General features: G+C 71.8%; 49 protein-coding genes, 3 tRNA genes and 1 other RNA gene. 32 read left to right on the top strand and 21 right to left on the bottom strand.

Annotation, left to right across the window (positions count from 1 at the left end; all coding sequences use genetic code 11):
• Nucleotides 1-57: 57 nt before the first annotated feature.
• Complete coding sequence (gene upp / locus VGK78_RS11550; RefSeq protein ID WP_331527780.1) at nt 58-699, bottom strand: uracil phosphoribosyltransferase; 642 nt, start codon at nt 697-699, stop codon at nt 58-60.
• 144 nt (nt 700-843) lie between these two features.
• Here upp and VGK78_RS11545 point away from each other — a divergent pair, with 144 nt between their 5' ends.
• The 7 genes from VGK78_RS11545 to VGK78_RS11515 all read left to right on the top strand — a co-directional run bounded on the left by VGK78_RS11545 (nt 844) and on the right by VGK78_RS11515 (nt 5,048).
• Complete coding sequence (locus tag VGK78_RS11545; protein WP_331527779.1) at nt 844-1,329, top strand: tRNA adenosine deaminase-associated protein; 486 nt, start codon at nt 844-846, stop codon at nt 1,327-1,329.
• Between the two features lie 72 nt (nt 1,330-1,401).
• Entirely contained in the window at nt 1,402-1,839 is a 438-nt protein-coding gene (gene tadA / locus VGK78_RS11540) for a tRNA adenosine(34) deaminase TadA (RefSeq protein ID WP_331527782.1), read from the top strand.
• A gap of 10 nt (nt 1,840-1,849) precedes the next feature.
• Nucleotides 1,850-1,939 (top strand) — tRNA-Ser (locus VGK78_RS11535).
• 272 nt (nt 1,940-2,211) lie between these two features.
• Nucleotides 2,212-3,177, top strand: a complete 966-nt coding sequence (locus VGK78_RS11530; RefSeq protein ID WP_331527778.1) for a threonine/serine dehydratase — start codon at nt 2,212-2,214, stop codon at nt 3,175-3,177.
• Nucleotides 3,178-3,266: 89 nt separating this feature from the next.
• Entirely contained in the window at nt 3,267-3,920 is a 654-nt protein-coding gene (locus VGK78_RS11525) for a TetR/AcrR family transcriptional regulator (protein WP_331527777.1), read from the top strand.
• On the top strand, nt 3,917-4,282 hold the full coding sequence (locus VGK78_RS11520) for an LPXTG cell wall anchor domain-containing protein (protein WP_331527776.1): 366 nt from the start codon (nt 3,917-3,919) through the stop codon (nt 4,280-4,282). The genes VGK78_RS11525 and VGK78_RS11520 overlap by 4 nt, the downstream gene beginning before the upstream one ends.
• Before the next feature lie 19 nt (nt 4,283-4,301).
• Nucleotides 4,302-5,048, top strand: a complete 747-nt coding sequence (locus tag VGK78_RS11515) for a crotonase/enoyl-CoA hydratase family protein (protein ID WP_331527775.1) — start codon at nt 4,302-4,304, stop codon at nt 5,046-5,048.
• A gap of 93 nt (nt 5,049-5,141) precedes the next feature.
• Here VGK78_RS11515 and VGK78_RS11510 read toward each other — a convergent pair whose 3' ends face one another.
• The 3 genes from VGK78_RS11510 to VGK78_RS11500 are packed head-to-tail and all read right to left on the bottom strand — an operon-like array spanning nt 5,142 to nt 7,599.
• Nucleotides 5,142-6,587, bottom strand: a complete 1,446-nt coding sequence (locus tag VGK78_RS11510) for a hypothetical protein (protein WP_331527774.1) — start codon at nt 6,585-6,587, stop codon at nt 5,142-5,144.
• The gene (locus VGK78_RS11505; RefSeq protein WP_331527773.1) at nt 6,584-7,168 is read right to left on the bottom strand and encodes a hypothetical protein; all 585 of its coding nucleotides are present in this window, start codon (nt 7,166-7,168) and stop codon (nt 6,584-6,586) included. The genes VGK78_RS11510 and VGK78_RS11505 overlap by 4 nt, the downstream gene beginning before the upstream one ends.
• Nucleotides 7,165-7,599, bottom strand: a complete 435-nt coding sequence (locus VGK78_RS11500; protein ID WP_331527772.1) for a hypothetical protein — start codon at nt 7,597-7,599, stop codon at nt 7,165-7,167. Before VGK78_RS11500 ends, VGK78_RS11505 begins: the two co-directional genes overlap by 4 nt.
• Nucleotides 7,600-7,932: 333 nt before the next feature.
• On the opposite strand from VGK78_RS11500, the gene VGK78_RS11495 reads away from it, so the two are divergent.
• Nucleotides 7,933-9,426 (top strand): potassium/proton antiporter, encoded by a 1,494-nt coding sequence (locus VGK78_RS11495; protein WP_331527771.1) that lies wholly within the window; start codon nt 7,933-7,935, stop codon nt 9,424-9,426.
• On the opposite strand, the gene VGK78_RS11490 is transcribed toward VGK78_RS11495, so the two are convergent.
• Both VGK78_RS11490 and VGK78_RS11485 read right to left on the bottom strand, forming a co-directional pair.
• Nucleotides 9,427-9,933, bottom strand: coding sequence for a LytR C-terminal domain-containing protein (locus tag VGK78_RS11490; RefSeq protein ID WP_331527770.1), 507 nt, complete (start codon nt 9,931-9,933; stop codon nt 9,427-9,429).
• Nucleotides 9,930-10,238 (bottom strand): type II toxin-antitoxin system VapB family antitoxin, encoded by a 309-nt coding sequence (locus VGK78_RS11485; protein WP_331527769.1) that lies wholly within the window; start codon nt 10,236-10,238, stop codon nt 9,930-9,932. Before VGK78_RS11485 ends, VGK78_RS11490 begins: the two co-directional genes overlap by 4 nt.
• 53 nt (nt 10,239-10,291) lie before the next feature.
• Here VGK78_RS11485 and VGK78_RS11480 point away from each other — a divergent pair, with 53 nt between their 5' ends.
• Together VGK78_RS11480 and VGK78_RS11475 are read left to right on the top strand one after the other, a co-directional pair.
• Entirely contained in the window at nt 10,292-11,851 is a 1,560-nt protein-coding gene (locus tag VGK78_RS11480; protein WP_331527768.1) for a helicase HerA-like domain-containing protein, read from the top strand.
• Between the two features lie 98 nt (nt 11,852-11,949).
• Nucleotides 11,950-12,783 (top strand): hypothetical protein, encoded by an 834-nt coding sequence (locus VGK78_RS11475; protein WP_331527767.1) that lies wholly within the window; start codon nt 11,950-11,952, stop codon nt 12,781-12,783.
• A 546-nt stretch (nt 12,784-13,329) separates the two neighbouring features.
• On the opposite strand, the gene eccCa is transcribed toward VGK78_RS11475, so the two are convergent.
• Nucleotides 13,330-17,208: a type VII secretion protein EccCa gene (gene eccCa / locus VGK78_RS11470; RefSeq protein WP_414690674.1), complete on the bottom strand. Its 3,879-nt coding sequence runs from the start codon at nt 17,206-17,208 to the stop codon at nt 13,330-13,332.
• Between the two features lie 330 nt (nt 17,209-17,538).
• On the opposite strand from eccCa, the gene VGK78_RS11465 reads away from it, so the two are divergent.
• Genes VGK78_RS11465 through VGK78_RS11450 form a run of 4 tightly spaced genes read left to right on the top strand, consistent with a single transcriptional unit; the run spans nt 17,539 to nt 19,803 of the window.
• Entirely contained in the window at nt 17,539-17,856 is a 318-nt protein-coding gene (locus tag VGK78_RS11465) for a hypothetical protein (RefSeq protein ID WP_331527765.1), read from the top strand.
• 33 nt (nt 17,857-17,889) lie between these two features.
• Nucleotides 17,890-18,186 (top strand): WXG100 family type VII secretion target, encoded by a 297-nt coding sequence (locus tag VGK78_RS11460; protein ID WP_331527764.1) that lies wholly within the window; start codon nt 17,890-17,892, stop codon nt 18,184-18,186.
• A 25-nt stretch (nt 18,187-18,211) separates the two neighbouring features.
• Nucleotides 18,212-19,561: an EsaB/YukD family protein gene (locus VGK78_RS11455; RefSeq protein ID WP_331527763.1), complete on the top strand. Its 1,350-nt coding sequence runs from the start codon at nt 18,212-18,214 to the stop codon at nt 19,559-19,561.
• Nucleotides 19,562-19,566: 5 nt separating this feature from the next.
• On the top strand, nt 19,567-19,803 hold the full coding sequence (locus tag VGK78_RS11450) for a hypothetical protein (RefSeq protein ID WP_331527762.1): 237 nt from the start codon (nt 19,567-19,569) through the stop codon (nt 19,801-19,803).
• Between the two features lie 22 nt (nt 19,804-19,825).
• Here the strand turns inward: VGK78_RS11450 and VGK78_RS11445 are convergent, their stop codons facing one another.
• Entirely contained in the window at nt 19,826-20,383 is a 558-nt protein-coding gene (locus tag VGK78_RS11445) for a gamma carbonic anhydrase family protein (RefSeq protein ID WP_331527761.1), read from the bottom strand.
• Between the two features lie 56 nt (nt 20,384-20,439).
• Between VGK78_RS11445 and galE the strand changes: the two genes are divergently transcribed.
• Nucleotides 20,440-21,486: a UDP-glucose 4-epimerase GalE gene (gene galE, locus VGK78_RS11440; RefSeq protein WP_331527759.1), complete on the top strand. Its 1,047-nt coding sequence runs from the start codon at nt 20,440-20,442 to the stop codon at nt 21,484-21,486.
• On the opposite strand, the gene VGK78_RS11435 is transcribed toward galE, so the two are convergent.
• The 3 genes from VGK78_RS11435 to VGK78_RS11425 are packed head-to-tail and all read right to left on the bottom strand — an operon-like array spanning nt 21,444 to nt 22,873.
• Nucleotides 21,444-21,941, bottom strand: a complete 498-nt coding sequence (locus VGK78_RS11435) for an SRPBCC domain-containing protein (protein WP_331527758.1) — start codon at nt 21,939-21,941, stop codon at nt 21,444-21,446. The two genes, galE and VGK78_RS11435, sit on opposite strands and share 43 nt — an antisense overlap.
• Nucleotides 21,938-22,276 (bottom strand): ArsR/SmtB family transcription factor, encoded by a 339-nt coding sequence (locus VGK78_RS11430; protein WP_331527757.1) that lies wholly within the window; start codon nt 22,274-22,276, stop codon nt 21,938-21,940. The genes VGK78_RS11435 and VGK78_RS11430 overlap by 4 nt, the downstream gene beginning before the upstream one ends.
• Nucleotides 22,277-22,333: 57 nt before the next feature.
• Complete coding sequence (locus VGK78_RS11425; protein WP_331527756.1) at nt 22,334-22,873, bottom strand: hypothetical protein; 540 nt, start codon at nt 22,871-22,873, stop codon at nt 22,334-22,336.
• A gap of 82 nt (nt 22,874-22,955) precedes the next feature.
• Between VGK78_RS11425 and VGK78_RS11420 the strand changes: the two genes are divergently transcribed.
• Both VGK78_RS11420 and VGK78_RS11415 read left to right on the top strand, forming a co-directional pair.
• Nucleotides 22,956-23,807 (top strand): MBL fold metallo-hydrolase, encoded by an 852-nt coding sequence (locus tag VGK78_RS11420; RefSeq protein ID WP_331527755.1) that lies wholly within the window; start codon nt 22,956-22,958, stop codon nt 23,805-23,807.
• Between the two features lie 45 nt (nt 23,808-23,852).
• Entirely contained in the window at nt 23,853-24,275 is a 423-nt protein-coding gene (locus VGK78_RS11415; protein ID WP_331527754.1) for a Crp/Fnr family transcriptional regulator, read from the top strand.
• Between the two features lie 25 nt (nt 24,276-24,300).
• On the opposite strand, the gene VGK78_RS11410 is transcribed toward VGK78_RS11415, so the two are convergent.
• A tRNA-Ser gene (locus VGK78_RS11410) sits at nt 24,301-24,389 on the bottom strand.
• 192 nt (nt 24,390-24,581) lie between these two features.
• On the opposite strand from VGK78_RS11410, the gene ffs reads away from it, so the two are divergent.
• The 7 genes from ffs to VGK78_RS11375 all read left to right on the top strand — a co-directional run bounded on the left by ffs (nt 24,582) and on the right by VGK78_RS11375 (nt 31,257).
• Nucleotides 24,582-24,672: signal recognition particle sRNA small type (ffs, locus tag VGK78_RS11405), an RNA gene on the top strand.
• A 237-nt stretch (nt 24,673-24,909) separates the two neighbouring features.
• Complete coding sequence (locus VGK78_RS11400) at nt 24,910-26,922, top strand: DNA polymerase III subunit gamma and tau (RefSeq protein ID WP_331527753.1); 2,013 nt, start codon at nt 24,910-24,912, stop codon at nt 26,920-26,922.
• 28 nt (nt 26,923-26,950) lie between these two features.
• Nucleotides 26,951-27,370 carry a YbaB/EbfC family nucleoid-associated protein gene (locus tag VGK78_RS11395; RefSeq protein ID WP_331527752.1) on the top strand — a complete coding sequence of 140 codons (420 nt, stop codon included), beginning with the start codon at nt 26,951-26,953 and terminating at the stop codon, nt 27,368-27,370.
• 8 nt (nt 27,371-27,378) lie between these two features.
• Complete coding sequence (gene recR / locus VGK78_RS11390; RefSeq protein ID WP_331527751.1) at nt 27,379-27,975, top strand: recombination mediator RecR; 597 nt, start codon at nt 27,379-27,381, stop codon at nt 27,973-27,975.
• Nucleotides 27,972-28,610, top strand: coding sequence for a DUF5063 domain-containing protein (locus tag VGK78_RS11385; protein WP_331527750.1), 639 nt, complete (start codon nt 27,972-27,974; stop codon nt 28,608-28,610). Before recR ends, VGK78_RS11385 begins: the two co-directional genes overlap by 4 nt.
• 288 nt (nt 28,611-28,898) lie before the next feature.
• Nucleotides 28,899-30,173, top strand: coding sequence for an aspartate kinase (locus tag VGK78_RS11380; protein ID WP_331527749.1), 1,275 nt, complete (start codon nt 28,899-28,901; stop codon nt 30,171-30,173).
• 49 nt (nt 30,174-30,222) lie between these two features.
• Nucleotides 30,223-31,257: an aspartate-semialdehyde dehydrogenase gene (locus tag VGK78_RS11375; protein ID WP_331527748.1), complete on the top strand. Its 1,035-nt coding sequence runs from the start codon at nt 30,223-30,225 to the stop codon at nt 31,255-31,257.
• A gap of 60 nt (nt 31,258-31,317) precedes the next feature.
• Here the strand turns inward: VGK78_RS11375 and VGK78_RS11370 are convergent, their stop codons facing one another.
• From VGK78_RS11370 to VGK78_RS11360, 3 genes are read right to left on the bottom strand one after another with little or no spacing between them, the layout of a single operon-like run.
• Nucleotides 31,318-31,986 carry a hypothetical protein gene (locus VGK78_RS11370; RefSeq protein WP_331527747.1) on the bottom strand — a complete coding sequence of 223 codons (669 nt, stop codon included), beginning with the start codon at nt 31,984-31,986 and terminating at the stop codon, nt 31,318-31,320.
• Nucleotides 31,987-32,019: 33 nt separating this feature from the next.
• Nucleotides 32,020-32,949, bottom strand: coding sequence for a cation diffusion facilitator family transporter (locus tag VGK78_RS11365; RefSeq protein ID WP_331527746.1), 930 nt, complete (start codon nt 32,947-32,949; stop codon nt 32,020-32,022).
• A 53-nt stretch (nt 32,950-33,002) separates the two neighbouring features.
• Nucleotides 33,003-33,806 carry a pentapeptide repeat-containing protein gene (locus VGK78_RS11360; RefSeq protein ID WP_331527745.1) on the bottom strand — a complete coding sequence of 268 codons (804 nt, stop codon included), beginning with the start codon at nt 33,804-33,806 and terminating at the stop codon, nt 33,003-33,005.
• Nucleotides 33,807-33,912: 106 nt separating this feature from the next.
• On the opposite strand from VGK78_RS11360, the gene VGK78_RS11355 reads away from it, so the two are divergent.
• The gene (locus VGK78_RS11355; RefSeq protein ID WP_331527744.1) at nt 33,913-34,452 is read left to right on the top strand and encodes a sigma-70 family RNA polymerase sigma factor; all 540 of its coding nucleotides are present in this window, start codon (nt 33,913-33,915) and stop codon (nt 34,450-34,452) included.
• Nucleotides 34,453-34,526: 74 nt separating this feature from the next.
• Nucleotides 34,527-35,471: an EamA family transporter gene (locus tag VGK78_RS11350; protein ID WP_331527743.1), complete on the top strand. Its 945-nt coding sequence runs from the start codon at nt 34,527-34,529 to the stop codon at nt 35,469-35,471.
• 51 nt (nt 35,472-35,522) lie between these two features.
• On the opposite strand, the gene VGK78_RS11345 is transcribed toward VGK78_RS11350, so the two are convergent.
• Nucleotides 35,523-36,254, bottom strand: a complete 732-nt coding sequence (locus tag VGK78_RS11345) for a YcnI family protein (protein ID WP_331527742.1) — start codon at nt 36,252-36,254, stop codon at nt 35,523-35,525.
• A 126-nt stretch (nt 36,255-36,380) separates the two neighbouring features.
• Between VGK78_RS11345 and VGK78_RS11340 the strand changes: the two genes are divergently transcribed.
• Nucleotides 36,381-38,696: a copper resistance protein CopC gene (locus VGK78_RS11340; RefSeq protein ID WP_331527741.1), complete on the top strand. Its 2,316-nt coding sequence runs from the start codon at nt 36,381-36,383 to the stop codon at nt 38,694-38,696.
• Between the two features lie 22 nt (nt 38,697-38,718).
• On the opposite strand, the gene VGK78_RS11335 is transcribed toward VGK78_RS11340, so the two are convergent.
• Both VGK78_RS11335 and VGK78_RS11330 read right to left on the bottom strand, forming a co-directional pair.
• Nucleotides 38,719-38,795: transfer RNA gene (locus VGK78_RS11335), tRNA-Pro, on the bottom strand.
• 181 nt (nt 38,796-38,976) lie between these two features.
• The gene (locus VGK78_RS11330) at nt 38,977-39,897 is read right to left on the bottom strand and encodes a metallophosphoesterase (RefSeq protein WP_331527740.1); all 921 of its coding nucleotides are present in this window, start codon (nt 39,895-39,897) and stop codon (nt 38,977-38,979) included.
• 44 nt (nt 39,898-39,941) lie between these two features.
• Here VGK78_RS11330 and VGK78_RS11325 point away from each other — a divergent pair, with 44 nt between their 5' ends.
• Nucleotides 39,942-40,400: a GatB/YqeY domain-containing protein gene (locus tag VGK78_RS11325; RefSeq protein WP_331527739.1), complete on the top strand. Its 459-nt coding sequence runs from the start codon at nt 39,942-39,944 to the stop codon at nt 40,398-40,400.
• Nucleotides 40,401-40,566: 166 nt separating this feature from the next.
• Here the strand turns inward: VGK78_RS11325 and VGK78_RS11320 are convergent, their stop codons facing one another.
• On the bottom strand, nt 40,567-42,930 hold the full coding sequence (locus VGK78_RS11320; protein WP_331527738.1) for a penicillin-binding protein: 2,364 nt from the start codon (nt 42,928-42,930) through the stop codon (nt 40,567-40,569).
• Between the two features lie 202 nt (nt 42,931-43,132).
• On the opposite strand from VGK78_RS11320, the gene VGK78_RS11315 reads away from it, so the two are divergent.
• Entirely contained in the window at nt 43,133-43,423 is a 291-nt protein-coding gene (locus VGK78_RS11315; RefSeq protein WP_331527781.1) for a WhiB family transcriptional regulator, read from the top strand.
• 53 nt (nt 43,424-43,476) lie between these two features.
• Here VGK78_RS11315 and VGK78_RS11310 read toward each other — a convergent pair whose 3' ends face one another.
• Both VGK78_RS11310 and VGK78_RS11305 read right to left on the bottom strand, forming a co-directional pair.
• Nucleotides 43,477-44,748 (bottom strand): ArsA family ATPase, encoded by a 1,272-nt coding sequence (locus VGK78_RS11310; RefSeq protein WP_331527737.1) that lies wholly within the window; start codon nt 44,746-44,748, stop codon nt 43,477-43,479.
• Nucleotides 44,745-45,752: an ArsA family ATPase gene (locus tag VGK78_RS11305; RefSeq protein WP_331527736.1), complete on the bottom strand. Its 1,008-nt coding sequence runs from the start codon at nt 45,750-45,752 to the stop codon at nt 44,745-44,747. Before VGK78_RS11305 ends, VGK78_RS11310 begins: the two co-directional genes overlap by 4 nt.
• 141 nt (nt 45,753-45,893) lie before the next feature.
• Here VGK78_RS11305 and VGK78_RS11300 point away from each other — a divergent pair, with 141 nt between their 5' ends.
• The 3 genes from VGK78_RS11300 (at nt 45,894) to VGK78_RS11290 (ending at nt 48,462) form a co-directional block, all read left to right on the top strand.
• Nucleotides 45,894-46,859 carry a hypothetical protein gene (locus VGK78_RS11300; protein ID WP_331527735.1) on the top strand — a complete coding sequence of 322 codons (966 nt, stop codon included), beginning with the start codon at nt 45,894-45,896 and terminating at the stop codon, nt 46,857-46,859.
• A 168-nt stretch (nt 46,860-47,027) separates the two neighbouring features.
• The gene (locus VGK78_RS11295; protein ID WP_331527734.1) at nt 47,028-47,831 is read left to right on the top strand and encodes a CoA transferase subunit A; all 804 of its coding nucleotides are present in this window, start codon (nt 47,028-47,030) and stop codon (nt 47,829-47,831) included.
• Nucleotide 47,832: 1 nt separating this feature from the next.
• Entirely contained in the window at nt 47,833-48,462 is a 630-nt protein-coding gene (locus VGK78_RS11290; protein ID WP_331527733.1) for a CoA transferase subunit B, read from the top strand.
• Nucleotides 48,463-48,590: the final 128 nt, after the last annotated feature.

The raw sequence follows: 48,590 nt of genomic DNA, 5'->3' as shown, positions 1-48,590 counted from the left end.
TGCTGATCGCGACCGGGAAGGTCCAGATCTTCCCCGGTGGTTGAGATGACAGCCGGGCTATCCCGCCAGCCCGTACAGCCGGTCGCCCGCGTCGCCCAGACCCGGCACGATGTAGCCCTTCTCGTTCAGCTTCTCGTCCATTGCCGCCGTGACGACGGTGACGGGCACGTCCAGGCCCTCGAGCTCCTGCTCCAGTCGCCGGCAGCCCTCGGGTGCGGCGAGCAGGCAGATTGCGGTGATGTCATCGGCGCCGCGATCGGTCAGGAACCTGATCGCCGCGGCGAGCGTGCCACCCGTCGCGAGCATCGGGTCGAGCACGTAGCACTGCCGCCCCGCGAGGTCGTCGGGCAACCGCTCGGCGTATGTCGAGGCCTGCAGCGTCTCCTCGTTGCGCATCATCCCGAGGAACCCGACCTCCGCGGTCGGCAGGAGCTTCATCATCCCCTCGAGCATCCCGAGGCCGGCCCGGAGGATGGGGACCACCATCGGCTGCGGCGACGAGAGCCGAACGCCGGTGGTCGGCGCCACCGGTGTCGTGATCTCGAACGGCTCGACGCGGACGTCGCGGGTCGCCTCGTAGGCCAGCAGGGTGACCAGCTGGTCGACCAGCCGCCGGAACGTCGGCGAGTCCGTCCGCTCGTCGCGCAGGGCTGTGAGCTTGTGGGCGACGAGCGGGTGGTCGACGACGATCGTGCGCATGGCCCGCACCCTAAAGCAGGTGATGACGCAGGCGGGAGCGTGGGCGGGAACAGGGTTGGCACGGCCAGACGCCTCTGTCACCCTGGATATGTCCTGCTGCTCCACGTGCGGCCCCGTGCCGCTCCCAGGTGATCGGAGGTGGCCATGAGCGAACAGATCGAGGGGATCGACTTCGCGGTGGCCGCCTTTCGTGAGGAGGGCGTCTGGCAGGTCGTCGAGCTGGCGCACGACGTGCTCAGCGACGTCCCCAGCCTCTCCGCCGCGCTGCGCCGGTTCCCCGGTGACGGCGGGGCGATCGGCATGGTCGCGATCGACGAGGACTTCTTCGTGATCGTCCGTGTCGCCGGGCCGTCGGTCCGCATCCTGCTCTCCGACATCACCGCCGCCGAGGAGTGGGAGCTCGCCAGCTCGGCCGTCGACGAGCTCGGACTGCCCGAGCCCGAGGACGAGGACGAGCAGGCACCCGCCGGAGACCTCGACCTTCTCGGCGACCTCGGGATGGCCGCCATGGACATGGGCGTGCTGCTCGACGACTTCGACCTCTACCCCGACGAGATGCTCTCCGACGTGGCGCGCCGGCTCGGCTTCGGTCCGCTGTTCGACGAGGCCGTCGGTCTCACCTCGGCCTGAGCAGCCGGCGACCGAGCGAACCCATCCGTGGCCGATCCGGTGAGCGTGCCTGCCGTCGTGTACGACGTGGCCATGCGCGCAGCACTCGACGAGGCCCGCCTGGCCCCCGGTTCCGGGGACGTCCCGATCGGTGCCGTGGTGCTCGACGCCTCCGGCTCGGTGATCGGCCGCGGGCACAACGTCCGCGAGCGGGACGGCGACCCGACGGGCCACGCCGAGCTGGTCGCGGTACGACGTGCCGCCCAGGCATCGGGGGAGTGGCGGCTCTCCGGCTGCACCCTCGTGGTGACCCTCGAGCCGTGCACGATGTGTGCCGGCGCGGTCGTGCTCTCGCGCCTGGATCGCCTGGTGTTCGGGGTCTACGACCCCAAGGCGGGCGCCGTCGGCTCGCTCTGGGACGTGGTCCGCGATCGTCGTCTCAACCACCGTCCGGAGGTGGTCGGTGGCGTCCTCGCCGAGGAGTGCTCGGCCCTGCTGGACGATTTCTTCGCCCATCGACGCCTCGGGTAGCCTCTCCGGCGGTGGCGTGTCCGAGCGGCCTAAGGAGAACGCCTCGAAAGCGTTTGTGGGCGCAAGTCCACCGCGGGTTCAAATCCCGCCGCCACCGCCACATGCCTCGAAGTCCGCCCACCTCAGTGGCCTGCGCGCGTCCCGCCGTCCGACGTTGACGAGACGCCCGAGGACCCGGACACCCCCTGGGAGAGCGCCCCGCGGCCTCAGGGGGGATAGGTGGCCGCGGGGGCGCAGCGCCGCTGCACGGGATCCCAGGCGCCACAGGGGTAACGGCTGAGGCGCGGAAAGGTGACGGGTCCGGCGCCAGCCGTCACCAGCTCTCACGGGTGCCGACCCGCCACGCCCAGACTCCGATGCGACGATGACCGGGTGGACCGTGCCGACATCGAGGACGCCGCGCGCCGCATCCACGGCCACGTCCGGCGTACGCCGGTCCAGGTCGTCGACGCCGACGACCCGTGGCTGCCCAGCGGCGGCTGCCTGAAGCTCGAGCTGCTCCAGCACACCGGGACCTTCAAGCCCCGAGGCGCGTTCAACCGGATCCTGTCCGGCCGCGAGCGCGGCGAGCTCGACCCCGAGACCGGGATCGTCGTGGCCTCGGGCGGCAATGCCGGGCTCGCGAACGCCTACGCCGCCGCGTCGGCCGGCGTCCCGGCAACCGTCTTCGTGCCGACCACGGCGTCGCCCACCAAGCTCCGGCGGCTGCACGAGTACGGCGCGACCGTGGTGGCGCGCGGGACCGAGTACGCCGACGCTTATGACGCGGCGATGGAGCACGTGGCCGACACCGGAGCGGTGTACTGCCACGCCTACGACCAGCCCGAGATCTGCGCCGGCGCCGGCACGCTGGGTCTCGAGCTCCTCGAGCAGCTGGCGGAGGTTCACCGCGCGGTGGACACCGTGCTGGTCGCAGTAGGCGGGGGCGGGTTGATGTCGGGGATCGCCACCGCAGTCGAAGGTACGGCGCGGGTGGTCGCCGTCGAGCCCGTCACCGCGCCGACCCTGCACGAGGCGCTGGCCGCGGGACAGCCGGTGGACGTCGCGGTCTCCGGCGTCGCCGCCGACTCACTCGGTGCCCGCCGGGTGGGTGCCATCGCATGGGACGTGGCCCGTCGGGCCGACGTCGCGAGCGTGCTGGTCGGCGACGAGGCGATCCTCGACGCGCGCCGGCTCGTCTGGGAGCGCTACCGACTGGTGCTCGAGGCCGGGGCCGCCGCTCCGGTGGCAGCCCTGCTCGCCGGCGCCTACCGCCCGGCCGACGGGGAACGGGTCGCGATCGTTCTCTGCGGCGCCAACTCCGACCCCTCCGACCTCGCGCCCCCACCGCCGACGTAGGTAACCCCCACCTCCTCTTGAGCGCACGCTCAAACTGCACTACCCTGCAGTTGAGCGATCGCTCAATCTCGGACGCCGAGAGGCGCGTCATGACCACCCAGGACAAGCTGCTCGATGCCGCAGCCGCGGCCCTGGCAGAGGACGGCGTCGTGGGCGTGTCGGCCAGGACCGTCGCAGCGCGGGCCGATGTCAACCAAGCACTCGTCTTCTACCACTTCGGCAGCGTCGCCGGTCTGCTCGATGCGGCGGTACGCCGGTCGGTCGACCTGGCGGTCGCGTCGTACCGCGACCGGTTCGCAGACGTCACCACGCTGGGCGAGCTGTTGACGGTCGGACGCGACCTGCACCAGGCGGAGCGGCGGGCCGGGAACGTCCTCCAGATGGCGCAGGTGCTGGCCGGCGCGCAGCGCGACGAGACGCTCGCCGGCGCCGGCCGCTATGCCTTGGACCGCTGGTGCGCGGAGGTGGAGGCCGTGCTGACCCGCGTGCTGCCGGCCACGCCCCTGGCCGGACTGGTGGATCCGGCCGGCCTGGCGCGCGCCGTCGCCGCGGGCTTCGTCGGGATCGAGCTGTACGACGGCGTCGACGCCGACGCGGCCTCGTCGGCCCTGGCGTCGCTGGACGCGGTCGGCGCGCTGGTCTCGGCGCTCGACGGTCTGCCGCCCGTCGCGGTTCGCGCCGTCCGCGGTCGCGCACGGCGGGCCATGAGGCGCGCAGAAGCGGCCCGTAGGGGTGTGTCGTGAAGGCGGACGGCGACTCGTTCCGCGCGTTCCTCGGGTGGTGCGTCGCCGGTGCCGGCGGATGCTTCGGCGTCCTCTCCCTGCTCTCCGTCGGGCCCTTCGTCCTGCTGGGCACCCTGTTCCTCTGCGCCTGGCTGCTGTGGGTGTTCGACTTCGGGTGGGCCATGGGAGGGCTGTTGTCCGGCGCGGCCCTTCCGTTGCTCTACCTCGCCTGGCTCAACCGCGACGGGCCCGGCGAGGTCTGCACGACCACACCCACGAGCCAGAGCTGCGGTGAGCAGTCGAACCCGTGGTTCTTGCTCGTCGCCGCGTTCGTGCTCATGGTCGCCGGGATCGCCGTGTTCGCCAGGCGGCGCCGCGGGTGACCCTGTCTACGCTGGCGCGATGAGCGTGCGCGTGGAGCAGGACGGCCCGGTCACCACGGTCACCATCGTTCGCCCGGAGGCGCGCAACGCCGTCGACCGAGCCACGGCCGCGGCGCTGGCAGATGCGTTCCGGACCTTCGACGCAGACCGGTCCCAGAGCGTCGCGGTGCTCACCGGCGCGGGCGGCACGTTCTGCGCCGGTGCCGACCTGACATCGTTCGACAACCGCGTGGAACCCGACGGCGACGGACCGATGGGTCCGACCCGGATGCGCCTGGACAAGCCCGTCATCGCGGCCGTCGAGGGGTACGCCGTGGCGGGCGGGCTCGAGCTCGCGATCTGGTGCGACCTCCGGGTGGCGGCGGAGAACTCGACGTTCGGGGTGTTCTGCCGGCGCTGGGGTGTGCCGCTGGTCGACGGCGGCACGGTGCGGCTGCCGCGACTGATCGGCGCCGGCAGGGCGATGGACCTGGTCCTCACCGGCCGCCCGGTCGGCGCGTCGGAGGCCGAGCGGATCGGTCTGGTCGACCGCGTGGTCCCGGCCGGACAGGCGCTGGTCGCCGCGCGGGGACTTGCCCGCGAGCTGGCGGCGTTCCCCCAGGACTGCCTGCGCAACGACCGCTCGAGTCTCCTCGACCGGCAGGGACTCCGGGAGGATCAGGCGATCGCGCGTGAGCTGGAGCTCGGGCTGCGGTCGCTCGCGGCCGGCGCGGCCGAGGGCGCGGCGCGCTTCGGTGAGGGAGAGGGGCGGCACGGGGCGTTCTGAGTCCGCCTCGCGAGCACGGGGATCGCACCGGGAGAGGTAGCCCCGCTCCACCAGCGGCCGACGGCGACGCGGATGTCCGCGCCCTCGAACCCGTCATCGGCTGATCTGGAAGACCTGGCTCGTGGCGCCGCCGGCCGAGCCGAGGAAACCGTGCGCCCGCAGGCTGGCCAGCTGCTCGCGGACCGATGCGTCCGTCGACGCATCGGCTGCGGCCGCGCCGCGGACGTAGTGCTGCAGATCGTGGTTGCCGGCGATCGACGTCTCGTGGTCGTCGAACTGCATGGTCACCTGCTGGACGGAGTCGGCGTTGTCGCGGCCGTCGAGGAGGGGGACGAGGTCGCCTCGGTTCTCCAGGGAGAGCACGTGCGTGCCGGGTGGATACTGGTGGAGACCGCCGATCGGCGACCCGGCGGTGACGACGTGCGTGACGTCGAAGCCCGAGCCGTGGGCGAGCAACGACGCGGCCTCCATCCCGCCGAGGCTGTGCCCGACCAGCAGCACCGGGTCGTGGCGTCCGATGCCGGCCTCCTTCATCGCCTCCTCGATGCCGGTGGCGTACGTCGAGCGGTCGCCGGCGATCACCCGGAGGTCGGCCGGGAGGTCGCGCACGTCCTCGTCATGGCTCCACGGGGTCGTGGTCAGGTCGTCGGTGCCGGGCAGGTAGACGACGTGCCGGACCGTGCCGTCGGCCGCGTGCAGCGTCTGGATCTCGACGGTCCCCTGGTCGCCGGGACGGTCGTGCGGGGAGAGTCGGTTGGTCTCGTCGAGATGTCGGATCAGGCCGGCCAGGTCGTCCGGCGGGGTCTGGCCGAGCGGAACGTGGAGGTCGCCGCGGCGCCGTACCCGGGGCGGACCCTCCGCGGGGTACAGCCCGGCGAGGTCCGAGGCCGCGTCGGCCAGGGTCGGGTGGAAGGGCCCGATCCCGGCCAGCAACCGCACCAGCGGCACACCGGTCAGGAGCCCGTCCAGGAGCCCGCCGCTCCCGTCCACGGCGTGCTGCACCGCCTCGGGATGCTCGTCCGCCCACTCCTCGAGGGGGTCGCCGAGGCGACGGCGAGTGCTGTCCGGTAGGTGCTGCCACACCGGGACGGCGACCATGCCGAGCAGGAGGAGCTCCGGCGCCACCGCGGACAGGGCGCAGCCCAGGTCGTGCCCGACGATGTAGTCCAACGCCTGGAACGACCTCGCCACGAGCCGGTCGGACTCCTGGTAGGCCGTCACGGTCGCCCGCACCAGGACGGCGTCGGCCTCGTAGACGACCGACGCCTCCACGACACCGTGGAGGCCGGACGTCGCGTCGACCACCTGGGCCTCCGCCTCGGCGAACGTCACCGGCGACAGCGGTGCGGACTCGAGCAGGTCCGGATCGGTGAGCACCCGGGCGTCCGCACCGGCGTGCTCGCGCAGGTGGTCGCCGGCGGCGTCGAAGCGGTCGGCCAGCGCCCGCACCGCGGCGTACGTCGCGGCCAGCCCGGCGACGCCGCCGGTGACCCGCGTGATCGGAGGGATGATCGGAGGGGTGATCGGTGGCGTGGTCATCGGCCCGCCTCCGCCGCCCAGCGTGCGACCTCGGGCGCGATGTCCTCGGGGCGTCGGCGCTCGACCCGCACCATCGGCCTCGCCGCCGGTCCGCACCGCTCGAGGTACGGCGTGAGGGCGCGCCAGCCGTCGGCCCGGAGCACCCACGAGACCCAGCCGATGCGCCGTCGGCCCGGCAGGATCCCGACGATCCGCAGCCTGCCCACGGTCTCGTCGTGGAGCCGGCGCAGGGGCGCACCCAGGCTCGGCTCCGCACGCGCGACCAGCTCGTCGTACACGTCGGGTCGCTGCTCGGCGAGCGCCCGGCCGGTCGCGACGACGAGGTCCCAGGGCAGGGCGGGCTCGCGCTCCGGCGGCGCCGGTGTCGTCGGTGGCTCGGTGCAGCCCGGCACGCGGCCGACGCGATCGAGGTCGTCCCGCCAGTCGGGTGGGGTCACCCGCCGCATCTCGACCCGGCCGTCGAGCACGGTCACGACGTTCACGGTGCCGGCGAGCAACGCGTACCGGGATCGGAGCCGGGCGCTCGTCCCGCCGCGGCCTACGACCCGGTCGACGTCGACGACGAGATCCGGGGTGCTCATGCCGACCCACCACCGCACGGGAGGTGCACATCGAGCCAGGCCCGGCTGCCGTGGGGTGGCGGTTCGAAGTGGCCGGCCCAGTGCTCGACGGCGTCCGGGAGCACGTGGCCGAGCAGGCCGGCGACCCCGCTCGCGGCGGACTCCAGGAGCCTGACCGCGCGGTGCTCGATCGCCGCGATCAGGTCCTTCAGGTATTCGACCTCGCGGGCGTGACGGTCGAGGGCGTCCGCGGCCGTGTCGTGCGCGTCGGCGGATGACCTGAGCCGGGTTGCGTGGTCGCGGGCCAGCCGCCGCATCGCGTCGGCGGCCAGGCCCGTCCACGGCACCGCCTCGGCCCGGCCGGCCAGCTCGTCCGCCTCGGCCCGGATGTCTCCGGCGCGCTCACGCATCCCGCGGGCCAGGCCCCGGATCACCGAGGTGTCGCCGTACATCGTCCTGCTCCTTCCCGGCGGCCCCCGAGTGCCGCCGTGGAGCAAGGCCTGCCCGGACGGCGTACGCCGCAAACGCCCGGTCGAGGCGGCTGTGGAAGAGCGCCGGTCGGCAGGCCAGGACAGGCCGTGGATCGCTCCGTCGAGCGCGTCCAGATGTCTCGCCCACGCGCTCGATCACGTCGCGTGTGCGCTGCCGCTGCGACTTCGTCATGTCCGTACGTTCCGATGGGCGTCGCCGGTTCACCACGGATGCGACGTTCGCCGCCCGGCCTCCTGCCCGGCCGCCGATAAACTCGGGCATCGCCGCCCCTGCTCCCGAAGCGAGGACAGCACGTGACCTTCGACGTCCACCAGCTCGACACGTTCGTGCTGGTCGGTGCGGGTGTCACGTTGCTCGCGATCCTCGCGGTCCGGCTCAGCTCGCGGGCAGGTCTTCCCAGCCTGTTGCTCTACCTGCTGATGGGGGTGGCGCTCGGGGAGAACGGCATCGGCATCGACTTCCAGAACGCCGAGCTCGCGCACGCACTCGGCTTCGCCGCCCTGGCCCTGATCCTGGCCGAGGGCGGTCTGACCACGAGCTGGGACGCCGTGAAGCCGTCGATGCGTCTGGGGTTGTCCTTGGCGACGCTCGGGGTGGCGGTGTCGGTGGCGATCGTCGCGCTGGGTGCGCACTTCGTGCTCGGTCTCTCCTGGCAGCTCTCGGTGCTGCTCGGTGCGGTGACCTCGCCGACGGACGCGGCCGCGGTCTTCTCGGTGCTGCGGGGCCTTCCGCTCTCCCCGCGCCTGGTGGGAGCGCTCGAGGCGGAGTCGGGCTTCAACGACGCCCCGACGGTCGTCCTGGTCACGCTGATCTCGACCGGGTCGGTGGCGGACCACGGCGTCCCGACGACCGTGCTGGTGATCGTCTTCGAGCTGGTCGTGGGCGTGGTCCTCGGGCTCGCGGTCGGGTTCGGCGGAGCCTGGCTGATGCGGCGCGCTGCGCTCCCGTCGTCCGGTCTCTACCCGCTGGCCGTGCTGTGCCTGGCACTCCTGTCGTACGGCGCGGCCGCGGGCGCCCACGCCTCCGGCTTCGCCGCGATCTACGTCGCGGCGCTGGTGCTCGGCAACTCCGAGCTGCCGCACCGGATCGCGACCCGGTCGTTCGCGGAGGGCGTCGCCTGGCTGGCGCAGATCGGGCTGTTCGTGATGCTCGGGCTCCTGCTCACCCCGAGCCGGATCACCTGGTCGGTCGTGGGCATCGCCGTCGTCGGCAGCCTGCTGCTCACCTTCGTGGCCCGGCCGATCACGGTCTGGGTGAGTGCCGTGGTGCAGCCGATGCCCTGGCGGGAGGTCGGGTTCGTCTCGTGGGCAGGTCTGCGCGGCGCCGTGCCGATCGTGCTCGCGACGATCCCGCTCGCCGAGAAGGTCACCGACGCGGAGCGGCTGTTCGACATCGTGTTCGTGATCGTGGTGATCTCGACGGTCCTGACCGGGCCGACCCTGCCGACGGTCGTCCGGTGGCTCGAGGTCACGCGGCAGCTCGAGCCCCGCTCCCTGGACCTGGAGGTCGCCCCGCTGGAGCGGGTCGCCGCCGACATGCTCCAGGTGACGATCACCCCGGTGTCCCGTCTGCACGGGGTCGAGGTCGGCGAGCTGCGGCTGCCCGAGGGGTCGTCGGTCTCCATGGTCGTGCGTGACGGCCGCACGATCGTGCCCGAACGGCGTACCGTCCTCCGCCGCGGCGACGACGTGCTGATCGTGACGCCCCACCACCTGCGCGAGCCCACCGTCAAGCGGCTCCGGATCGTCTCCGCGCACGGCCGGCTCGGGCGCTGGCTCGGCGACTGATCAGCCCGTCGGAGGCGAGCAGATCGTCGTGGGCTGGGTGACCTTGGTGGACTGCTTGCCCTGCACCAGCTTCTCGAACTGCGGGCCGACCATCACGACCACGCCCGGCCCGCCGTGCTTCTTCCTGACGATGCTGGCGTGGGGGCCGAGCCGGCTGGCGACCAGCAGGACCGCCGGGTTCCTGCGGTCCTGCGTCCAGATCTGGGCGTAGTGGACGACGGTGCCCTTGGGCGCGTTGCCCGCCTCGCCCGGCCCGAAACCCTGGTCCTCGAACGCCGACAAGGTGCGCTCGGCGAGCCCCACCCGCTCGCTGGCGTTGAAGACGCTGACGGTCACCTTGGGCGGGGAGACCCGGTCACCGGGCTGGAGGACCGTGGGATAGCAGTCCTTCGGCGCCGCCTTGTGCGGGAACGGCTTGGTCAGCGACGCCCACCCCCAGGTGACGCCCAGCATCAGCAGGACGACCAGCACGGCCAGCGTGAGCAGCGTCTTGACGTGGATGTTCATCGGTTACCGGCGTCGGCCATCTCGTGCACCCGGGCGTGGAGCACGTGCCGTTGCTGGAGGGCCGCCCGCAGCGCGCGGTGCAGCCCGTCCTCGAGGTACAGCTCGCCGCGCCACCGAACGACGTGCGCGAACAGGTCGCCGTAGAACGTCGAGTCCTCGTCGAGGAGAGTGTCCAGGCGCAGGGTGTCCTTGGTGGTGACCAGCTCGTCGAGCCGGACCTGGCGCGGCGGCAGTGCCGCCCACGCGCGTGACGAGAGGTCGTGCGGAGGGTACGGCCGACCGTCTCCCACCCGCTTGAAGATCACGCGGCGAGTCTACGCAGAGCGTGCTCCCGGCCCCCCTGACTAGATTTCAGCCCGTGACCTCCGCGACCGAGAACCCCATCGCCGCCGCCGTGGCCCCCGGGTACGCGTTCACCGGCCCGGCACTCGAGCTCGGCGCGCTCATGCTCGACGAGACCGACATGTCCGACGTCCACATCAGGATCCCGCTGGGCATGCTCAACCGGCACGGACTGGTGGCCGGCGCCACCGGCACCGGGAAGACCAAGACGTTGCAGCTGCTGGCCGAGCAGCTGTCGACGAACGGCGTGCCGGTGTTCGCGGCGGATATCAAGGGCGACCTCTCCGGCATGTCGGTGCCGGGCACCGAGGACGACAAGATCAAGGCCCGCGCGGCGTCCGTCGGGCAGAGCTGGGAGGCGAAGGGCTTCCCGGTCACGTACTACGCACTCGGCGGCGAGGGCACCGGCATCCCGCTGCGGGTGACGATGACGTCGTTCGGCCCGATCCTGCTGAGCAAGGTGCTCGGGCTGAACGAGACGCAGGAGTCCAGCCTCGGCCTGGTCTTCCACTACGCCGACCAGGCCGGCCTCCCGCTGCTCGACCTCGACGACCTGCGCGCCGTCGTGCATTACCTCGACAGCGACGAGGGCAAGCCGGACCTCCAGGAGCTCGGCGGTCTGTCCAGCGCCACTGCCGGAGTCATTCTGCGCGAGCTGATCGCGTTCCAGAGCCAGGGTGCAGACGCGTTCTTCGGTGAGCCGGAGTTCGAGACCTCCGACCTCCTCCAGGTCACGTCCGACGGCCGGGGCATGGTGTCGATGGTCGAGCTGCCCAACCTGCAGGACCGGCCGGCGCTGTTCTCGACGTTCCTGATGTGGCTGCTCGCCGACCTCTTCCACGACCTGCCCGAGGTCGGCGACCCCGAGAAGCCGAAGCTGGTCTTCTTCTTCGACGAGGCACACCTGCTGTTCGACGACGCGTCGAAGGGGTTCCTGGACCAGATCGCGCAGACGGTCCGGTTGATCAGGTCGAAGGGCGTCGGGGTCTTCTTCGTGACCCAGAGCCCGACCGACGTACCGGACGACGTGCTCGCCCAGCTGGGCTCGCGGGTGCAGCACCAGCTCCGGGACGCCACCCCCAACGACGCGAAGGCGCTCAAGGCGACGGTCGACACCTACCCGACCTCGTCGTACGACGATCTCGGCAAGGTGATCCTCTCCCTGGGCATCGGCGAGGCCGTCGTGACGGTGATGAACGAGCGCGGCGCGCCCGCCCCGGTGGCCTGGACGCGACTGCGCGCGCCGGAGTCGCGGATGGCGCCGGCCGACCCGGCCGCGATGGAGGCGGCGGTGAAGGCGAGCCCCGGCTGGGCGACGTACTCCCAGGCCGTCGACCGCGAGTCGGCCAGCGAGAAGCTCGCCGCCCGGGTCGCCGCAGGTGCCGAGAAGGCCGCGCAGGAGGACGCGGCGAAGGAGGCCGGCAAGGGAACCGGGAAGCCCGCCCCGAGACCGCGGCCCGCCAAGCCGAAGGAGAGCACGTTCGAGAAGGTCGTGACCTCCTCGACGTTCAAGTACGCCGTGCGGTACGCCGCCCGCGAGGCCGTCCGGGGCATGTTCGGCATCGGCCGCCGCTGACCCCGTACTGTCGCAAGGACGCTCCACGGAGCCTGGCCACGCGCGCAACCGGCGCGCCGATGCGCACTCGCCAACGGCTGCGGGCAGACTCTGCGGTCATGTCGGCGTGGGGGAGGTCCCGGCGCGTCATCGCGCGCGTGGTGGCGGCGGGCGCAGCAGTGTTCTGGGGGTTCCTGTTCTTCGGGCTGATCGATCTCCTGACGCCCTTCGTGGGCGGGGAGGAGTTCGCCGATCACTTCCTGATGGAGACCGGCTGGGGCCTGACCTACCTCGTGCTCGTCGCCGTCCCGCTGCTGGTGCTCGTGATGCGGCCCGGTGCGGTGATGGCTCTGCTCGAGCTGGTCGCGGTGGGGGTGTCCATCGCGATCGGTGCGGGGCTGGCCGGCTCGCCACCGCACGTGTTGCCCGGCGTCGGGGTCGTGCTCACGGCGGCGGTGGTCGCCGTCCTGGTGGGGACGCGGGTGTCAGGAGTCCCGGGTCGGCCCACCCCGCTCGCGGCGATCGTGGCGGTCGTCGCCGTGCCGCCGGCCGCGGCGTACGCCTGGGAGATGGCGCGCTCGACCGAGAACCCCGAGGAGACATGGGGACTCGACCACTACCCTTTGCAGGCCGCGTTCGCGATCGCGGTCGTGCTGGTGGCGCTCCTGACGGCGTACGCCGTGCGCCGACCGGGCCGCGGGTGCTGGCTGCCTGCGTGCACCTCGGCGTGCAGCGCCATCTGGTTCGGCGCCCTCTCCCTGGTCTGGCCCGAACGGCTGGGCAGCCTCGGCACCGCTTGGGGAGCTGCCGCGGTCGTATGGGGGATCGCTCTGCTCGCGGCGGTGGCCGTCGACGAGCGGAGGTCCGCTACTTCATCCGGACCGTCGCCAGCACCGACTCGACCAGCTTCTTCCGAGCAGCGGCCGGACCGCTCATCTCGAACGAGAGCTTGACCAGCGGGGATGAGCCCGGCGTGACCGTGCCTAACTCCTCGAGGTGCTGGCCCTTCCCGATCGGGCCGGTGAGGGTGGTACCACCGAGCGCCGGCGAAGGTGACGGAGGGTGCGAGGTTCGGCTTCGGCTTCCAGTCGCTGTTCCTGATCGACAGCCGCGCGGCGAACCGGTTGCTGGTGCCCGGGAAGACCGTGATGTCGCTGTAGGTGACCTCGGTGCGGTAGTCGCGTGAGGCCGAGAACACGATCTCCTCGGCCAGGCTGTCGTCGTAGTCGAAGCCCTCCGGCGTGCGGGCGGTGAGGGCCTTCAGGTCGACCTTGCGTCCGGATGGCGGCCTCACCGCGGGGCTCGGGGACGTGCTGCCCGACGGACCGGTCGACACGTTGGGAGACATCGCCGGGTCGGAGGGCGGGCGGTGGCGTCGGACGGGTTGTCCCCGCCGCAGCCGGAGACCCACAGTGCGAGGCACGCGAGGAGCGCGAGCGACGCCGTACGCCGAGTCCCGAGAGGCGCCCCGAGAGCACAGATCACGGTGTCACGGGCTTTCACAGGGACGGGTCCCTCCACGCCAGCTGGACGACCTCGACGCCGCGGTCGCGGGTGACCAGACGGCCTCGGCCGGCGGGCGCGGGGCCGGGTCGGACATTGCCGATCAGCGCGCCCTCGTCCGGGCTGCCGGACAGCACGAGCCCAGGCATCGCCAGGTCTCGCAACGACTGGATGACCGGCTCGTAGAGCGCTCGTGAGGCACCGCCCGACCGACGGGCGACGACCACGTGCAGACCGACGTCGCGGGCCTGGGCCAGCAGCGGCTGCAGCGCCTGCAGCGGTGAGCTCTGCGTGGTGGCGACCAGGTCGTAGTCGTCGACCACCACGAAGACCTCCGCCCCGTTCCACCACGAGCGGTTGCGCAGCTGCTCGGGGGTGACGTCGGGTCCCGGGATCCGGTTCTGCAGGTACGACGCGAGGTCGGCCAGGGTGGGGACAGCCTGCGCCGCAGAGGTGAGGTAGTTCAGCAGGTACTCGTCGGGTACCTCGCCGAGCAGCGACCGCCGGTAGTCGACGACGACGACCTGGGCCTGCTGGGGCGTCCGGGTCCGCATCACCTCGTGGACGTAGCTGCGCAGCGCCCCGCTCTTGCCGGATCGGCCGTCCCCGAAGACGAGCCAGTGCGGCTCGGCGTCCGCGTCGAGACCGACCGGCGCCAGCTCCTTCTCGTTGACGCCGAGCAGCAGCCGTCCGCCCGTCCGACTCGGCTCGCCGGCCTGGTCGAGCAGCTCGTCGACGGTGAGCCGCTGGGGAAGCAGCCGCAGCTTCGGTCCGGCAGGACCGGACCACGCCGCGGTGATCTCCTTGACCAGGCTCTCGACGCCGTCGCCGAGGGTCGCGACGTCCGGCTCGCCGTCGATGCGAGGAAGGGCCGCGAGGAAGTGCAGCTTGCCCGGCACGAGGCCGCGGCCGGGGCGCGCCGGGGGCACCAGCGTGGCCAGCCTGCGGTCGATCTCGGAGTCCATCGGATCGCCCAGCTTCAGCTCCAGCCGGGTGCCGAGGAGGTCGCGCACGGCCGCGCGGTAGTCGGCCCAGCGCGAGGAGGCGGTGACGATGTGGAGCCCGAACGTGAGCCCTCGTGAGGCCAGCTGCTGGAGCTCGAGCTCGAGGTCGTCGAAGTCGGCGCGCAGCGTGCTCCATCCGTCGACGACGAGGAACACGTCGCCGTACCCGTCGTCGGCGCGCCCCTGGTCGCGGCGCGTCCGGTAGGTCTCGATCGAGTCGATGCCACAGGCCCGGAAGTACGCCTCGCGCCGGTCGACCACCCCGGCGACCTCGGCGACGATCCGGCGTACGACGTCGGGTTCCGACCGGGTGCCGATGCCGGCGACGTGCGGCAGCGACTGCATCGCGGCGAACGTGCCGCCGCCGAAGTCGAGCACGAAGAACTGGGCCTCCAGCGGCGTCGTGGTCAGCGAGAGGCTGGTGACCAGGGTCCGCAGCAGCGTGCTCTTGCCGGTGCGCGGGCCGCCGACGACGGCCATGTGGCCGCCGGCGCCCGCCAGGTCGACGGTCAGGGTGTCGCGGCGCTGCTCGCGCGGTCGGTCGACGGTGCCGAGCGGGATCGTGAGGCCGCCCAGGGCCCGCCACTCCTGGGAGACGAGGCCGAGCTGAGGGTCGGCGATGAGGTCGGGCATCAGCTCGTCGAGGGTGTCGGGGACGTCGAGCGGCGGCAGCCAGACCTGGTGCGCCCCCGGTCCGAGGCCGGACATCCGGCGGACCGCGACGTCGAGCAGGGACTCCTGCTCCCCGACCGGCACCGGGCGGGGCGCGGGCGCGAGCTGCGTCATCACCTCGGCGATCGTCCACGGCAGGATCCCCTGGACCGGACCGGGCTCGTCCCGGACCTCCGACTGCACGCGACCGCCGGCCGCCGGACCGGAGACGTACGCCGCCTTGAAGCGCAGCAACATCGACTGATCGGGCTTGAGGAATCCCAGGCCGGGCGTCGGCGGCAGCTCGTAGGCGTCCGGCACGCCGAGGACGGTGCGCGACTCCTGCGCAGAGAACGTGCGGAGGCCGACCCGGTAGGACAGGTGCGACTCGAGGCCCCGCAGTCGGCCCTCCTCCAGACGCTGCGACGCGAGCAGCAGGTGCAGGCCCAGCGACCGGCCGAGCCGGCCGATGGCGACGAAGAGGTCGAGAAACTCCGGCTTCGCCGACAGCATCTCGGAGAACTCGTCGACCACGATGAACAACGACGGCAGCGGGGTGAGGTCCTCGCCCGCCGTACGGGCGCGTTCGTAGTCGCGGACCGATGCGTAGTTGCCGGCGTCGCGCAGCAGCTCCTGGCGCCGCACCATCTCGCCGGAGAGGGCGTCCTGCATGCGGTCGACCAGGGTGAGCTCCTGGGCGAGGTTGGTGATCACGGCCGAGACGTGCGGCATCCCCGACATACCGGCGAACGTCGCGCCCCCCTTGAAGTCGACCAGCACCATGTTCAGCTGCTCGGGGGAGTGGGTGAGCGCCAGACCGAGCACCAGCGTCCGTAGGAACTCGGACTTCCCGGAGCCGGTCGCGCCGATCACCAGTCCGTGCGGGCCCATGCCCTGCTGGGCGGACTCCTTGAGGTCGAGGTGGATCATCCCGCCGTCGTCGCCGAGCCCGATCGGTACGCGCAGCCGGTCGCGCGCGGGCCGGCTGCGCCATGCCGTGCCCGGGTCGTAGCGGCGCACGTCGACGAGCCCGAGCAGGTCCATGAAGTCGAACGGACCCTTGATCTCGCCCGCGCTCGCGGGCTCGGTCTCGACCCCGGCGGTCACCACGTGCAGCGGCGCGAGCCTGCGGGCCAACGCCTCGGCGGTCGGCGAATCGCACTGGTCCGCGCCCGCTCGCACCGGCGTCTCGCGCAGCCGCATCGCAGTGATCGGGGGCCGGCCCTCGTCGGTGCGCGCGCCGTCCGCGAAGAGCAGCCGCAGCCGAGACGTCTCCTCGAGCTCGTCCCAGCGGCTGGGGAGGTCGAGCACGGTCAGACCGTGCAGTCCGTCGTGCGGGATCACGGGGTTGCCCGGCGGCAGCACGCCTCCGTCTACCACGAACAGGATGTGCGGGTCGGGCGCGGGCCCGTCGGCGCCGAAGCGCGGGCGATCCGCGAGGTCCGGCGGCAGCAATGGCGCCAGGTCGGCGAGGTTGGTCGACACCATCCGGCGCGGCCCGACCGCGTCGGACTCCCGGGCCGACAGCGCGTGCGGCAGCCACTTCACCCAGTCCCACTCCGCGAGCGAGGCCTCCGAGGCGAGTACGGCGATCGCGAGATGCTCGGGGGACTGGAAGGCGGCGGCGGAGCAGATGATCGCGCGCGCCAGCGACCGTGCCTCCTCCTCCTCGCCGCAGATCTCGATCCGGTCGAACGCGCGCAGGTCCACGGCCGCCGGCAGGTTCGGCTGCACCCGGTGGACGGCGAGCAGTCGGTGCAGCGCGGACGCCGCCGCCGCATCGACCTGGTCGATGGGGGCGGAGTCGGGCGGGACGAGCTCCAGGGACAGCGGCTGGGTGCACACGCCGTACCGCACCTGGAGGAACTGCGGGTCCGTGACCACGTGCTCCCACACCCGTGACCGCTCCTCGGCCAGCGCCGGCAGGGCCGACGGGTCGGGGTGCTGCCAGAGGAGTGCCGCCCGCTGCTGGGCGGCGGCGTCGCGGGCGATCTTGCGGACGCTGCCGAGGTAGCGGAGGTACTCCGTCCGGGTGCCGGTGACGGTCTGGTTGCGCTGCTTCCGCTGCCGGTCGAGCTGCACCACGATGAAGCCGAGCGTCGCGAAGAGGAACATCCCCGCGGCCAGAAAGCTGCGTCCCTGACCTCCCGGCGTCGAGCTGCCCATGGTGGCGACGAGCACGATCGAGCCCAGGCTGCCCAGCATCGGGATGGCGTTCATCAGGACGCCGCCGGCGCCCTCAGCCGAGGGGAGCACCGGCGGCTCACGCACCTCGATGACCCCGATCCGAAGCTCCGGCGCCTGGGGCCCTCGCACTCCGATGCTGGTGTCCAACGGGCCCTCTCGAGTCGGCGACGTGATCGGGCGTCGGACACTAGGGCTGATGCGTCAGGCGGTCCAGCGGGCTGCCTTCCGGCTGTGGACAACGGCGTCGGGCTCCAGCCCCTGTGGAGAGGCGACCGCACGGATCTCGCCGTTCGAGTAGACCTGAGACGTCAGCCGGGAACGGCCATCGCGACGTCGGGGGCCAGCCGAGGAAGGAACGTCGACATGTCATCAGCACGTGAGATGGGGCAAGGACAAGGCACTCTGTCCGCCGCCGCCGCCCTTGTGTCCGGGGCCCGGCATGACTTCGAGCGGCTGGACCGCGAGCTCGTCGAGCATCTGGCCGCCGCCAAGGCCGTGTGGGGCGGCGGCGGCAGCTCGGCGTTCCAGGCCTTGGGCCTCGCCTGGTCCGAAAGGCAGCGCACGATCGTCGGAGCACTCGACCGTTTCGAGGAGGGGTTGCGCGCGACCGAGCGGGACAACGTCGGCACCGACGAGACGCAGTCGGCGGCCTTCGCCCTCACTCACCATCGCCTGGGCTGACCAGTTCGGGCCACCTCACGAAAGGAGCAGATCATGGAGCTGGACGGACTGAAGGTCGTTCACGCTGGTCTCGACCAGGCAGCCGACGATCTGAGAGGGGTCGTCAGCAGGATCGACGCGCGGCTCCAGCAGCTGGACCGGGACCTCGCACCACTGCGCACGGCTTGGATCGGTGACGCGCAGCGGGCGTACGCCGCGGCCAAGCAGCGGTGGGACGGCGCGATCACGGAGATGCGCGATCTCCTGCAGCAGACCTCGGAACAGGTCACCCGGTCGAACTCCTCGTACCGCGCGGCGGACGCCCGTGGCGCCAGGAGCTTCGACATCTGAGCACCCGGCAGCTCGGGAGGATCGGATGGGTCCTGCGCCACCTCTGTTGCGCGTCACGGTGACCTCGCGGACGCGCCGCGTCGACCTCGTGCTGCCGGGCGTCCTACCTGTCGCGGACCTCCTTCCCGAGCTGGCGCGCTGCGTCGGGATCCTCGACGTGCAGACGGTGTACGGCGGATACCGCGCGGTCACCCGGGGCGGTCGGGTCCTCCGCACCGACCTCGGGCTGGGTGCACAGGGCATCGTCCACGGAGAGGTGATCACGATCGCGGCACCTGACGTCGAGGGGCAACGCCAAGCGCATGACGACGTGTCCGAAGCGATGGCGGAAGTGGTCGAGCGTGACGCCGGACGCTGGGGCTCTGCTGCCCGCCGCCAGACGGCTGTGTGGTCAGCGGCCGGCCTGCTCCTCGTGGGCGCAGGGGCGCTGGTCAGCCAGCACGGGATCGAACGCGCCCGTGGTGTCTGCGCTGCCGTTGTCGCAGTCGCGCTCCTGGCCGGTGCCGTGCTGTTCTCCCGCAGGGGGAGTGCGACGCTCGCCGCACTGACCTCGGGCCACTTGGCCTGTCTGTACGCCGGGGTCGCCGGTCTGTGTTGGGCCGGGCGAACGTCCATGCCGGGCGCTGCCGTAGCGCTGGCCGGTGTTGCGGTCCTCGTCGCCGGCGCGATCGCCGGTTTGGGCATGAGCACAGCGCGACTGATGCTTCTGCCTGCCGTGGCAGGGGGCAGTCTGTGCGCGGCCACCGGCCTGCTGATGCAGGCCACCGCTGTCGACCCGACCCTTCCCTTGACCATCGTGCTGACATTCGTGTTGCTCGTGACGAGCGGATTCCCGGCGCTCGCGCTCAGCACCTCGGGGGCCGGTCGGCACGCCCTGTCCGGCGCCTCGACATCACCGACCGAGGCCGACGGGATCGACATGGTGCGGTTGGCGGCGGAGGGCAGACTCGCCCGCGAGATCCTGGTCGCCGTGTCCGTGACGGCGGGGCTCCTGGTCGTGGCACTCGCGCCGTTCGCCGTCTCCCTGGGGCGGGTGGGAGTGGCGATTCCAGTTCTCGGCTGTGTGGTCGTGATGCTCCGGACGCGTCGCTACCGGAGCGGCCTCGACGTCCTGATCGGGCTCGCCTCCGGCATGCTCGGCCTCGTGTCCACGGGGGTGGCGGTCCTGGTGCTCGATGCGCGATGGCGGATGCCCGTTGCGGTGGTCGTGGCTGCTGCGGGGGTGGTGCTGCTCGGCCAGACCCTGTGGCAGCGCCCCCGCGATCCACGACCTGGCCGGGTGGGCGACCGGATCGAGTCAGCGGCGCTCGTCGCACTGTTGCCGGCGCTCCTCGTCGCGGCCGGGCTGTCGGTCGGGTGGACCGGCGGGGTGTGACCGAGGTGACGACCCATCGCGACCTGGCCGAGGCCGATGCCTTCCACCGTCACCGCCTCGTCACGGCATTCCTCTCAGGGGCCGGCACCGGCTCTCGCGTGCAGCCGCCCCGCGCCGGGCGTTGCCTCGTCGGCGGGCTCGTCCTCGCGGCGGTGCTCGTCGCCGGCTCAGCAGCCAGCAATGCGGTGACGGGTCACCCGAGCATCCGGTGCACACACGACTGGTGCCGGATCTCGCGCTGAGACGCCCGCTAGGCCGCTCGCGTCATCCGGGTTCGTCGGATCGGTAGCGCTCAGATTGACGGTGCATGATCTCGCGCATCGAGGTCCCGCGCGGGACGCCGTACATCGTGCCGGGGAAGTCGAGCGGCTCCTGGACCGCCCACAGCTCGTCGTGACGGTCGGGGGAGAACAGCTCTGCCGGGTCACCGGCCGCGATCCAGCCGATGGGCACGACGGAGTCCGGCGGAAGCGTGCTGTTGACGTGCAGGACGCTACGGATCCGGAGCTCGCTCCGGGCGCCGATCCGAGCCCCGGCGAAGGTCGCGACACCGGTGGCGAGGAAAACCTCGTCCTCGACGGTGGTGCCGTTCAGGTGGGCGTGGGGTCCGACCAGGACGGCGTCCCCGATCTGCAGCGGGTGATCCGGGCGCCCGCGCAGCACGGCGTTCTCCATGACGAGCACGTCCTCGCCGATCGCGACGGGCCCGGTGTCGCCGTTGACCACGGCGCCGTGCAGCACTCGGCTCCCCGCGCCGATGGTGACGTCGCCGCTGACCACCGCCGAGGGCGCGATCCACGCGGTCGGGTCGATCCTTCCCATCGACCCAACCTAGCCACGGATCCAGGCTCGGGACGGCTCGGCGATAATCGCTGCCCATGCGGATCCTGGTCTCCGGCGGGGCGGGCTACATCGGCTCGCACACGACCCTCCAGCTGATCGCGGCGGGGCACGATGGCGTGATCGTCGACGACTTCCGCCGCAGCAAGCGGTCGGTCGTCGCCCGGCTCGACGCTCTGGCCGGGCGGTCGATCGAGGTGCACGAGGTCGACCTGACCGACCTCGCCGCGACCGACGCGCTGGTATCGGCAGGTGGGTTCGACGCGGTGGTGCACTTCGCCGGGCTCAAGGCCGTGGGCGAGTCCGTGGAGAAGCCTCTCGACTACTACTCGAACAACCTCGGGTCGACGCTGTCGCTGCTCGCGGCGATGAGCCGGCACGGCGTACCGAAGTTCGTCTTCTCCTCCTCGGCCACCGTGTACGGCGAGAACGCGCCGGTGCCGATGCGGGAGGACTTCCCGACGTCGGCCACCAACCCGTACGGCTGGACCAAGGTGATGCAGGAGCAGATCCTGCGTGACGCCGCGGTGGCCGACCCGTCGCTGCGGGTCGCGCTGCTGCGCTACTTCAACCCGGTCGGGGCGCATGCCTCCGGCACGATCGGTGAGGACCCGTCGGGCATCCCCAACAACCTGATGCCGCTGATCGCGCAGGTCGCGGTCGGCCGCCGCGACAAGCTGCTGATCTACGGCGACGACTACCCGACGCCCGACGGCACCGGTCGCCGCGACTACCTCCACGTCGAGGACCTCGCCGCCGGGCACGTCGCAGCGCTCGACCGGCTCGGCACCACCGACGTCACGGTCTCGACCTGGAACCTCGGCACCGGCACCCCGACCTCGGTCAGGGAGGTGGTCGACGCGTTCTCGCGCGCCTGCGGCCACGAGCTGCCGGTCGAGGTCGCGCCGCGCCGTGCGGGGGACGTCGCCGAGTCGTACGCCGACCCGTCGCGCGCCGAGGCGGAGCTGGGGTGGCGCGCCGACCGCACCATCGACCAGATGTGCGAGGACACCTGGCGCTGGCAGTCGCAGAACCCGGACGGCTACCCGGACGCGCCGTCGGGATCGAGCAGCGACCTCAGGTAGGCGTCGATGTTGTCGAAGTTCGCCTCGAGACCGTCGTACTTGGTCATGTGGTCGCGCCCGGCCTGGTCACGGAACTTCAGCGTGTAGGTCAGCCTGGTCCCCCCGTCGATCTCCTCCAGATCCATCGACTCGACGGCGTGCGCGTCCGGCCACCCCTCGAACAGCCAGGTCTGGACGGTGCGGGCGGGCGGCTCGACCTCCAGGAAGGTGCCACGGAACGAGCACTCGTAGCCCTCGTCGGTGACGAAGACGTAGTGGTAGTCCCCTCCCACGCGCAGGTCGATCGAGCAGACCGTCACCTCCTCCCCGAAGGGAGCGATGGTCCTCCGCACGTGCTCCTCCCTCGTGAACACGTCGAAGACGAGCCCGATCGGAGCCTCGAACTCCCGGGTGTGGACGATCTCGAGCTCGTTCGGGAACTCGAGGACCGACCTCCCGTGCCGGTGATGTGTCACCGCTCTTCTCCCTTTTGTAGCTCCGTGAGGTAGTCGTCCACCCGATCCAGGCGAGCGTCCAGCGCCTGCTCGTACTTGGCCAGCCACTCGTGGAACGGCCGGAGGCGGGTGGGTTCGATGCGGTACAGCCGGCGACGGCCGACCGCCCGGCACCGGACGAGTCCGACCTCGCTGAGCACCCGGAGGTGCTTGGACACCTGGGGCTGGGACATCGAGAGGTCCTCGACGAGGGTCCCGACGGCCTTCTCGCCCGGGATCAGCGCGTCGAGGATGTCGCGGCGGTGCGCCTCGGCGACTGCAGTGAAGACGTCCGCCGTCGTCGAGGATCGGGCCACCGCATCAACATATTCCGATGTCGGCATATGTCAAGACCGCCGCCGGCCCCGACACCGTCAGGAGTGGTCGTCCCCGGGCGGCATCGCGGCCAGGTTGTGGGAGATCTCGACCTGCTGCCGGTCGCCGGACGCGGCCGACCGATCGCCCGCCGCGGCACTGCGATCTGCGGCCGCATCCGCACGGCTTCCCTCGGCGTTGTGGCGGTCGGCCGTGCTGGCCAGCCTGTCGTGCGCCGCGTCCTGCCGCTGTCGTCGCGCGTCGTTGAGCAGGTCCAGCACGTCTTGCTCGAGCATCTCGAGCTCGGAGAGGGCGGACTCGCAGTCGATGTCGCTCTGCTCGAGCTGGGCGGCCGCGTCCAGTGCCTGTTCCCGCAGCGTACGGGCACGCCCCTCCGCGGCTCGGCGCGTCTGAGTCTGGGAGATGCGATCGCGGACCGCCCAGTCCCTGTGCGTGGCCACGGCGTCCCGGTCGCTCGCGGCGCGGTCGCGCACCTCCGCCCGGAAGTCGCGGTCGTCATCGGCACGGTCACGGCGTACCGAGCGACCATCGCGCTGCTCGGCGCGGACGTCCCTCTGGTCGCCTCGGGACTCACTCATCCTCACACGCTACCCGCGTGGCCCAGCCGCGGTCTGACCGATTGCCTCCCAGGGAGAGGGGTCGAGGCCGTACTGTCGGCCGGTGGAACTTGTGCTCCTCGGTGTTCGCGGCTCGACGCCCGCGCCTGGCCCCGACTTCGTGCGGTACGGCGGTCACACGTCGTGCGTGGCCGTGATCCCCGACGGTGCGGGGGAGCCGACTCTCCTGATGGACGCCGGCACGGGGATGCGTTCGCTGCCCGGTCTGCTCGGTCCCGAGCCGTTCCGGGGGTCGATCCTGCTCAGCCACCTGCACTGGGACCACGTCGAGGGGCTGCCCTTCTGCCGGGCGGTGGACCGTGACGACGCCCGGGTCGACCTGCGCGTCCCGGAACAGGGTGGCGTCTCGGCACGCGACCTCCTGGCCCGGACGCTCTCGCCGCCGTCGTTCCCGATCGAGCCGGAGGGGCTGCTCGGAAGCTGGCGGTTCCTGCCGGCGTCGGACGGGACCAGCACGATCGAGGGCTTCGAGGTCACCGCGACCGGCATACACCACAAGGGCGGGCGCACCCTGGGCTACCGGGTCGCTAGCGGCGACGGGTCCTTCGCCTACCTGCCCGACCACGCTCCGTCGCGAGGCATGACGCCGGCCGGGAGAGCCCTGATCGACGGTGTCGACGTACTGCTGCACGACGCCCAGTTCACCGAGTCCGAACGGCGTCTCGCCGACGACTACGGACATGCCACCGTGGAGGAGACCATCGCCCTCGCCCACGAGGCACACGTCGGAAACCTCGTGCTCTTCCACCACTCACCGGTGCGCACCGACGACCAGCTCGACCGGATCCTCGACCTGGTGGACGCGCCGCTCCCTATCCTCGTCGCCCGGGAGGGGATGCGGATCGCGGTCGGTGCGCCCGAGGCCGAGTCGGCGGACCGGTCGGTCCCGGCCTGAGATCTCCTCGGACTCGGGATCGCCTGAATCGCTACGATCCGGCCCATGACTACCGTTCCGCCCGACCGCTCGCACGGCGTCGACGCCGACCGGATCCGGGCGCAGCCGCTGTTCGCGTCGCTGAGCGCCGGCGATGCCGAGGAGTTCGTTCGCTACTGCGAGGTCCGGCACGTCGAGCCGGGTCAGGCCGTCTTCACCCAGGGTGGTCTGGCAGCCGCGTTCTTCGTGATCGAGTCCGGCTCGGCCGACGTCGTCGCGGACGGTCAGCGGCTGCGAGAGATGGGACCAGGGGACTGGTTCGGCGAGATCGGCATCGTCGAGCACTCACCCCGGACCGCCACAGTCTCCGCCACGTCGCCGTTGACGGTGATCGTGATGACCGCGTTCGAGTTCCGCCGGCTGGAGGCCGAGCACCCAGACATCGCGGAGACGATCACGCGCACCATGCAGGAGCGCCTGCAGGCCTGACGGTGCCGTACGCCGGATGGCTGGCTGGCGGAGGATGCGGGATTCGAACCCGCGAGGGCTGTTAACCCAACCCGCTTTCCAAGCGAGCGCCATAGGCCACTAGGCGAATCCTCCGCGGAGGAGGGTACCCAAGCCGCGTCCGGCCCACGAAATCGCTCGGGCCGGACGCCGCGGGCGACGAAAACTGGCCCACAGACGGCGCGCGGCGAGCCGCGGCAGGGTCGTTTGTGGGCCAGTTTCCGCGCGGGCCGGATCGGCGGTGGCGCGAGTTCGTCCCTGGCTGGTGGGTCACCTAGACTCGCGGGCAACCCCCCATGCGGCGGCATCTCACCGAACTCCCCCAGGGCCGGAAGGCAGCAAGGGCAGGCGGGCTCTGCCGGGTGCGTGGGGGGCCTCTTTCTGCCCGGGCGGCCGGTTCATCACGGTCTGCAAGTGAACCGGAACACCCCGCCGTGAGCCCCGCTACACGTGCGGTGGTTCGCCTACGTCCCGTGATGAAACGAACACGGCTGTGGACGACCATGGCTCCCGAGCAGGCTCGCGTCACCGCTCCCTCCGGCCGTTGCCTGCCCACTTCATGAGCACGCAGCGTCCTCACCCGCCGCTTGTCGGCGCGGCTGGTTAGGGTTCAGGAGTGGAGTCCCCGCTCGCGCTCTATCGCCGCTACCGGCCCGAGACCTTCGCGGAGGTCATCGGGCAGGACCACGTGACCGAGCCGTTGCGCGCAGCCCTCGCGGGCAACCGGGTCAACCACGCCTATCTCTTCTCCGGACCGCGCGGCTGCGGCAAGACCACGTCCGCGCGCATCCTCGCCCGCACCCTCAACTGCGAGAAGGCGCCGGTCGCCGACCCGTGCGGTGTGTGCGATTCCTGTCTCGATCTCGGCCGGGGCGGGCCGGGCTCGATCGACGTGATCGAGATCGACGCGGCGTCCCACGGCGGCGTCGACGACGCCCGCGACCTGCGCGAGAAGGCGTTCTTCGCGCCGGTGAAGAGCCGTTTCAAGGTCTACATCATCGACGAGGCCCACATGGTCAGCACCCAGGGCTTCAACGCCCTGCTCAAGCTGGTCGAGGAGCCGCCGCCCCACCTCCGCTTCATCTTCGCCACCACCGAGCCGGAGAAGGTCATCCCGACCATCCGGTCACGCACCCACCACTACCCGTTCCGGCTGATCCCGCCTCGTCTGCTCACGGCGTACCTCTCGGAGCTCTGCGAGAAGGAGCAGGTGACGATCGAGCCGGCCGCGCTCCCGCTGGTGGTGCGCGCGGGAGGCGGGTCCGCGCGTGACACGTTGTCCGTGCTCGACCAGCTGATGGGCGGCGCCGGGCCCGAGGGCATCACCTACGCCCTGGCCTCCGGGCTGCTCGGCTACACCCCCGACACCCTGCTCGACGAGGTCGTCGACGCCTTCGCGGCCGGCGACGGGGCAGCGGTCTTCGGCGTCGTCGACAAGGTGATCGAGACCGGGCAGGACCCGCGCCGCTTCACCGAGGACCTCCTACGCCGCCTCCGCGACCTGGTCATCGTCTCGGCTGTGCCCGACGCACCCGCGACCGGGCTCATCGACATCGCCGAGGACGCCGCCGAGCGCCTCGTCGGGCAGGCCGCCCGGTTCGGGCCCGCCGACCTGTCGAGGGCCGCAGACCTGGTCGCGACGGGGCTCACCGAGATGCGCGGCGCCACCGCTCCCCGGCTCCTGCTCGAGCTGATCTGCGCGCGGGTGCTGCTGCCCGGTGCCGACCACTCGACCGAGGGCGTGATGGCCCGCCTCGACCGGCTCGAGCGCCGGATGACGATCACCGGCGGCGACCCCTCACCGGCGCCGTCCGTGCCGGCCGAGCCCGCGTCGGTGAAGCCGACGCCCCACGCCGTCGAGCCGACCGTGGTCGAGCCGGTCCGTCCGCCGACACCGGAGCCCGGCCCGGCGCGCGAATCTCCCGCCCGACCCACGGCCGAGACCCCCGAGACCTTCGAGACCCCCGAGACCCCGGCCTCCCCCCAGCTCGCCGCCGAGCCGACGTCCGCTCCGGCCACCACGTCGAGCGGCTCCACGCTGACCCTGGTCGACGTACGCCGCCTCTGGCCAGACATCGTCGAGGCCACCAAGCAGCGCCGACGTCTGACCTGGATCTACCTCACCCAGCAGGCCCAGGTCGTCGGCGTCGACGACCAGACACTCACGCTCGGCTTCGCGAACGCCGGCGCCCGCGACTCGTTCGACAACGGCGGCAGTGGCGAGATCGTCCGCCAGGCGGCCATCGACGTCGTCGGCCACGACTGGCGGGTGGAGACGATCGTCGACCCCGGCGCCGACCCCGAGGCAGCTCCTCCTCCGCCGGCACGCTCCCCGGAGCCCGCCGGCCCGCCCGCCCGCACGGCCGGAGACCAGCTGGGCTCCGCGTCCTCGCCAGAGCCCGGCACCGCCGAGGCCCCGGGCTGGGCCCGGGCCGAGCCCGCGCGATCCGCCGACCCGGAGGCCGAACCGACCGAGCGGACCCAGCAGACCGAGCGGACCGACCCGGCCGATGCCGACGGAGGCGCCCGTCCCGACGACTCCGACGCGGAGTCCTCCGGTCTCGACGGGGCCCAGCTCCTCCAGGAGGCGCTCGGCGCCCAGGTCATCGACGAGATCCCCCATCAGTGAGACCCCACGAGAAGCGGCAGGTGCATCCATGACCGACAACCCCTTCGAGGCGCTCGGCGGCCCCGGTGGCTTCGACATCCAGGGTCTGCTCCAGCAGGCCCAGCAGATGCAGGAGCAGCTCGAGAGCGCCCAGGAGCGGCTGGCCGACGCGCGGGTCGACGGCAGCGCGGGAGGCGGTGCGGTCACGGTCACCGTGAACGGTGTCGGCGAGCTCCAGGCCGTCACCATCAGGCCAGGCACGTTCGACGGCTCCAGCGACGACGACCTGAGCGACCTCGGCGACCTGGTGGTCGCGGCGTACCGCGACGCCAAGGCGCAGGCCGACAGCCTGGCCAGCAACGCGCTCGGCCCGCTCACCGGCGGGGGTACGCCGGACCTCGGCGGCTCGGCCCCCGGCGGTCCCGGAGCAGGTCCGGGCGCGCTCGGCTTCTCGCCGGGCTCCGAGTAGGGGCCCGAGTGTACGAAGGCATCGTCCAGGACCTGATCGACGAGCTCGGCCGGCTCCCGGGCGTGGGTCCCAAGGGAGCGCAGCGGATCGCGTTCCACCTGCTCCAGGCCGAGCCGACCGACGTACGCCGGCTGGCCGAGGTGCTGCTCGAGGTCAAGCAGCGGGTGAAGTTCTGCTCGATCTGCTTCAACGTCTCGGAGGACGACCAGTGCCGCATCTGCCGTGACCCCCGTCGCGACCAGTCGGTGCTGTGCGTCGTGGAGGAGTACAAGGACGTCGTCGCGATCGAGCGCACCAAGGAGTTCCGCGGCCGTTACCACGTGCTCGGTGGCGCGATCTCGCCGATCGACGGCATCGGCCCCGAGCAGCTCCACATCCGCGAGCTGCTCACCCGCCTGGCCGACGGCACCGTCACCGAGGTGATCCTGGCGACCGATCCCAACCTGGAGGGCGAGGCCACCGCGACGTACCTGACCCGTATGCTCAAGCCGTTGGAGTTGCGCATAACCCGCCTGGCGAGCGGGCTCCCGGTCGGAGGAGACCTGGAGTACGCCGACGAGGTCACCCTCGGGCGGGCATTCGCGGGGAGGCGATCAGCAGAATGAAGGAGCCGACCGAGGACGTCGCTCAGCAGCTGGCGCAGGTCGGGGCGTCGTTGCCCAGGATCCAGCCACACGACGAGTTTGCCTCGCAGATCGCCGACCAGGTCGAGAGCTTCCTGATCGCGCTGAAGGCGGTCGCGGTCGAGGGCAACCCGGCCACCGGCATCTCGATGCTGCTGCTCGAGATCAGCCAGCTGCTGCTGGCGGGGGCGCGGCTGGGTGCCCAGGTCGACTTCACGCCCACCACCGACTACCAGCCCGACATCGGCCCCGACCCCGACCTCGACGAGCTGCGGCTCCGGCTGGCCCAGCTGTTCGGCGGCGTCGACACCTACAGCTTCGTGTTCGACCCCTACGACCCCGAGCAGGTCGAGAGCCAGCTCTCCGACGACCTGACCCAGGTCGCGGCCGACCTCGAGAACGGCCTGCGCCACTTCAACCTCGGCAACACCGCCGAGGCCCTGTGGTGGTGGCAGTTCTCCTATGTCTCGTCCTGGGGCAACCTGGCCGGCGCGATCCTGAACGCGCTGCTCTCGATCGTCGCCCACGACCGGCTCGACGTGGAGTTCACAGGCGAGCTCGACCGGGTCGCCGCCGCCAACGAGATGCTCGAGGAGTTCCCCGACGCAGACGGGTGATCGCGCCGGGTGCTGGGATACCCGGTGAGCCGGGTATCCCGTCGCTTCTCAGGGGTTGCAACGGCCGAGGAGCGACGGGAGTGCCCGCATCGGGTGCCTGTGTGGCCTATGGGGGTGGACTGACCCGAGGGCGGATCGAGGCCAGGTCGTGAGTCGACCGCACCCGGCTCCGCTGAGATGGTGGCGGAGCGGCCACGGAGGCCCCGGTAAACTTCCGAGCGGTCGCAGCGTCGCGGCGTACACGTCAGCCAGCTTCTTCGAGGACCCCGTGAACCCGCAGGTAAGCCCATGAGCATCGTCGTGCAGAAGTACGGCGGCTCCTCGGTCGGCGACGCCGCGGGCATCAAGCGGGTGGCCAGGCGCATCGTCGACACCAAGGCCGCGGGTCACGACGTCGTCGTGGTGGTGTCCGCGATGGGCGACACCACCGACGAGCTCCGCGACCTCGCGGAGCAGGTCAGCCCCACGCCGCCGCCGCGCGAGCTCGACATGCTGCTGACCGCCGGCGAGCGGATCTCGATGGCGCTGCTGGCGATGGCGATCGCCGAGCTCGGCCACCACGCACGGTCCTTCACCGGGTCACAGGCGGGCGTGATCACCGACTCGGCCCACGGCAAGGCGAAGATCATCGACATCACCCCCGGCCGGATCGAGAACGCGATCGAGCAGGGCGCGATCGCGATCGTGGCCGGGTTCCAGGGCGTCTCGCAGGACACCAAGGACATCACCACGCTCGGCCGCGGTGCTTCCGACACCACCGCCGTCGCCCTGGCGGCCGCACTCGGCGCCGAGGTCTGCGAGATCTACAGCGACGTCGACGGTGTCTTCTCCGCCGACCCGCGTCTGGTGCCGACCGCGCGCAAGCTCGACCACATCTCGCACGAGGAGATGCTGGAGATGGCGGCCTGCGGCGCGAAGATCCTCCACCTGCGTTGCGTCGAGTACGCCCGCCGCTACGACATCCCGGTCCACGTCCGGTCCTCCTTCTCCCTGAAGGAGGGCACCTGGATCCTGCCCGACCCCCCGGAGGGAGCAGACCCCATGGAGCAGGCCATCATCGCCGGCATCGCCCACGACCGCAGCGAGGCCAAGGTCACCGTCGTCGGGGTCCCCGACAAGGTCGGCGTCGCGGCCCGGGTGTTCGAGGCGCTCGCCGAGGCCGAGATCAACATCGACATGGTCGTGCAGAACATCTCCGCCCAGGCCACCGGCCTCACCGACATCTCCTTCACGCTGCCGCGCACCGACGGCCAGACGGCGATGTCGGCGCTGGCCCGGCTGCAGAGCGAGGTCGGGTACGACCGCCTGATGTACGACGACGAGATCGGCAAGGTCTCCCTGATCGGCGCCGGGATGCGCTCCCACCCGGGCATCACCGCCACGTTCTTCGCGGCCCTGGCCAACGCCGGCGTCAACATCGAGATGATCTCGACCTCCGAGATCCGCATCTCGGTGATCGTCGACCAGGCCGACGTCGCCGCCGCGGTCCAGGCGACGCACACCGCGTTCGACCTCGACAGCGCCGAGGTCGAGGCGGTCGTGTACGGCGGGACCGGCCGATGACTTCCCCCGCGAAATCGCTCGCAGTGCTCGCGCTTCCCCGGGGACCCCGATGAGCCTGAACCTCGGTGTCGTCGGCGCGACCGGGCAGGTCGGGGCCGCCATGCGACAGATCCTGATCGAGCGGGAGTTCCCGATCGGGTCGGTCCGGTTCTTCGCCTCCGCGCGCTCGGCCGGCACCACACTGCCGTTCGGCGACCACGAGATCACCGTCGAGGACGCCGAGACCGCCGACCCGAGCGGCCTCGACCTCGCGCTGTTCTCGGCCGGCGCGACCGCCTCTCGCGCGCTCGCCCCCCGCTTCGCCGATGCCGGCGTCACGGTGATCGACAACTCCTCGGCCTGGCGGATGGACCCCGACGTCCCGCTGGTCGTCTCGGAGGTGAACCCCGACGCGATCGCGGAAGCACGCAAAGGCATCATCGCCAACCCGAACTGCACCACGATGGCCGCGATGCCGGTGCTCAAGCCCCTGCACGACGAGGCGGGGCTCACCCGCCTGGTCGCCTCGACGTACCAAGCGGTCTCCGGCAGCGGGGTCGCCGGCGTCGACGAGCTGGCCGAGCAGATCTCCTCGGCCGGGGACAAGGCGCGCGAGCTGGCCTACGACGGGTCGGCGGTGGCGTTCCCTGAGCCGGTGAAGTACGTCGACACCATCGCCCACAACGTGCTTCCGCTGGCCGGGTCCATCGTCGAGGACGGCGAGGGCGAGACCGACGAGGAGAAGAAGCTCCGCAACGAGTCGCGCAAGATCCTCGGCATCCCCGACCTGCTCGTCTCGGGCACGTGCGTGCGGGTGCCGGTCTTCACCGGCCACAGCCTGTCGATCAACGCCGAGTTCGAGCGGCCGCTGACCGTCGCCCGCGCCACCGAGGTGCTGAGCTCGGCGCCCGGCGTCGAGCTCGCCGACGTGCCCACGCCGCTCCACGCAGCCGGCCGTGACCCGTCGTACGTCGGCCGCCTCCGGCAGGACCCCGGCGTCCCGGACCGACGCGGACTGGTGCTGTTCGTCAGCAACGACAACCTGCGCAAGGGCGCGGCCCTCAACGCCGTCCAGATCGCGGAGCTGCTCGCGGCCTCGCGATAGTACGGATCACCCGGCCGGTCCTCGCCCGGCCCGCGGCCGCCGTGCGATCCGCACTATCGGTCAGCGCGCCCGCTCGCCGGGTTCGACGTACGTCGTGGTGAGCCACCATGCGGCGACGAAGGTGATCATCGCGAGGACCGGTACGGCGATCACGGCCCACCAGTCGTCCAGGACGGGCAGCAGCGCGAGCAGGACCAGGATGACCAGCAGCCCGACGCCGAGGAAGCTGGTGCTGCCGTGCGCGTCGACGCCCAGGATCCTCAGCAGCAGCGAGCCCAGGAGGATCGCGACCACGGTGATCGCGAGCAGGAGGACGAACCCTGGCTTGCCGCAGGACGAGGTGCCGCGCACCGAGGAGCACAGCTGAAGGCTCGCCGACGTCATGCCGACCAGCGCAAGCCCCACTACCGCGCCGGTGAGCAGCGCGACCACCGGTCCCGGCAGATGGAGCCGGACGGGCTCACGGCGCCGGCGACGTCGCGGGGCCTCGATCGCGGCCGGGCTCTCCGGCTCCTCGGTCGTCACGACCGGGCTCTCCCGCTCCTCGGTCGTCACGAGCGGGAGCACGGACGTGTCCTGAGCCGCAGACCCCTCCGGTGTCTCCGCCGGCGCCACTGGCACAGTCTCGGGGCGCGACTTCCGCCTCGGGCGCCGGAAGGCCGACCTCAGGCTCGGCAGCTCGAGCGAGGACTCGGCCTCGTCGCGGTCGCGGCGATCGTCGTCCGCCATACCCGGCAGTCTGCCACCAGGGAGCGGCAGTCCTCAGTGGTGGCGCCTGCGCTCTGGGTGGATCCGTCTACCGAGCGTCGAGGGCGGCAGCACGTCGTCCCGGTGGTCGACCTGAAGGGTGGTGTGCTCGATCCCGAACGTCGACCCGAGCAGCGACTCGATCGTGAGCCGGCGCTCGTGGCAGTCCGCGGAGGCGTCGACCAGCACGTGCGCCGAGAGCGCCGGAAAGCCCGATGTCACCTCCCACACGTGCAGCTCGTGCACGTCGGCGACGTCGTCCACCGCGCGGATCGCCGCCTCGACGACGCCGGCATCGAGCCCGCGCGGCGCGGCCTCGAGGAAGACCCGGGAGCTGTCGCGGAGGAGTCGGTACGCCGCGGCCGCCATCAGCGCCGCGACCACCAGGGCTGCCGCCGCGTCCGCACGCGTCCATCCGGTCCAGCGGATCACGAGGCCGGCGACCAGGGTGGCGACGAACGCGAACAGGTCGGTCACGACGTGCCAGTAAGCGCCGGCCACGTTCAGGCTGCGCCGATCGGCGCGGGCCAGCAGAGCGGCTGCCGCGAGGTTGACCAGGATCCCGACCGCGGCCACCACGGCCAGGGGGGCGCCGGGCACGTCGGGCGGGTCGAGGAGGCGGCGTACGCCACCGATCACGAAGACCACGACGAGCACGGCGAGAGTCAGGCCGTTCACCTGGGCGGAGAGGATCTCCACGCGCCGCAGACCGAAGGTGTAGGCACCCGTCGCCGGTCGCGCCGCCAGACGCATCGCCACCAGGGCCAGCCCGATCGCGCCGGCATCGGTGAGCATGTGCCCCGCGTCGGCGAGCAGCGCCAGCGAGCCGACCACCAGGCCGACCACGACCTCGCCGGCCAGGAACGCGACGATCAGCACCAATGCGCCGGCCAGCAGGCGCCGGTCGGCGTCGCGGCCGATCCCGTGCGCATGGTCGTGCGCCACCGCGCTCCCCTTCCGTCCCGTCCAGTGTCCCGCAGCAGCGGACGCGGCGCGCTTCAGCCGGCCCAGTGTCCCGGGGGCTCCAGGGCCTCCGGCAGCGTCGTACGCCGGTCGCCCGTGGCGCCACCGAGCTGCGTCCGCGTCAGGTAGAGGGCGCCGGCTAGCCGTGCCCCGCGGAGATCGGCGCCACGGATGTCCGCGCCGAGCAGGTCGACCCGGTCCAGGTCGGCGCCGTCGAGCCTGGTCCCGATCAGCAGTGCCCCGCGGAAGGACACGCCCCGGAGGTCGGCCCCACGGAGGTCTGCTCCGCTGAGGTCGTCACCCGCGTGGTCGGCACCACCGAGCCCCTCTCGCGCGAGCCGGCTCGCCTCACGCAGGAGCGGAGCGGTGGCGGCCCGCAGCGCCCCGGCATCGACCTCGGCGAGCGCCTCGGTGCCGGAGGCGGCGGCCGCCTCGACCCGGCCGGTGACGGCGACGAGCTCGTCGCGGATCGGGTCGGAGGTCGGGAGGTCGAGCGCCTCCTGCAGGTACCAGAGCAGCTCGTGCAGTGCCCGCATCACCGGCAGCGCGGCCAGCATCGGCTCCGCCACCTCGTGGTGGACGCGCCAGTCGCGGCCGCCGAACGTCTCCTGGGCGAGACGCTGTCCCGCGCCGAAGCAGTCGTACGCCGTACAGCCGGGGAACCCCTCCGGACGGAGCCGCTCGTGGATCGAGCAGCGGTGGTCCTCGGCGAGGTGCAGGCACGGCACACCCGCCGGCTTGTCGATCGCGAACTCCGAGGACCGCCGAAAGGCCGGAGCCACGCAGCAGAGCGCGAAGCACCGGCCGCACTCGGCACGGAGGGTCGCTCGGGTCGTCACCCGGCCGATTGTCCTCGGGTGGCGTGCGAATGTTCCGTGTCGTCCGCGAGGATGATCCTGGTCCCGATCCGGGTCGTCCGGAGGTGTCCGGCCGTACGATCCCGCCGTGGACGAGTGGACCCGGCTGGCGTACGCCGCACGCAGCGGCGCCGACCGCCATGCGCTCGAGGACTTCGTGCGGGCCACCCAGCAGGATGTCTGGCGGCTCTGCGCGCACCTCGGTGACCGCGACCGGGCGGACGACCTGGCCCAGGAGACCTACGTCCGGGTGCTCCGGTCGCTGTCCGCATTCCGGGGAGAGTCGTCGGTCCGGGCCTGGCTCTTCAGAATCGTGCGCCGCGTCGTCGCCGACGACATCGCCCTGCGACAGCGGCGGCGCCGCGAGCGCTGGGAGTCCGCTCATTCTACGGCGCAGTCGCCGGACCACCAGGGTTCGGTCGCGCTGTACGACCTGCTCGGCTGCCTCGACGCCGAGCGCCGTGCGGCCTTCGTACTCACTCAGGTGCTCGGCTACTCCTACGCCGAGGCCGCCGACGTCTGTGACGTGCCGGTTGGCACGATCCGGTCCCGCGTCGCCCGCGCCCGGACCGTCCTGGTCGCTCTCCTCGGCGACCCGGTGGCACCCGCCGTCGCCGTGCCGGCGTAGCTGACGAACTGACGCTGCCTTCGCCTTTCGAGACCCCTGTCATGCCGACGTAGCAAGTTCTACAGTGCGAGCTGATGGCAACGTACGCCGACCGGGCGAGAATCCCGCTACGCGTCTCCCGCGAGACCCTCGGCATCGCCGCCGGACTGCTCGTCGTCTACCTGGTCTGGGGATCGGTGTACGTCGCGATCCGGTACGTCGTCGAAACCGTGCCGGCGTTGCTGTCCATCGGCCTGAGGTATGTCGTCGCCGGAGCGCTCCTGGCGGCGTACGTCGCCGCGCGGCGCGGACCGGGGCGACTCCGTGCCGACCGGCGCGCGGTCCTGGGCTGCCTCCTGCTGGCGGTGCTGCTCCAGGTGCTGACGAACGGCACGACGACGTGGGCCGAGGCCGCAGGAGTGCAGGCCGGGCCTGCTGCGCTGCTGACCGCCCTCGCCCCGATCGCGATCGTGGTGCTGCGGCTCGGGACGGGTGACCGTCCCGGGGCCGTGACCTGGGTCGGCGTGATCGTCGGCTTCGCCGGCCTGGCGGTGCTGATCCTCGGCGGCCGCGCGGTGCCCGGCTTTCCACTGTGGCCGTCGCTTCTGATCGTGGCCTCGGCGGGCTGCTGGGCGGTGGGCTCCTTCCTACAACCCCGGCTGTGGCTGCCGGAGAGCGCCTCCGCCACCACGGCGTACCAGCTGCTCGCCGGCGGCCTCGTGCTCACCGTGGCCGGCGTCGCCTCCGGGGAACGGACCGACTTCCACTTCCCGGTCGAGACGTGGTGGGTGCTCGGCTACCTGACCGTCTCGTCGGTGGTCTCCTACACGGCCTACGTCTGGCTGCTGCGCCATGCGCCGATCTCGCTGGTCTCGACCCACGCCTACGTCAATCCCGTGGTCGCAGTGCTTCTCGGGTGGGCGTGGCTGGACGAGCCGATCACCTGGCCGGTGGTCGCCGGCGGGGCGGTCGTGCTCGTCGCCGTGGGGCTGGTGATGGCCGAACGCCGCAGTCTGCCCGAGGAGCCCCCAGTCACGTGAGACTGTGCGGGCCAGGTCCCGGCACGACGAGCACACGGAGTCGCGGGTCGCTCAACCGGTACGCCGGCGCAGCAGCGAGCCGCCCAGCGCCCCCGCCCCCAACAGCACCGCGATGATCGACAGCACCAGGGCGGTGGTCGCCTTCCCGTCGCCGGACCCGGAACCCGACGCACCCGCGTCGCCCGAGGAAGGGGCGTCGGCAGACGCCTGACCCGAGGCGGGAAGCAAGGTGAGAGTCGGAGCCGGGTGCTCCGGCTCGGGCTGGCCGTCCGCCGCCGGCGGGTCGATCCAACGCACGATCGTGCCGTCGGAGTAGGTCTGCAGCGTCTTGAAAGTCAGCGACGACACGTCGGGCAGCGGACCGACCGAGACGTCGAACTCGTCGTACTCCCCGGGTTTGAGTGCGTTCGCAGGGCTGTCCGGGGTCCAGGTGATGCTGTAGACACCCTCGGTGACCTGGCCGTCGTCGGTGCTCAGCGGCGTGGCGAGCTTCTTGGTGACGACCTTCGCGTGCCAGCCGGGGTGCGGCCTCACGCTGACCGACGCCAGCGGGTGGTCGATGGGCAGGAAGACCTCGACCTTGGTCGTCGAGGCGGAGTCGGACTCGGTCGGCACCCGGAAGCTCAACGCGATGTAGCCGCCCTGGGTGGCGGTGGCCGGGTTGACGGTGACGTGCGCCCACCCGGGAGCGGCGACGAGGACGAGGCAGGCGGCGCATACCGCGGCCAGGGTGCCGAGGGCGGCCCGCGCCGCCGTCCGCAGAGTGGTCGGGTGCTGCCGCATGGGCGTCCTTCCGTCGTGGCGACCGCTCTCGGCCGCCTGGTCTCGCCCGAGTAGTCGGTCGGCAGGCCGTTCCGGTTCCCGGCGTTCCGTGGGAACTTTCCGCGCCGTTCGGCAGACTCGTCGTTCGTGAGGTGTTCGCAGGCGCGAGAGGCGCTCTCGGCGTGGTACGACGGGGAGCGCGCCGACGCCAACCCGGCGGCCGTCGCCACGCACGCCGCGTCGTGCGACCGGTGTACGGCGTTCCAGCGCGCCCTGGGCGCGGTCGCCGACCTGGTGGACAGCCGCGAGGTCGGGCCAGACCTGGCTCTCACCGTCCCTGGCAGCCACGACGGACCGGCCGTCCGCTCCTGGGTGCTCCTGGGGCTGCGGCTTGCGATCGGGCTGGCCGGCGTCGTCGCTCTGCTGCCGGCGCTCGCCGAGGCGCTGGGGCACACCGACCACGAGGCGCACGAGTCCTTGTCGTTCACCGTGGCCGTCTCGGTCGCCCTGATCTGCGCCGCTGCCCGTCCCGGGCTGGCCCGTGGCTATCTCCCGGTGATCGGCGCCGTGTCGGTCCTGCTGGTGGTGACCAGCGCGATCGACGTGGACGAGGGCCGAATCGCCCTCAGCCACGAGGTGCGGCACCTGAGTGTGCTGGTCGGGTTCGTGCTGGTCGCGATGATGGTGCTGCGTGACTCTCGAGACGCGCGGGACCGATCGCCGCGCCTGCGCCGCCCTCGCTCCGGGCAGGTGACGCAGCGGTCCGTCGTCACCAGGCTCGGCCGATCGGCCCTGCCCGCGCTGAGCGGGACCCTGCTGGCCGCGCTGGTCCTCCTGGTCGGTCCGCCGGCGTCGGCGCACGCGATGCTCGAGAGCAGCACCCCGGCGGCAGACACGGTGCTGCAGGAGGCGCCCGCGTCGGTGGGTCTGGTCTTCAACGAGGACGTCACCCTGCTGCCCGACTCGGTGCGCGTCTTCGGCCCGGACGGCACGCAGGTGGACAACGGTTCGGTCGCACGTGCTCACGGGGACTCGGCCACGGCCGAGGTGGGTGTCCGAAGCGACCTGCCCGACGGCACCTACCTCGTCTCCTACCGCGTCGTCTCCGCCGACTCCCACCCGGTCGAGGGCGCGTACACCTTCGTCGTCGGCCACCCGTCCCGCGCCCCGGCGGCGGCCCCTGTCACCACCGACGGCGGCTCGGGCTCGATCGACGTCGCGCTCGGCTTCTCCCGGTGGCTGTCCTACGCCGGCTCGGCGCTCGGCCTGGGCGGGTTCGGGTTCCTGGTGTGGTGCTGGCCGGCCGGCTGGGCGTCCCGACGGGCCCGCCTCCTGGTCGACGGCGGGGTGGGCGCGCTCGCGGTCGGCACGCTGCTCGCGCTCCTCCTCAAGGGTCCGTACGACGCGGGTCTCGGCCTCGGCAGCGTCTCCGACGGCGCCCTGCTCCGCGAGGTCCTGCGCACGACGTACGGGCGTGCTCTCGACATCCGGCTCTTCCTGATCGCCGCGCTCGTGCTGCTGCTCACCTATCGGGAGCACCTGCCTCGCCGCTGGCTCGTGCCGACACCGGCCGTGCTGCTGGTGGGCGTCGGGGTGACGTTCGCGCTGTGCGGGCACGCCGCGGCGGGCAGCGACCGGCCCATCGCGGTCGCCAGTGACACCGCACATGTGGGCGCGATGAGCCTCTGGCTCGGAGGGCTCGTCCTGCTGCTGGGCGCGGTGCTGGTGCGAGGCTCGCGGCGCGACGTCGTCACGCCGACCGTGCTCAGGTTCTCCACCCTGGCGTCGGGTGCGGTGCTCCTGCTGATCGCGACCGGGGTCTACCAGACCCTTCGCGAGGTCCGGTCCTACGACGTGCTCCTGCACACGCACTACGGGCACGTCCTGCTCGTGAAGCTCGGCATCGTCGCCCTCGCGTTCTTCGCCGCGGCGGGCTCACGGGCGTGGGTGTGGCAGACGACCAACCCGGTGGTGCCCGTCCATGCCGCGACCACGGCCCCGCCCGAGCCGGTCGTCGACGGCCGCCCTCAGCTACGCCGCCTCCGGACCACGGTCGGACTGGAGACGACCATGCTCGTCGGCGTGCTCGTGGCCACCGCGATGCTGGTCACGAGCGATCCCGCGGTCTCGGTACCTCCGCCCCGGCCGGTCTCCGCCAACCTCACCGTCGGTCCCGACCACGTCCGGGTCTCGACGGTCCCCGACGGCGCACATCGGGTCCAGCTGATGCTCCAGGTCACCGACGCGGCCGGGAAGCCGACCGAGCCCAGGGAGGTCGACGCCTCCCTCAGGCTGGACGCCTCGAAGATCGGCCCCCTGCCGGTCACCCTCACCCGGATGGGTCGCGGCGGGCGGATGGGCACCGTGAGCGTCCCGATCCCGGGCGACTGGCAGCTCGCGGTGACCGTCCGCACCTCGGCGATCGACGAGGCCACGGCGTACGTCGACGTCCCGATCGAGTGACCGATCTGGGACCACACACACATGGTCGGGCTGACAGGATTTGAACCTGCGGCCTCCTCGTCCCGAACGAGGCGCGCTACCAAACTGCGCCACAGCCCGATTGCCGCGCCGGCCCCGATCTCGAGGGCACCCGGGGGGCGACAAGCATCGGCGAGCATACCCGAGCGGATCAGGCGGTCCGAATTGCGCCCGCCCCCGGAGCCTCGGCGCGCTCGCGCGACCTCGTTCCTCGGTCGCGTCGCTTGCTCGACCCTCCTTCGCGACCTCGGGCGTTCGTTCCTCACGCCCGACTGCTCAGTCGCAGCAACGTCGCCTCGGGCCGGCAGGCGGTGCGGATCGGGAAGTACGGCGAGGTGCCGAGACCCGCTGAGACGTGCAGCCAGGTCGAGCCCGGGTCCCCGGGCCGGGAGTCGGCCGGGTGGCGGTGCAGGCCTTTGGCGCGCGCGGGCTCGAGGTCGCAGTTGGTGACCAGCGCTCCCCACACCGGCAGGGCGATCTGGCCACCATGGGTGTGCCCGGCGAAGATCGCGTCGTAGCCGTCCGCCGCGAACTGGTCCAGCACCCGCAGGTAGGGCGCGTGGGCCACCGCGATCCGTACGTCCGCGGCGGGGTCGGCCGCCCCGGCGACGGCTGCCAGGTCGTCGTAGCTCAGGTGGGGGTCGTCGACCCCTGCCCAGGCGAAGCCGAGGTCGCCGACCTTGGAGGTCGTGCGCCGGTTGCCGAGGTCGAGCCAGCCGGACGCGGCGAAGGCGTCGACCATGTCGCGCCACGGCAGGGTCGAGGAGGTGACGCGGCGGCCGTCGTCGGGCAGCAGGTAGCGCAGCGGGTTGCGCAGGATCGGCGCGAAGTAGTCGTTCGAGCCCAGCACGAACACACCCGGGACGTCCATCAGCGGACCGAACGCCTCCAGCAGGGGCGGCAGCGAGTCGGGATGGGCGAGGTTGTCGCCGGTGTTCACCACGAGGTCGGGCCGCAGGTCCGCCAGCGACCGGACCCACTCACGCTTGCGCGACTGGCCGGGTGCGAGGTGCACGTCGCTCAGGTGCAGCACCCGCAGGGGCCGGGCGCCGGACGGCAGCAGGGGCACCTCGACGGACCGGAGCGTGTAGGCACGCGCCTCCCACACGGCGTACGCCGTGACCCCGGCGCCGAGGGCGGCGCCGGCACCCAGGGTGTGGGCGAGGAGCCGTCCGGGGGTCACCCGGCAAGGCTGTCACACGTCTGCCCGGCCTGCACAATGGCTCCATGAGCGAGCTGAAGGACCGCCTGCGCACCGACCTCACCACCGCGATCAAGTCCCGCGACGCGGTGCGCTCCTCGACCCTGCGGATGGTGCTCTCGGCGATCACGAACGCCGAGGTCGCCGGCAAGGAGGCCCGCGAGCTGAGCGACGACGACGTCATCGGCGTGCTCTCGACCGAGGCGAAGAAGCGTCGCGAGGCGGCGACCGCGTTCGCCGACGGCGGCCGCACCGAGCTCGCCGACAAGGAGACGGCCGAGGCGGCGGTGATCGCCGACTACCTCCCCGAGCAGCTCGACGCCGCCGCGATCACGGAGATCGTCACCGCCGCGATCCAGCAGACCGGCGCGGCCGCGGAGGGGATGCGGGCGATGGGCAAGGTGATGGGCGTGGTCCAGCCCCAGGTGCGCGGCCGCGCCGACGGCGCCGCGGTGGCGGCGGAGGTCAAGCGACAGCTGGAGTGAGCAGCCGTGCCCGAGGAACGAAGGCACGGCGTGGGCGAGCGAAGGGTTGCCCTTCGAGACGCCTCGTCCTTCGGCTCCTCAGGAACCGCGAGCGACGCGGCTGAGGGACGAAGCCGCACGAGCGCGTCGAAACCCGCTCCGGTGCCTGGGGCCCCGCGCCGACGTCCTAGTGGTTCCCGTGCCCGTGGCCGTGTCCGTTGCCCGGGCCGCTGGTGGGCCCGTTGTTGCCACCGCTGGGCTTGGGCGGCACGTACGGCGTGCCGTCGGACCGGTAGATCGTCACCGCCGTGCCGCTCGCGACCTGTGAGCCGCCCTGCGGGTCGGTGTAGGCCACGGTGTCCTTCGGGTAGCCCGAGTCGCGGTAGCCGCCGTCCACGACGGTGAAACCGGCCTGCTTGAGCTGCGAGGCCGCCTGGTCGTAGGGCAGGCCGCCGACGTCGGGCATCGTGGTCAGCACGCCGTTGACCTCGTTGCCGTTCGGCGGGGTGAACGTCGCGTCCGGTAGCCACTGCTGGATGACCCGCATCGCGTCGTACCACATCGGCCCCGCCGTGGTGGAGCCGTGCGCCGTCGGGACGTAGGCGCCGGCGAGCAGCTGGCCGTTCAGGGTGACCCAGTGGCCCAGTCGGTTGGCACCCGCGATCATCGAGGCGGCCGCGAGGTTGGGGGTGTAGCCCATGTACCACACCGACATGTTGTTGTCGTTGGTTCCGGTCTTGGCCGCCGACTCCTGGTTCAGGATCAGGTTGGCGCCGAAACCCGTCGGCGACTGGACGCCGCGGAGCACGTCGTTGACGGCGTCTGCGACCGGGGCGGCGATCACCTGCTGGCACTGCTGCGGGTAGGTCTTGAGCTCGTGGCCGTCGGAGTCGTCGATGGAGACCACCGGGCGCGGGTCGCAGTGCAGGCCGCGGGCCGCGAACGTGGCGTATGCGTCGGCGAGCTCGAGCGGGCTCACCGAGGAGACGCCGAGCGTGAACGACGGCACCATCTCGCGGGCCTTGTCGTGGAGCGGGATGCCCATCTTCTTGGCGAGCTGGTACGGCTCGCAGAGACCGGTCTGGAGCTCCAGCTTGGCGAAGTACGTGTTCACCGACTCCTGGGTGCCGGTGTAGGCGTTCATCGACAGGTTGCCGATCGTCGAGCTGTGCACGTCCCAGGTGTCGGTGCTCGTGAAGTGCTTGCCGCCGCAGACCCGGTACTCGCTCATCGGGATCTTCTCCTCCATGGGGGCGTACATGCGCTGGGAGAGCGGGTAGCCCTGCTGGATCGCCGACGCGAGCACGAACGCCTTGAACGTAGATCCAGGCTGGAAGCCGGCGGAGTCGCCGTACTGCTGCGGCACGGTGTAGTTGAGGAACGTCTGGCCGGCGGCGGCGTCGCGGCCCATCGGCCGGGACTGGGACAGCGCCTTGACGTCGCCGGTGCCCGGCTCGACCATCGCGAGCGCGCCGATCGCCTGGTCCTTGGCGAAGACGTGGTGGTGCACGGACTCGTCGGCGGCCCGTTGGAAGCGCGGGTCGATCGTGGTGTGGATGGTGAGCCCGCCGGTGTAGATCAGCTTGCGGCGCGCGGCGACGCTCTTGCCGAGCGACGGGTCGTGCTCGAGGTAGTTGACGACGTAGTCGCAGAAGAACGGGGCGCTGGAGTTGATGCAGCCGTTGGGGGTCGGCACCGGGTGGAGGCCGAGCGGCTGCCTCTTGTACTTGTCGGCCTTGTGCTGGGAGATCACGTGGAGCTGGGCCAGCCGGTCGAGCACCACGTTACGGCGCTGCAGACCGCGGTCGGGGTTGCGCAGGGGGTCGTAGCCGGTGGGGTTCTTCACCAGGCCGGCCAGCGTCGCGCCTTGCTCCCAGGTCAGGTCCTTGGCGTTGGTCCCGAAGTAGTGCCGGGCCGCGGCCTGTACGCCGTACGCGCCGTCACCGAAGTAGGCGATGTTGAGGTAGCGCTCGAGGATCCAGTCCTTGGAGTAGTGCTGCTCGAAGGCGATCGCGTAGCGCAGCTCGGTGAGCTTGCGGGCGTAGGTGTCGGCGGTGGCCGCCTTGCGCTCCTTGGCCGTCTTCGCCTGGTTCAGCAGCGTCATCTTGACCATCTGCTGGGTGATCGACGACCCGCCCTGCACCACGCCGCCGGTGGACTGGTTGGTGATCAGCGCGCGCAAGGTGCCCTTCAGGTCGAGGGCGCCGTGCTGGTAGAAGCGGTAGTCCTCGATCGCCAGGATCGACTTGACCATCGGCCGCGAGATCTGGCTGAGCGGGACGTTGATCCGGTTCTCGTCGTACAGCGTGGCGATCGTCTGGCCGTTGGGGTCGACCAGCTTGGTCTGCTGCGCGAGCGGCTCGGTGCGCAACTCGGCCGGCAGCGACTCCACGGTGCGGGAGATGTCCTTGGAGGCGATCCCGAGCACACCCGCGAAGGGGATCGCCAGGCCGGCCACGACCACGCCCATCACCGCCGCGACCACGGCCATCACGCCCAGGTGGGACGCGACGCGAGACGCCGGAAGCCGCTCCTCGGGGGGCAGGGTCATGCCCAAGAGACTACGTGAGAGGGCGAAGCCCTGCCCATTCTCGACCCCCGCCTACTAGTCCGATGGGACTACGGGGATCAACCCGGATTGGTCTGTCCCCGGCCCTCGTCGGTTCTTTACCTTGGTGCCTCGACTGAAACATCCGTTCGGGCGGATGGCTTCATGGGGAAGCATCAGTCAGCCTGACGATCGTGGGGACGTCATTATGTGGAATCAAGATTGGGCTGCCCAGGCCGCGTGCCGTGGTCAGCAACCCGACAAGCTGTTCGTCCGTGGTGCCGAGCAGAACAAGGCCAAGCAGGTTTGCGGTGCGTGCCCTGTGCGCACCGAGTGCCTCGCCGAGGCTCTCGACAACCAGATCGAGTGGGGCGTCTGGGGCGGGATGACCGAGCGCGAACGCCGAGCCCTGCTTCGCCGCCGTCCGAACGCATCATGGCGGGCCGTTCTCGAGCAGGCTCGTGAGCAGCACGCCGGTGTGGTCGTCAGCGCCTGAGCCGCGCTGACGAAGACACCGACAAAGACAGCTTCACCGTCGGGTAACCGGCGTCAGGTCGGCCGCTCCCCCGCCAAGAGCGCGCCGACCTGGCGCAACCCGGCCAGGTCGTGCACGTCGCCCGCGAGGGCCGGTACGACGGTCGTCGGCACCTGCGGGTGCGCCGCCTCGAAGCGGCTCCGCAGCCGGGCCTCCCGCTCGACCATCTGCACGCGGTCCGCGTGAAGCCGCAGCAGACCCGCGGTCAGCGAGTCCGCGTCGTCCTTGCGCAGCCGTCGAGCGGCCGTCATCGCCTCCTCCGCGGACACGTCGCCGAACGGCTGAGGGCTCGCCCGGTTGACCACCAGCCCGGCCAGCGGCATGTCGTCCTCGCTGAGGCGCTCCACGAAGTACGCCGCCTCGCGCAGCGCGTCGGGCTCCGGCGCCGCCACGACCAGGAACGCCGTCCCGTCGGCCTGCAGCAGCTCGAAGGTCTTCTGCGCCCGCTGCCGGAAACCACCGAAGAGGGTGTCGAACGCCGCCACGAACGTCTGCATGTCGCGCAGCACCTGCGCCCCGAGGATCTTGGTGAGCGTGTTCGTCACCATCCCGAACCCGGCCGTCATCAACCGCGCCGGCCCCTTCGCGGGGGCGAGGAGCAGCTTGATGAAGCGACCGTCGAGAAAGCTGGACAGCCGCTCCGGCGCGTCGAGGAAGTCCAGCGCCGAGCGCGAGGGCGGGGTGTCCACGACGATCAGGTCGTAACTGCCGTCCCGCCGGGCGTCGGCATGGATCTGGCCGAGCTTCTCCATCGCCATGTACTCCTGTGTCCCGGCAAAGGAGCTCGAGAGGGCGATGTAGAAGGGGTTCCGCAGGATCTGCCGGGCCTTCTCCGGGCTGGCCTGGCTCTCGACCACCTCGTCGAAGGTGCGCTTCATGTCCAGCATCATCGCGTCCATCCGGGGGGCTCCGCCCCCCGGAGACCCCCCGTCCTTACCTGCCATCCGGGGGGCTCCACCCCCCGGAGACTTCCCACCTTGGTCGGCTGTCTCGGCGCCGAAGCCGTCCGCCCAGTGGAGGCCGTCGACGGGGCGCGGAGTGTTGTCCAGCTCCTCGATGCCCATCGACTGCGCGAGCCGCCGGGCCGGGTCGATGGTGAGGACGACGACCCGTCGGCCGCGCTCGGCTGCCCGCAGTCCGAGGGCGGCCGAGGTGGTGGTCTTGCCGACGCCGCCCGACCCGCAGCAGACGATGATCCCGGTGTGCGGGTCGTCGAGAAGCCGATCGATGTCGAGGACCCGCCCACCGGTCAGCGACTGCGGCCCGACGCGACTGTGCGCCCTCATGCCAGGCCCTGGTCGCGGAGGATTCCGGCCAGCTCGTAGAGCCCGCCCAGGTCGACGCCGCCGACGAGCAGAGGCAGCTCGTACGTCGGTACGTCGAGCTCGCCGACGAGGGCCCGCTGTGCCTCCTCGAGAGCGCGGCGTTCGGCGTGGTCGCGGGCCTCGGTGAGGAGCCCGGCGACCAGCTCGGCGTCCCCGGAGAGGCCCCCGCGCGTGAGGGCCGCGGCGAGCTTGCGCTTGGTCACCTTGCCGGCGCGGACCGCGGCCAGGTCGTCCTCGTCGAGATCCCGCGGGCGCACCTGGTTGACGACGACACCGCCCACGGGCAGCCCGTGCTTGCGCAGCTCGGCGATGCCGTCGGTCGTCTCCTGCACGGGCATCTCCTCGAGCACGGTGACCAGGTGGACCGTGGTGCGCTCGGAGTGGAACAGCGTGGTGACCGAGTCGGCCTGGCTCTTGATCGGTCCCATCCGGGCGAGACCGGCCAGCTCCTGGTTGACGCCGAGGAACGGCGCGATCCGGCCGGTCGGCGGCGCATCGAGCACGACCGCGTCATAGGTGATGGCCTTCTTGTTCCGTGCGTTCCGCTTGGTCGCCTCGTAGACCTTGCCGGTCAGCAGCACGTCTCGGACGCCCGGCGCGATGGTCGTCGCGAACTCGACCACTCCGAACCGGTCCAGCGCCTTCCCCGCGCGGCCGAGCTTGTAGTACATCGAGAGGTACTCCAGCAGCGCCGACTCCGGATCGATGTGCAGCGCGTGCACGACGCCGCCGCGCTGCCCGTCGGGCCCGGGCAGTCCGGTGGCGATGCGGCGCTCGGCGTACGGGAGGGGCTCGACGTCGAACATCCGGGCGATGCCCTGGCGGCCCTCTACCTCGCAGAGCAGGACGTCCCGCCCGGTCGAGGCGAGGCCGAGCGCGAGCGACGCGGCGACGGTGGACTTCCCGGTGCCGCCCTTCCCCGTGACGATGTGCAGGCGCACCTGCGGGAAGTCGCGGCTCGGCACCCTCCGAGCGTAGTGGCGCGGATATCTCGGGGGACCGCCCTCTCGGGTGGGCGCGGCTGGGGGCGTGGCTGAGTCAAGGTTTCCGGAGAACGCTCGCACCAACCCCCGGCGGCCCCTACCGTCATGGCCCGGGGGAGCACGATGGACTGGACCAGACTGGAGGTCGACGGGCGGGTCACGGCACTCGCGCGCGGCCTGTGTGCGGGCGTCGCCACGGACGGCGATGCGTTCGTCGTGCCGTTGCGCCTCCCGCACCCCGCCGCCCGGAGGTACGACGGGTTGCAGCTCGACTCGTTCGGCGTCCTCGGCGTGGCCCAGGGCGAGCACACCTGGCTGACCGGGCGCGGCGCGGACGGCAGGCTGCACCTGTGGGCGGCGTACACGGACGGATCGATGTTCGTGCCCCACTCGCTCGAGGCGGTCGACGCGGTGTGGGCCGCGCCGCTGCTCGACGCGCACGCGGGCCAGGTCCTCACGACCTGTCTCGACGGCGGTGCCTGGCGGCTGCGGATCCACCAGCGGGAGGACGCGATCCTGGGCGGCCGCGCTCAGGCCCCCGACCTTTCCCTGGATGGAGACCCTGGCACGAGACTCGCCTTCGCGTTCTACGAGCGTGATCCGGTCGTCGTCGCCGGTCCGCTCGGCGACGACGGCGCGCCGCACGCCCTGTCCCTGAGCCGGGCCGACCGCGAGTGGCGGCGCATCCACCTCGCACCGACGCCGACCGCGCTCTGCTCGGTGGCGACCGGCCAGTTCGGCCGGCACACCTGGGTCGCGGGACATCTCGACGGTCACCCCGTCGTCTACGAGGTGCTGCCGCTGCCCTTCCGGGGGCTGCTCCGGTCCTCGCTCGTCGAGCTGCCCCGGCTCGAGCTGGCTCCGGACTCGTTGGGACACCGTCCGGTCGTGCTGGTCGACGAGGCGCAGCACGACAGCCCGGTCTTCGTGGCGGCTCTTCCGCGGGGCAACCGGCTGTGCTGGTACGACGGCACCGAGTGGAAGGCCCATCCGGTCCCCGACGGTCGGGTGCGCAGCGCCTGCGTCTCCGGGGGTTCCGTGCACGTCCTGGTCGACGGCGCCGTCTGGTCGCTGCCTGACCTCACCTGAGCTCCTCGTCGGTCGAGCTGGGGCAACCGTGGAATCCCGAGGTCACCGCCCCAGGCACCGTCACCGGTTTCGACACGCTCGCGCGCCTTCGTCCTTCGCGACGCCGAGCCCTCGTCCCTCGGGCTCGGCTGCTCAGGCATGACAGGATGCCGATCAGGAGGTGCGTGGATGGACAAGGTCGTGGCGAGTGCCGCGGACGCGGTCGCCGATGTCCCGGACGGGGCAACGCTGGCGGTGGGCGGTTTCGGGCTGTGCGGGGTGCCGTCGGTGCTGATCGAGGCGGTGCTCGCATCGGGCGCGAAGGACCTCGAGGCGGTGTCGAACAACTGCGGCGTCGACGAGTGGGGGCTGGGTCGGCTGCTGATGGAGCGGCGGCTGCGGCGGATGATCTCGTCGTACGTGGGCGAGAACAAGGAGTTCGCGCGGCAGTACCTCCACGGCGAGCTCGAGGTCGAGCTGACGCCCCAGGGCACCCTGGCCGAGCGGATGCGGGCCGGCGGCTCGGGGATCCCGGCGTTCTACACGGCGACCGGCGGCGGCACGCAGGTGGCCGAGGGCGGACTGCCGTGGAAGTACGACACCGACGGCAACGTGATCGTGTCCTCGCCGCCGAAGGAGACGCGCGACTTCAACGGTCGCGAGTACGTCCTCGAGGCGGCCATCGTCGCCGACTTCGGCCTGGTGCGGGCCTGGAAGGGCGACCGGCACGGCAACCTCGTCTACCGGGAGTCGGCGCGGAACTTCAACCCGCTGGCGGCGATGTGCGGCCGGGTCACGATCGCCGAGGTGGAGCACCTCGTGGAGCCCGGCGAGATCAAGCCCGAGGACGTCCACACGCCGGGGGTCTACGTGCAGCGCGTCGTGGCGCTGACTCCCGAGCAGGCGGCCGACAAGAAGATCGAGAAGCGTACGACGTGCCCACGGCCCGACGGCGCCCCCGCGGCGGCGGGTGTGACCGGGACGGAGGCCTGACATGGCGTGGACCCGCGAGCAGATGGCCGCCCGGGCGGCGTCGGAGCTGACCGACGGCTCCTACGTCAACCTCGGCATCGGCCTGCCCACCCTGGTGCCCAACTACGTCGCGGACGACGTCGAGCTGGTGCTGCAGAGCGAGAACGGCATCCTCGGCGTCGGCGCCTACCCCTATGAGGGCGACGAGGATCCCGACCTGATCAACGCCGGGAAGGAGACGGTCACGCTGCGCAAGGGTGCGTCGTTCTTCGACTCGGCCACGTCGTTCGGGATGATCCGGGGCGGCAAGATCGACGCCGCGATCCTGGGCGCCATGCAGGTCTCGGCCAAGGGAGACATCTCGAACTGGATGATCCCCGGGAAGATGGTCAAGGGCATGGGCGGCGCGATGGACCTGGTCCACGGCGCCAAGCGGGTGATCGTGCTGATGGAGCACGTCGCTAAAGACGGCTCGAAGAAGATCCTGAACGAGTGCGACCTGCCCTACACCGGCCGCGGCGTCGTGCAGCGGATCATCACCGACCTGTGCGTGCTGGACGTGACCCCCGAGGGGCTGAGGCTCGTCGAGCTCGCCCCCGACGTCACCCTCGACGAGGTGCGGGAGAAGACGGAGCCCGAGATCTCGGCCTGAGGTTCGCGAACTCGTGGCCGGCAGGCCGTCGCCACGGGGCGAGTCGTTCGTTGAGTACGGCGTGCACCGCCCCGGCGGGTCGCCCGGACGCCTCCTCTCCCTGTGTGTGACCGGGTCCCGCCGGGCTG

Source organism: Nocardioides sp. (genome assembly GCF_036503465.1).
Lineage (GTDB): Bacteria > Actinomycetota > Actinomycetes > Propionibacteriales > Nocardioidaceae > Nocardioides.
The sequence above is the reverse complement of the archived record's forward strand: the minus strand, read 5'-3'. Positions and strand labels throughout refer to the sequence as shown.

Bases quoted from the DNA above. Each gene is read 5' to 3' on its own strand.
- upp (WP_331527780.1), bottom strand. From the start codon at position 699: ATGCGCACGATCGTCGTCGACCACCCGCTCGTCGCCCACAAGCTCACA.
- VGK78_RS11545 (WP_331527779.1), top strand. From the start codon at position 844: ATGAGCGAACAGATCGAGGGGATCGACTTCGCGGTGGCCGCCTTTCGT.
- tadA (WP_331527782.1), top strand. From the start codon at position 1,402: ATGCGCGCAGCACTCGACGAGGCCCGCCTGGCCCCCGGTTCCGGGGAC.
- VGK78_RS11525 (WP_331527777.1), top strand. From the start codon at position 3,267: ATGACCACCCAGGACAAGCTGCTCGATGCCGCAGCCGCGGCCCTGGCA.
- VGK78_RS11515 (WP_331527775.1), top strand. From the start codon at position 4,302: ATGAGCGTGCGCGTGGAGCAGGACGGCCCGGTCACCACGGTCACCATC.
- VGK78_RS11510 (WP_331527774.1), bottom strand. From the start codon at position 6,587: ATGACCACGCCACCGATCACCCCTCCGATCATCCCTCCGATCACGCGG.
- VGK78_RS11505 (WP_331527773.1), bottom strand. From the start codon at position 7,168: ATGAGCACCCCGGATCTCGTCGTCGACGTCGACCGGGTCGTAGGCCGC.
- VGK78_RS11500 (WP_331527772.1), bottom strand. From the start codon at position 7,599: ATGTACGGCGACACCTCGGTGATCCGGGGCCTGGCCCGCGGGATGCGT.
- VGK78_RS11490 (WP_331527770.1), bottom strand. From the start codon at position 9,933: ATGAACATCCACGTCAAGACGCTGCTCACGCTGGCCGTGCTGGTCGTC.
- VGK78_RS11475 (WP_331527767.1), top strand. From the start codon at position 11,950: ATGTCGGCGTGGGGGAGGTCCCGGCGCGTCATCGCGCGCGTGGTGGCG.
- eccCa (WP_414690674.1), bottom strand. From the start codon at position 17,208: ATGAACGCCATCCCGATGCTGGGCAGCCTGGGCTCGATCGTGCTCGTC.
- VGK78_RS11465 (WP_331527765.1), top strand. From the start codon at position 17,539: ATGTCATCAGCACGTGAGATGGGGCAAGGACAAGGCACTCTGTCCGCC.
- VGK78_RS11460 (WP_331527764.1), top strand. From the start codon at position 17,890: ATGGAGCTGGACGGACTGAAGGTCGTTCACGCTGGTCTCGACCAGGCA.
- VGK78_RS11455 (WP_331527763.1), top strand. From the start codon at position 18,212: ATGGGTCCTGCGCCACCTCTGTTGCGCGTCACGGTGACCTCGCGGACG.
- VGK78_RS11445 (WP_331527761.1), bottom strand. From the start codon at position 20,383: ATGGGAAGGATCGACCCGACCGCGTGGATCGCGCCCTCGGCGGTGGTC.
- galE (WP_331527759.1), top strand. From the start codon at position 20,440: ATGCGGATCCTGGTCTCCGGCGGGGCGGGCTACATCGGCTCGCACACG.
- VGK78_RS11425 (WP_331527756.1), bottom strand. From the start codon at position 22,873: ATGAGTGAGTCCCGAGGCGACCAGAGGGACGTCCGCGCCGAGCAGCGC.
- VGK78_RS11415 (WP_331527754.1), top strand. From the start codon at position 23,853: ATGACTACCGTTCCGCCCGACCGCTCGCACGGCGTCGACGCCGACCGG.
- VGK78_RS11395 (WP_331527752.1), top strand. From the start codon at position 26,951: ATGACCGACAACCCCTTCGAGGCGCTCGGCGGCCCCGGTGGCTTCGAC.
- VGK78_RS11385 (WP_331527750.1), top strand. From the start codon at position 27,972: ATGAAGGAGCCGACCGAGGACGTCGCTCAGCAGCTGGCGCAGGTCGGG.
- VGK78_RS11380 (WP_331527749.1), top strand. From the start codon at position 28,899: ATGAGCATCGTCGTGCAGAAGTACGGCGGCTCCTCGGTCGGCGACGCC.
- VGK78_RS11375 (WP_331527748.1), top strand. From the start codon at position 30,223: ATGAGCCTGAACCTCGGTGTCGTCGGCGCGACCGGGCAGGTCGGGGCC.
- VGK78_RS11370 (WP_331527747.1), bottom strand. From the start codon at position 31,986: ATGGCGGACGACGATCGCCGCGACCGCGACGAGGCCGAGTCCTCGCTC.
- VGK78_RS11350 (WP_331527743.1), top strand. From the start codon at position 34,527: ATGGCAACGTACGCCGACCGGGCGAGAATCCCGCTACGCGTCTCCCGC.
- VGK78_RS11345 (WP_331527742.1), bottom strand. From the start codon at position 36,254: ATGCGGCAGCACCCGACCACTCTGCGGACGGCGGCGCGGGCCGCCCTC.
- VGK78_RS11325 (WP_331527739.1), top strand. From the start codon at position 39,942: ATGAGCGAGCTGAAGGACCGCCTGCGCACCGACCTCACCACCGCGATC.
- VGK78_RS11320 (WP_331527738.1), bottom strand. From the start codon at position 42,930: ATGACCCTGCCCCCCGAGGAGCGGCTTCCGGCGTCTCGCGTCGCGTCC.
- VGK78_RS11310 (WP_331527737.1), bottom strand. From the start codon at position 44,748: ATGAGGGCGCACAGTCGCGTCGGGCCGCAGTCGCTGACCGGTGGGCGG.
- VGK78_RS11300 (WP_331527735.1), top strand. From the start codon at position 45,894: ATGGACTGGACCAGACTGGAGGTCGACGGGCGGGTCACGGCACTCGCG.
- VGK78_RS11295 (WP_331527734.1), top strand. From the start codon at position 47,028: ATGGACAAGGTCGTGGCGAGTGCCGCGGACGCGGTCGCCGATGTCCCG.
- VGK78_RS11290 (WP_331527733.1), top strand. From the start codon at position 47,833: ATGGCGTGGACCCGCGAGCAGATGGCCGCCCGGGCGGCGTCGGAGCTG.